48 protein-coding genes and 2 pseudogenes (1 of these 50 cut by a window edge) are annotated in these 57,671 nt (G+C 54.1%); 21 read left to right on the top strand and 29 right to left on the bottom strand.

Going from position 1 to position 57,671, the window contains the following annotated elements; all coding sequences use genetic code 11:
- From CGZ75_RS25850 to CGZ75_RS15080, 3 genes and pseudogenes are all read right to left on the bottom strand, one after another.
- A pseudogene (locus CGZ75_RS25850) lies at positions 1 to 2,012 on the bottom strand (NTTRR-F1 domain); the annotation flags it as partial.
- Positions 2,013 to 2,494: 482 nt separating this feature from the next.
- Positions 2,495 to 5,365 (bottom strand): exosporium glycoprotein BclB-related protein, encoded by a 2,871-nt coding sequence (locus CGZ75_RS15075; RefSeq protein ID WP_425436497.1) that lies wholly within the window; start codon positions 5,363 to 5,365, stop codon positions 2,495 to 2,497.
- Positions 5,366 to 5,535: 170 nt separating this feature from the next.
- Entirely contained in the window at positions 5,536 to 6,150 is a 615-nt protein-coding gene (locus tag CGZ75_RS15080; RefSeq protein ID WP_089525102.1) for a class I SAM-dependent methyltransferase, read from the bottom strand.
- 192 nt (positions 6,151 to 6,342) lie between these two features.
- Here CGZ75_RS15080 and CGZ75_RS15085 point away from each other — a divergent pair, with 192 nt between their 5' ends.
- The 5 genes from CGZ75_RS15085 (at position 6,343) to CGZ75_RS15105 (ending at position 12,213) form a co-directional block, all read left to right on the top strand.
- The gene (locus CGZ75_RS15085) at positions 6,343 to 7,542 is read left to right on the top strand and encodes a glycosyltransferase family 2 protein (protein ID WP_176444858.1); all 1,200 of its coding nucleotides are present in this window, start codon (positions 6,343 to 6,345) and stop codon (positions 7,540 to 7,542) included.
- A gap of 108 nt (positions 7,543 to 7,650) precedes the next feature.
- A complete protein-coding gene (locus CGZ75_RS15090) occupies positions 7,651 to 8,124 on the top strand; it encodes an Lrp/AsnC family transcriptional regulator (protein ID WP_089525104.1) in 474 nt (157 codons plus the stop codon).
- Between the two features lie 489 nt (positions 8,125 to 8,613).
- The gene (locus CGZ75_RS15095) at positions 8,614 to 9,588 is read left to right on the top strand and encodes an ABC transporter permease (protein WP_089525105.1); all 975 of its coding nucleotides are present in this window, start codon (positions 8,614 to 8,616) and stop codon (positions 9,586 to 9,588) included.
- Positions 9,589 to 9,636: 48 nt separating this feature from the next.
- Positions 9,637 to 10,548 carry a carbohydrate ABC transporter permease gene (locus tag CGZ75_RS15100; RefSeq protein ID WP_089525106.1) on the top strand — a complete coding sequence of 304 codons (912 nt, stop codon included), beginning with the start codon at positions 9,637 to 9,639 and terminating at the stop codon, positions 10,546 to 10,548.
- 45 nt (positions 10,549 to 10,593) lie between these two features.
- Entirely contained in the window at positions 10,594 to 12,213 is a 1,620-nt protein-coding gene (locus CGZ75_RS15105; protein WP_089525910.1) for an extracellular solute-binding protein, read from the top strand.
- 109 nt (positions 12,214 to 12,322) lie between these two features.
- Here CGZ75_RS15105 and CGZ75_RS15110 read toward each other — a convergent pair whose 3' ends face one another.
- Entirely contained in the window at positions 12,323 to 14,566 is a 2,244-nt protein-coding gene (locus CGZ75_RS15110; RefSeq protein WP_089525107.1) for a helix-turn-helix domain-containing protein, read from the bottom strand.
- A 178-nt stretch (positions 14,567 to 14,744) separates the two neighbouring features.
- On the opposite strand from CGZ75_RS15110, the gene CGZ75_RS15115 reads away from it, so the two are divergent.
- From CGZ75_RS15115 to CGZ75_RS15125, 3 genes are read left to right on the top strand one after another with little or no spacing between them, the layout of a single operon-like run.
- Complete coding sequence (locus tag CGZ75_RS15115; protein WP_089525108.1) at positions 14,745 to 16,190, top strand: alpha-L-fucosidase; 1,446 nt, start codon at positions 14,745 to 14,747, stop codon at positions 16,188 to 16,190.
- A gap of 12 nt (positions 16,191 to 16,202) precedes the next feature.
- Entirely contained in the window at positions 16,203 to 17,081 is an 879-nt protein-coding gene (locus tag CGZ75_RS15120) for a sugar phosphate isomerase/epimerase family protein (protein ID WP_089525109.1), read from the top strand.
- On the top strand, positions 17,078 to 18,109 hold the full coding sequence (locus CGZ75_RS15125) for a glycoside hydrolase family 18 protein (RefSeq protein ID WP_089525110.1): 1,032 nt from the start codon (positions 17,078 to 17,080) through the stop codon (positions 18,107 to 18,109). Before CGZ75_RS15120 ends, CGZ75_RS15125 begins: the two co-directional genes overlap by 4 nt.
- Before the next feature lie 249 nt (positions 18,110 to 18,358).
- Here CGZ75_RS15125 and CGZ75_RS15130 read toward each other — a convergent pair whose 3' ends face one another.
- A complete protein-coding gene (locus tag CGZ75_RS15130; RefSeq protein ID WP_089525111.1) occupies positions 18,359 to 19,438 on the bottom strand; it encodes a Leu/Phe/Val dehydrogenase in 1,080 nt (359 codons plus the stop codon).
- A gap of 214 nt (positions 19,439 to 19,652) precedes the next feature.
- On the opposite strand from CGZ75_RS15130, the gene CGZ75_RS15135 reads away from it, so the two are divergent.
- The 4 genes from CGZ75_RS15135 to CGZ75_RS26510 all read left to right on the top strand — a co-directional run bounded on the left by CGZ75_RS15135 (position 19,653) and on the right by CGZ75_RS26510 (position 21,042).
- Entirely contained in the window at positions 19,653 to 19,856 is a 204-nt protein-coding gene (locus tag CGZ75_RS15135) for a hypothetical protein (protein WP_089525112.1), read from the top strand.
- A 174-nt stretch (positions 19,857 to 20,030) separates the two neighbouring features.
- Positions 20,031 to 20,312, top strand: a complete 282-nt coding sequence (locus CGZ75_RS15140; RefSeq protein ID WP_089525113.1) for a hypothetical protein — start codon at positions 20,031 to 20,033, stop codon at positions 20,310 to 20,312.
- 265 nt (positions 20,313 to 20,577) lie between these two features.
- On the top strand, positions 20,578 to 20,709 hold the full coding sequence (locus tag CGZ75_RS25635) for a YjcZ family sporulation protein (RefSeq protein WP_217900070.1): 132 nt from the start codon (positions 20,578 to 20,580) through the stop codon (positions 20,707 to 20,709).
- Positions 20,710 to 20,832: 123 nt separating this feature from the next.
- A complete protein-coding gene (locus tag CGZ75_RS26510; protein ID WP_089525114.1) occupies positions 20,833 to 21,042 on the top strand; it encodes a hypothetical protein in 210 nt (69 codons plus the stop codon).
- Positions 21,043 to 21,952: 910 nt separating this feature from the next.
- Here the strand turns inward: CGZ75_RS26510 and CGZ75_RS15150 are convergent.
- A complete protein-coding gene (locus tag CGZ75_RS15150; protein WP_089525115.1) occupies positions 21,953 to 22,126 on the bottom strand; it encodes a CsbD family protein in 174 nt (57 codons plus the stop codon).
- Between the two features lie 317 nt (positions 22,127 to 22,443).
- On the opposite strand from CGZ75_RS15150, the pseudogene CGZ75_RS26515 reads away from it, so the two are divergent.
- Positions 22,444 to 22,539, top strand: a pseudogene (locus CGZ75_RS26515) (IS66 family transposase); the annotation flags it as partial.
- Positions 22,540 to 23,081: 542 nt separating this feature from the next.
- Here CGZ75_RS26515 and CGZ75_RS15160 read toward each other — a convergent pair.
- From CGZ75_RS15160 to CGZ75_RS15190, 7 genes are all read right to left on the bottom strand, one after another.
- Entirely contained in the window at positions 23,082 to 24,260 is a 1,179-nt protein-coding gene (locus CGZ75_RS15160) for an NAD(P)/FAD-dependent oxidoreductase (protein ID WP_089525117.1), read from the bottom strand.
- Positions 24,261 to 24,308: 48 nt separating this feature from the next.
- Positions 24,309 to 24,746, bottom strand: coding sequence for a DUF1641 domain-containing protein (locus CGZ75_RS15165; RefSeq protein ID WP_089525118.1), 438 nt, complete (start codon positions 24,744 to 24,746; stop codon positions 24,309 to 24,311).
- 704 nt (positions 24,747 to 25,450) lie between these two features.
- The gene (locus CGZ75_RS25865; RefSeq protein ID WP_245850876.1) at positions 25,451 to 26,023 is read right to left on the bottom strand and encodes a hypothetical protein; all 573 of its coding nucleotides are present in this window, start codon (positions 26,021 to 26,023) and stop codon (positions 25,451 to 25,453) included.
- A 19-nt stretch (positions 26,024 to 26,042) separates the two neighbouring features.
- Positions 26,043 to 27,245, bottom strand: coding sequence for a ParM/StbA family protein (locus tag CGZ75_RS15175; RefSeq protein WP_089525119.1), 1,203 nt, complete (start codon positions 27,243 to 27,245; stop codon positions 26,043 to 26,045).
- 376 nt (positions 27,246 to 27,621) lie between these two features.
- Positions 27,622 to 27,876: a hypothetical protein gene (locus CGZ75_RS15180; RefSeq protein ID WP_089525120.1), complete on the bottom strand. Its 255-nt coding sequence runs from the start codon at positions 27,874 to 27,876 to the stop codon at positions 27,622 to 27,624.
- Positions 27,877 to 28,027: 151 nt separating this feature from the next.
- Complete coding sequence (locus CGZ75_RS15185; RefSeq protein WP_089525121.1) at positions 28,028 to 28,333, bottom strand: hypothetical protein; 306 nt, start codon at positions 28,331 to 28,333, stop codon at positions 28,028 to 28,030.
- Positions 28,334 to 28,477: 144 nt separating this feature from the next.
- Positions 28,478 to 29,008 (bottom strand): AAA family ATPase, encoded by a 531-nt coding sequence (locus CGZ75_RS15190; RefSeq protein WP_089525122.1) that lies wholly within the window; start codon positions 29,006 to 29,008, stop codon positions 28,478 to 28,480.
- Between the two features lie 282 nt (positions 29,009 to 29,290).
- Here CGZ75_RS15190 and dat point away from each other — a divergent pair, with 282 nt between their 5' ends.
- Positions 29,291 to 30,142 carry a D-amino-acid transaminase gene (dat, locus tag CGZ75_RS15195; RefSeq protein ID WP_089525123.1) on the top strand — a complete coding sequence of 284 codons (852 nt, stop codon included), beginning with the start codon at positions 29,291 to 29,293 and terminating at the stop codon, positions 30,140 to 30,142.
- Positions 30,143 to 30,237: 95 nt separating this feature from the next.
- On the opposite strand, the gene CGZ75_RS15200 is transcribed toward dat, so the two are convergent.
- From CGZ75_RS15200 to CGZ75_RS15240, 9 genes are all read right to left on the bottom strand, one after another.
- Positions 30,238 to 31,005, bottom strand: a complete 768-nt coding sequence (locus CGZ75_RS15200) for a sporulation protein (protein ID WP_089525124.1) — start codon at positions 31,003 to 31,005, stop codon at positions 30,238 to 30,240.
- Positions 31,006 to 31,160: 155 nt separating this feature from the next.
- A complete protein-coding gene (locus tag CGZ75_RS15205; protein WP_089525125.1) occupies positions 31,161 to 32,690 on the bottom strand; it encodes a phytoene desaturase family protein in 1,530 nt (509 codons plus the stop codon).
- Entirely contained in the window at positions 32,690 to 33,949 is a 1,260-nt protein-coding gene (locus tag CGZ75_RS15210) for a glycosyltransferase family 2 protein (RefSeq protein WP_176444859.1), read from the bottom strand. Before CGZ75_RS15210 ends, CGZ75_RS15205 begins: the two co-directional genes overlap by 1 nt.
- On the bottom strand, positions 33,925 to 34,689 hold the full coding sequence (locus tag CGZ75_RS15215; RefSeq protein WP_176444860.1) for a lysophospholipid acyltransferase family protein: 765 nt from the start codon (positions 34,687 to 34,689) through the stop codon (positions 33,925 to 33,927). Before CGZ75_RS15215 ends, CGZ75_RS15210 begins: the two co-directional genes overlap by 25 nt.
- A complete protein-coding gene (locus tag CGZ75_RS15220; RefSeq protein ID WP_342745684.1) occupies positions 34,658 to 35,617 on the bottom strand; it encodes a carotenoid biosynthesis protein in 960 nt (319 codons plus the stop codon). Before CGZ75_RS15220 ends, CGZ75_RS15215 begins: the two co-directional genes overlap by 32 nt.
- 29 nt (positions 35,618 to 35,646) lie before the next feature.
- Positions 35,647 to 36,654 carry a phytoene/squalene synthase family protein gene (locus tag CGZ75_RS15225; protein WP_089525128.1) on the bottom strand — a complete coding sequence of 336 codons (1,008 nt, stop codon included), beginning with the start codon at positions 36,652 to 36,654 and terminating at the stop codon, positions 35,647 to 35,649.
- Entirely contained in the window at positions 36,648 to 38,105 is a 1,458-nt protein-coding gene (locus tag CGZ75_RS15230) for a phytoene desaturase family protein (protein WP_089525129.1), read from the bottom strand. Before CGZ75_RS15230 ends, CGZ75_RS15225 begins: the two co-directional genes overlap by 7 nt.
- Positions 38,102 to 39,667, bottom strand: coding sequence for a phytoene desaturase family protein (locus CGZ75_RS15235; protein ID WP_089525130.1), 1,566 nt, complete (start codon positions 39,665 to 39,667; stop codon positions 38,102 to 38,104). Before CGZ75_RS15235 ends, CGZ75_RS15230 begins: the two co-directional genes overlap by 4 nt.
- A 557-nt stretch (positions 39,668 to 40,224) precedes the next feature.
- Complete coding sequence (locus CGZ75_RS15240) at positions 40,225 to 42,747, bottom strand: ATP-dependent DNA helicase (RefSeq protein ID WP_089525131.1); 2,523 nt, start codon at positions 42,745 to 42,747, stop codon at positions 40,225 to 40,227.
- A 158-nt stretch (positions 42,748 to 42,905) separates the two neighbouring features.
- On the opposite strand from CGZ75_RS15240, the gene CGZ75_RS15245 reads away from it, so the two are divergent.
- From CGZ75_RS15245 to CGZ75_RS15255, 3 genes are all read left to right on the top strand, one after another.
- Entirely contained in the window at positions 42,906 to 43,709 is an 804-nt protein-coding gene (locus tag CGZ75_RS15245; RefSeq protein WP_089525132.1) for an alpha/beta fold hydrolase, read from the top strand.
- Between the two features lie 114 nt (positions 43,710 to 43,823).
- Positions 43,824 to 45,152: a histidine kinase N-terminal 7TM domain-containing diguanylate cyclase gene (locus tag CGZ75_RS15250; protein WP_089525133.1), complete on the top strand. Its 1,329-nt coding sequence runs from the start codon at positions 43,824 to 43,826 to the stop codon at positions 45,150 to 45,152.
- Between the two features lie 186 nt (positions 45,153 to 45,338).
- A complete protein-coding gene (locus CGZ75_RS15255) occupies positions 45,339 to 45,701 on the top strand; it encodes a hypothetical protein (protein ID WP_089525134.1) in 363 nt (120 codons plus the stop codon).
- 370 nt (positions 45,702 to 46,071) lie between these two features.
- On the opposite strand, the gene CGZ75_RS25355 is transcribed toward CGZ75_RS15255, so the two are convergent.
- Together CGZ75_RS25355 and CGZ75_RS15260 are read right to left on the bottom strand one after the other, a co-directional pair.
- The gene (locus CGZ75_RS25355; RefSeq protein WP_176444861.1) at positions 46,072 to 46,221 is read right to left on the bottom strand and encodes a hypothetical protein; all 150 of its coding nucleotides are present in this window, start codon (positions 46,219 to 46,221) and stop codon (positions 46,072 to 46,074) included.
- A 149-nt stretch (positions 46,222 to 46,370) separates the two neighbouring features.
- Entirely contained in the window at positions 46,371 to 47,744 is a 1,374-nt protein-coding gene (locus tag CGZ75_RS15260; protein ID WP_245850877.1) for a GTPase, read from the bottom strand.
- 200 nt (positions 47,745 to 47,944) lie between these two features.
- Between CGZ75_RS15260 and CGZ75_RS15265 the strand changes: the two genes are divergently transcribed.
- The 3 genes from CGZ75_RS15265 to CGZ75_RS15275 all read left to right on the top strand — a co-directional run bounded on the left by CGZ75_RS15265 (position 47,945) and on the right by CGZ75_RS15275 (position 50,839).
- Positions 47,945 to 48,460, top strand: a complete 516-nt coding sequence (locus CGZ75_RS15265; protein WP_089525135.1) for a cupin domain-containing protein — start codon at positions 47,945 to 47,947, stop codon at positions 48,458 to 48,460.
- Positions 48,461 to 48,628: 168 nt separating this feature from the next.
- A complete protein-coding gene (locus CGZ75_RS15270) occupies positions 48,629 to 50,122 on the top strand; it encodes an alpha-amylase (RefSeq protein WP_089525136.1) in 1,494 nt (497 codons plus the stop codon).
- Positions 50,123 to 50,329: 207 nt separating this feature from the next.
- Complete coding sequence (locus CGZ75_RS15275) at positions 50,330 to 50,839, top strand: DinB family protein (protein ID WP_176444862.1); 510 nt, start codon at positions 50,330 to 50,332, stop codon at positions 50,837 to 50,839.
- A 1,489-nt stretch (positions 50,840 to 52,328) separates the two neighbouring features.
- Here the strand turns inward: CGZ75_RS15275 and CGZ75_RS15290 are convergent.
- Positions 52,329 to 52,847: a hypothetical protein gene (locus CGZ75_RS15290; RefSeq protein WP_089525140.1), complete on the bottom strand. Its 519-nt coding sequence runs from the start codon at positions 52,845 to 52,847 to the stop codon at positions 52,329 to 52,331.
- A gap of 217 nt (positions 52,848 to 53,064) precedes the next feature.
- On the opposite strand from CGZ75_RS15290, the gene CGZ75_RS15295 reads away from it, so the two are divergent.
- The gene (locus CGZ75_RS15295) at positions 53,065 to 54,018 is read left to right on the top strand and encodes a methylenetetrahydrofolate reductase (RefSeq protein WP_089525141.1); all 954 of its coding nucleotides are present in this window, start codon (positions 53,065 to 53,067) and stop codon (positions 54,016 to 54,018) included.
- Positions 54,019 to 54,093: 75 nt separating this feature from the next.
- Here the strand turns inward: CGZ75_RS15295 and CGZ75_RS15300 are convergent, their stop codons facing one another.
- From CGZ75_RS15300 to CGZ75_RS15310, 4 genes are all read right to left on the bottom strand, one after another.
- On the bottom strand, positions 54,094 to 55,185 hold the full coding sequence (locus tag CGZ75_RS15300; RefSeq protein WP_089525142.1) for a DNA alkylation repair protein: 1,092 nt from the start codon (positions 55,183 to 55,185) through the stop codon (positions 54,094 to 54,096).
- A gap of 35 nt (positions 55,186 to 55,220) precedes the next feature.
- The gene (locus tag CGZ75_RS15305) at positions 55,221 to 56,258 is read right to left on the bottom strand and encodes a uracil-DNA glycosylase family protein (RefSeq protein WP_089525143.1); all 1,038 of its coding nucleotides are present in this window, start codon (positions 56,256 to 56,258) and stop codon (positions 55,221 to 55,223) included.
- Positions 56,259 to 56,479: 221 nt separating this feature from the next.
- Entirely contained in the window at positions 56,480 to 56,650 is a 171-nt protein-coding gene (locus CGZ75_RS25365; RefSeq protein WP_176444863.1) for a hypothetical protein, read from the bottom strand.
- Positions 56,616 to 57,671, bottom strand: partial view of an HD-GYP domain-containing protein gene (locus tag CGZ75_RS15310; protein WP_089525144.1) — the 3' portion only. It continues 543 nt past the right edge of the window; the window shows 1,056 of its 1,599 coding nt (coding positions 544-1,599); its start codon lies off the right edge, out of view; the stop codon is at positions 56,616 to 56,618. The genes CGZ75_RS25365 and CGZ75_RS15310 overlap by 35 nt, the downstream gene beginning before the upstream one ends.

The following is a 57,671-nucleotide window of genomic DNA, read 5'->3' on the forward strand; positions in this document are numbered from 1 at the left end:
CCCGTTACTCCCGTTACTCCCGTTACTCCCGCCGTTCCGATCGCTCCAGTCGCTCCAGTCACCCCGGTGCTTCCCGTGGCTCCCACCGTTCCGGTCGCTCCAGTCACTCCGGTGCTTCCCGTGGCTCCCGTGGCTCCCGTTACACCTGTGACTCCCGTGGCTCCCGCCGTTCCGGTCGCTCCAGTCACTCCGGTGCCTCCCGTTGCTCCGGTTACACCTGTGACTCCCTCTGTTCCAGTCGTTCCAGTTGCTCCAGTCACTCCAGTGCTTCCCGTGGCTCCAACTCCCGTGGCCCCGGTCGTGCCCGTTACTCCCGTTACTCCCGTTACTCCCGCCGTTCCGATCGCTCCAGTCGCTCCAGTCACCCCGGTGCTTCCCGTGGCTCCCACCGTTCCGGTCGCTCCAGTCACTCCGGTGCTTCCCGTGGCTCCAGCTCCCGTTGCTCCGGTCGTACCCGTTACTCCCGTTACTCCCGTTACTCCCGTTACTCCCGCCGTTCCGGTCGTTCCAGTTGCTCCAGTCACTCCAGTGCTTCCCGTGGCTCCAGCTCCCGTTGCTCCGGTCGTACCCGTTACTCCCGTTACTCCCGCCGTTCCGGTCACCCCGGTGCTTCCCGTGGCCCCCACCGTTCCAGTCGCTCCAGTCGCTCCAGTCACCCCGGTGCTTCCCGTTGCTCCCACCGTTCCGGTCGCTCCAGTCACCCCGGTGCTTCCCGTTGCTCCCACCGTTCCGGTCGCTCCAGTCACTCCGGTGCTTCCCGTTGCTCCCGTTACACCTGTGACTCCCGGGGCTCCCGCCGTTCCGGTCGCTCCAGTCACTCCGGTGCTTCCCGTTGCTCCCGTTACACCTGTGACTCCCGTGGCTCCCGCCGTTCCGGTCGCTCCAGTCACTCCGGTGCTTCCCGTGGCCCCGGTCGTACCCGTTACTCCCGTGGCTCCCGCCGTTCCGGTCGTTCCAGTTGCTCCAGTTACCCCGGTGCTTCCCGTGGCTCTAACTCCCGTTGCCCCGGTCGTACCCGTTACTCCCGTGGCTCCCGCTGTTCCAGTCGCTCCAGTCGCTCCAGTCGCCCCGGTGCTTCCCGTGGCTCCAAATCCCGTGGCCCCGGTCGTACCCGTTACTCCCGTTACTCCCGCCGTTCCGGTCGCTCCAGTCGCTCCAGTCACCCCGGTGCTTCCCGTCGCCCCGGTCGTTCCGGTCACCCCCGTGCTTCCCGTGGCTCCAGCTCCCGTTGCTCCGGTCGTACCCGTTACTCCCGTGGCTCCCGCTGTTCCAGTCATTCCAGTCGTTCCGGTCACCCCGGTGCTTCCCGTGGCTCCAGCTCCCGTTGCCCCGGTCGTACCCGTTACTCCCGTGGCTCCCGCTGTTCCCGTCGTTCCAGTCGCTCCGGTCACCCCGGTGCTTCCCGTTGCTCCAACTCCCGTTGCCCCGGTCGCACCCGTTACTCCCGTGGCTCCCGCTGTTCCCGTCGCTCCAGTCACCCCGGTGCTTCCCGTGGCTCCAGCTCCCGTTGCCCCGGTCGTACCCGTTACTCCCGTGGCTCCCGCTGTTCCAGTCGCTCCATTCACTCCTGTAGCTCCCACTGCCCCAGGTACCCCTTGTGCTCCTTGTGCTCCCTGTATCCCCGCAGCTCCAGCAGGACCCGTTGGTCCTGTTGCACCTGTCGCTCCACGGATACCTGATCCACCTTCCACTATCTGAGCAAGCCTTCTTTCAGCCAGCTTCACTTTGGCAATCCAGATCTCCTTGACGGCACGTGAAACACAGCCTAACAGTATAAAAGCAATAAGCCCTGCCAGCGTTTGTTGAACCGCTGCTATGAGGGCAGATGTCCAGCCGTTTGACTGTTTATAAGAGACTATAGCCGCTTCAAGTAAAGCTAATAGGTTGGATTTGATGCCTAGTGGGACACACATACCCTCCACCAGTAATTGCAACTCTTTCAGCACATCAGGCAACGGTCCCTCTGGAGGGATATATTCCTGCTGAATGGCTGCTACAAGGTTATCCAGCAATTCTCCAAAGAGGGCCGCCTCGGAAGGCTTAAAGGGAACAAGGCAGTTGCTCCTTTTTTTCTTACAAGGTGTGCACTTCTTCACTTTATAGGATTTTCTTAATCTAGATGTATTCCTGCCCTGATTTCTATTGTAGTTGTGCATCCGATTGCCTCCCTAAATACAATGCTATATCTATATGATCTTCGTACTTGTCATGAAACCCCATTCAAATCCCTACGTTATGTACAAGCTGTATTAATGCTGAAAAAGGCTCCTCCACCTAAGCAGAAAAACCTCTCTCAGAAATTAAATGAAGCACGGCCCTCACTGTTCTTAGATTCAAATCATCATACGGTATGATCGCCTCCGCCCCTGAATCCTGGATCTTCTTCAGAGCTATTGGATTGGAATGAATTCTCATTCGATTGTCTTATAAGCCTCATTGAACTGAAAAAGGCCTTCCTGCGTAGACAGGAAAGCCTTCGATTCAAAAGGTAACTTTATAGCAAGGATAGACCAGCGCTGCCGTACCCAGCTACAGTATTAATTAGTGTAAGACCACTTGCAGTAGCCGTGAAGACAAGCAGCAATCGATCTTGCGGATTGACAGGGATATTGAGCCCTGAAGCCATTCCGTTGCAGATAGTGCCAATGGCCAGGGCACCTGTCAGCGCAGGAGCAAGCACAACAGATGCCCCTGGTATTGGAATGAATGTGTTGTCCGGAGTTGTAGATCGATACAGGGTAGCCGTAATTGTAATTGTCGAACCTATGAGGCTAAGAGATACAGTTGTACTGAAATAAGCAGCAATCGACGTAATCGTACCTGTCCGCGGCGTAGAAAAAGCGAAGTTAAGCAATGTGCCTGCCGCCCCAGTTAAATCGATCGTCGTGCCCAAGAGACTGATTCCAGAAACCGAGTTTCCGGATCCCAACAATGCCAGGGTCCCCACAAGCCCCCCCGCAATCGTAGTCAGCGCTACTGGAAGCCCGCTGGAAAAGGGAATTATGGCCCCAGAACCAGAAGATCCGGTTGCTCCCGTGACTCCGGTCGATCCGGTAAAGCCGGTAGATCCGGTGATGCCTGTTAATCCGGTTGCTCCTATACTTCCAGTTGCACCTGTCGATCCGGTCGATCCGATTGTGCCTGTTACTCCGGTGTGTCCCGTTGCGCCGGTTGATCCTGTTACTCCGGTCGCTCCTGTGCTTCCAGTTGCACCGATAGATCCGGTTGTGCCTATTACTCCAGTTGCACCGGTCGATCCTGTTATGCCTGTTACTCCGGTTGCTCCTGTACTTCCAGTTGCACCAATTGATCCGGTTACTCCTGTGTGTCCCGTTTCGCCAGTTGATCCGGTTGTACCTGTTACTCCGGTCGCTCCTGTGCTTCCAGTTGCACCAATAGTTCCGGTTGCTCCTGTTACGCCAGTTGCACCAGTAGATCCGGTTACTCCTGTAGCTCCCGCTGCTCCAGTTGCTCCTGTAACCCCGGTCGCTCCTGCGACACCTGTGCTTCCCGTCGCACCAACATTTCCCGTCGCCCCGGTTGCTCCCGTAGACCCGGTCGCCCCTGAGACACCAGTGCTTCCCGTCGCACCAACACTTCCCGTGGACCCGGTTGCTCCTACGCCTCCCGCCGCTCCGGTTGCTCCCGTAGACCCGGTCGCCCCTGCGACACCTGTGCTTCCCGTCGCCCCAACACTTCCCGTGGCTCCAGTCGCTCCCGCTCCGGTTGCTCCCGTAGACCCAATCGCCCCTGCAGTGCCCGTACTTCCCGTGGCCCCAACACTTCCCGTGGCACCCGTCGCTCCTGCTCCGGTTGCTCCCGTAGCCCCGGTCGCTCCTGCAGCGCCCGTGCTTCCCGTCGCACCAACACTTCCCGTGGCCCCCGTCGCTCCTGCTCCGGTTGCTCCCGTAGCCCCGGTCGCTCCTGCAGCGCCCGTGCTTCCCGTCGCACCAACACTTCCCGTGGCCCCCGTCGCTCCTGCTCCGGTTGCTCCCGTAGCCCCGATCGCTCCTACGGCGCCCGTGCTCCCCGTCGCGCCAACACTTCCCGTGGCACCCGTCCTTCCCGTCGCCCCAACACTTCCCGTGGCTCCAGTCGCTCCCGCTCCGGTCGCACCCGTAGACCCCGTCGCTCCTGCAGCACCTGTGCTACCGGTCGCCCCAACACTTCCCGTGGCTCCAGTCGCTCCTGCTCCGGTTGCTCCCGTAGCCCCGATCGCTCCTGCGGCACCCGTCCTTCCCGTCGCCCCAACACTTCCCGTGGCCCCCGTCGCTCCTGCTCCGGTTGCTCCCGTAGCCCCGATCGCTCCTGCGGCACCTGTGCTACCGGTCGCCCCGACACTTCCCGTGGCTCCCGTCGCTCCTGCTCCGGTTGCTCCCGTAGACCCCGTCGCTCCTGCAGCACCTGTGCTACCGGTCGCCCCAACACTTCCCGTGGCTCCAGTCGCTCCCGCTCCGGTCGCACCCGTAGACCCCGTCGCTCCTGCGGCACCTGTGTTACCGGTCGCCCCAACACTTCCCGTGACCCCCGTCGCTCCCGCTCCGGTCGCACCCGTAGACCCCGTCGCTCCTACGGCGCCCGTGCTCCCCGTCGCGCCAACAGTTCCCGTGGCCCCCGTCGCACCTGCTCCGGTTGCTCCCGTAGACCCGGTCGCTCCTTGGACGCCAGTTGCTCCTGTTGCGCCGCCTGGAGCTCCATCTGGCCCTGTTGCCCCTGTTGCCCCTGTTGCCCCTGTTGCTCCAGTCGCACCAGCAGCGCCTGGCGAACCTGGCACCCCTGGCAATCCTTGCGCGCCCGCAGCACCAGCAGGACCTGCAGCACCAGCAGCACCAACAGGGCCCATAAGCCCGGTCGGTCCTGTTGCGCCTGTAGCTCCGGTTGCTCCTCTCCCCCTTGACGGATCACTTACTTCCGTCAGTATGACGTCCGCCAGCCTCACTCTTGCAACCCAGCCATCCTTAACAGAGCTGGACACACATGCTACCAAAATGAAGGACATCAGATCCGCCAGCGTTTGCTGGACAGCTGCTGTAAGAGCAGACATCCATCCGTCGGACTTCTCATAAGTTACGATGGCCAGCTCAGCTGCTGCCAGCAACGGGGCCTTTTCGCGCATTGATATACGCAAGCAATCAATAAACAGTTGAATCTCCCTCAGTACAACAGGGAGCTGTCCCGCAGGCGGGATAGCTCCCTGTTGTAGTGCTGCTATAAGACTGTCCAGCAACTCCTCAAACTGGTCCGCCTCAGACGGGTCAAAGGGGACAAGACATGCTTTTGCTGGTTTTTTGGGAGGTTTGCAATCCTCACCCCTATGTGGTCTCTTTGATTTGAATAAATCCCGACTCCAGTCGTTGCCGTCCACAACCGATCGCCTCCTTTATTGCAATGTTACATTCCTATGCTCTACAACGCTCGTTCCACAACCACAAATCGACTTCGTATGCCGTAAAATTTCCATAATAAAGAAATAAATCCCCAGGAATTTTCCTAGGGATCGGAATCGTACTTGGACTAAGCCCGTATGCAAGCCACTTAATGGGCCTTTTTCAAATCTTCCGCACGCTTCAAATTCAGCCGCTTAACCGCCAAAATCGCGTCGACAGGTTCATGATCCGGGCCGAACGTTTGGAGGAAGGCTAAGTTGGAGCTGTCGTGGAATCCTTTCATTAGAAAAATATCGTAACCTAGCGCCTCCAGCTCTTCCGGCTCCCAGCCGCTCCGATGCGTCTGGTACTCCTCGCCGTTCAGGCCATAGTGATCCACACCCTCTTGCGGGAAAAATCCGCGCGGCGTGAATAGGATAACCCTTTCCTTCGCCACATTTTCCGCCTGTTTCAGCAGCTCCAGAGCATCCGACTTAACGAAATGCTCCAGCACATCTACAAGCGTAACAGCAGTGAAGGAATCACGGACGAACAAGCGACTGATTTTCAAAGCATCTGCATGCAGGGGAACAACAAGAGGAGAGTGTTCAACCATATTTTCAAGATAAGGTCGATGTACATCCAGCGCAACGATCATGCGCGCATTCAAGGATCCCAGCAAATGGCCAGGCCCGCAGCCGACATCAAGCAGCGTATCCGCACCCGCAATCAGTTTGTTCAAATACCTTAGAAAGCGCTTATCCCTTACCTCTTTGATCATCATGCTTCCCCCCTCAAATTCCGATATAGACCAGCTTATGCAAACAGGGAATGTACAGGCCCGGCGTAAGCCTGAGCATTCACAAATAGGGCTAATAGACGCCTGCATTCGGCTATGCTCGTCTCCTCCAAAAGACATAGACTGCTATATACGCATCCAATCTAATCGGCAATACCCATAAGGAGGTACTTAACTTTGAGTATCCAAATCAGTGTCATCATTCCAAGCCGCAACAAATTCCCACAAAATCTGCTCACCTTATTCTCGCTTGAGAACCAGACGCTCCCCCCGTATCAGTACGAGGTCATCCTAATCGACGATGCTTCAAGCGACGCGACCTCAACCATCCCAGAGCTGTGGAAATTCCCCTTCCGTTTGCGTCTTCTGCGTCTGCAAGCCAATTTGGGGCGGCCGGCCGCTCGCAACGCCGGCATTCGAATGGCAAAGGGGAAAATTCTGATCTTCCTGGATGCCGAAATTCTCGTGGAGCCGGGCTTTTTGGAGTCCCATCTGCTGCTGCATCAACAGGACAACCGACTGTTAGCCTCAGGCGTACTTACAATGAAGGGAGCCTATACCCAGCTTGACCCAGGCTTCAACGAAGTACAATTGCAGGAAGCGTATACGCTTTTAAAGCCGCAGCCCGCCTTTCATCCGGCATATGAGAAGTTCATCAAAACGGGACAGGGGCAGCTACTGCTGGGCCGTGAGGATATTAAAAAGGGAGTTTATCGCCAGTTGGCGGTTCAGAAAGTCCATGAAGCGCTCTACGAGGATGAGATTTTGCAGCGGCATGGCGACAGGCTCCAGGGCTTCCATCTTCCTTGGCTCATCAGTCATACGGGCAATCTGTCGGTGGCCCGTACCGCATTCCAGCAGCATGGGTATTTTGAGGAGTACAGCGGCTACGGCTGGGATGATCTGGAGTTTGGCTATCGTCTGTTTCGCCAGGGATATCGCTTTGCCCATATCCGGTATCCGTTCACCTATCACCAGGAGCATCCCGTATCTCCTTCAGTGGGTAATGAAGCTCATACGAATTTCTATCTCTTTCAGCAAAAATATCGCCAGATCAGCTTGCTCGTCCTGCTTCTTCTATACATTCCGAGCCCAATGTCCTTCCACCAGGTCAATCTGGTACTGGACGAAATTTACCGACTGGATGCCGAGAGCGTCGGCCTTTATTTGCCGCTGATCGGGGTCATGCGCTCCATGCTGGAGGCAGCCGGTTATTTGCTCCGCTTCGGCCAGCCGATCTCACATCTGCTGACCCATGCGGGATTACCGCCAGATAGTGTGAAGAGAGCGGATTTCGAGGCTCAACGCTCTGCGCTTGCTGCCTCCGGACGTTGGTCGATGCTTGGAGAGGCTTTGAACCGTCTGCTCGCCCTGTAGAGATAGCACTAGAAGAGTTGTCAAGGGAACGTTTCCAAGCTATCATTAGGAAATATCCCAGGCTCTTCCATACTGATGATGACCGCCTGCACAAAGGAGACGATCGCCATGCCATCCCTACCGATACGGCCTGGTTCCCTGATTCCATATACCAAGCTGGATGAGATTGACCGCCGCATTACGGGGCTGCTGCAGGCCAACTCTCGTATGTCCTATACCGATATTAGCAAAGAAGTTGGCATATCCCGCGTAGGTGTCCAGGCGCGTGTGAATGCCCTCGTCGAGAATGGCGTGTTCGAGCGCTTCACCCTGCTCATTAAGCCGGAGAAGATTGGTCTTTTCGTGAGCGCCTTTTTCCTAATTGAGGTTGAGCCTCAGCGTCTGCACGAGGCTGCCGAGCGGATCGCTCTTGAGCCAGTCGTTACCGAGCTCAGCCGCCTGACGGGACCGAACCAACTGCATATGCATGCCTTATTTGCGAATATGACTGATATGGACCTGTTCCTGCAGGAGAAACTTTATCCGATCCCAGGTGTGACCCGTGTAGACACCCAATTGCTGACCAAACGCTATAAGTATTAAATTAGAAGTAGCTATCATCCACATTCTGCCGGATTTTTTCTCCGGCAGCTTTTTGCATGAAGATTTTCATGAAAACCTACCTAACATCATTCCTCTTGTCCTCATTTTCATTCCCTTTACAAAACACCATTTTTCATTTCAGCCCTTGAAAACGCCTTCGCGAATGCGCTTCTTTTGTCTTCCACCTCGCAGAGCCTCTTTCAAAAACAACATGTAATGGAATAAACCCTTATAGATCAAGGCTTTTTATTTGACCATTCTCAAGAATGACACATCAGAGATAGCGGGATCGAAGCGTAAAAAAGACATATTTCCTTCGCTCTATAACGGCAGGTATAGTTATGAAAACGCTTTACCCGCTGTCCTTCACCAAACCGGGGCTGTCTGTCAGCTTCAAATCATGACGATCTATTTCTATAGAATATGTCATGGAATCTGACGCAAGTTGGACGTGGTATCGCTACTATCCCAATAAAAGGAGGTGAACGAATGCAATCGACCCCTTACCCAACTCAAAACGCCTCGCAACCTGAAAGCGAGACGCAATTGCCCAAAACGACCGGTCGACAATGGAGACGGATCGCTCGCAACTGGGAGCTTTACGTGTTTATTGCTCCCGCATTCTTCTATTTCCTCATCTTCGCGTACGGTCCAATGTATGGCATCCAGATTGCATTCCGTAACTATGTCCCAACACTTGGCTTCCTAGGAAGCAAGTGGGTCGGCTTCGACCATTTCACCCGCTTCTTTGATTCTTATTATTTCTGGGATTTGATTTGGAATACGCTGTCCATCAGTTTTTATGAGCTGGCCATCGGCTTCCCGATACCGATTATTCTGGCACTCGCATTCAACGAAATTAAGACCGGCTTTTTCAAAAAACTGGTCCAAACCGTCACTTATGCGCCTCACTTCATCTCGGTCGTAGTAATGGCGGGCATGATCATTACCTTCCTGTCTCCGTCAAACGGCATTCTGATCCACATGCTGGAGTGGGTTGGCATTAACCCACCTGATTTCTTAACCGACCCACGCTGGTTTAAGACGATGTATGTCCTATCGGGCGTGTGGCAAGGAGCTGGATGGGGAACCATTATTTATCTAGCTGCTTTATCCGGTGTTGATCCAGGGCTTCACGAAGCTGCCATCATTGATGGAGCGAGCCGTTTCCAGCGGCTGCGGCATATCAACATTCCGACGATCATTCCGACGATGACGATTCTGCTTATTCTGAATGTCGGCAGCATGCTCAACATCGGCTTCGAGAAGGTTTTGTTGTTGCAAAATCCGCTCAATATGGAATCGTCCAACATCATCGCCACCTTTGTTTACAAATCCGGCTTGGTGGATGCGCAGTACAGCTTCTCAACGGCAGTTGGCCTGTTCAACTCCGTCGTCAACTGTGTTCTGCTCATCACGATCAACCAAATTGTTCGCCGCACGAGCCAGAACAGCCTTTGGTAGGGGTTAAGCGAATACTTCTTGCATGAAAAGGAAAGGAGGCTGGAGCTTATGCACAGCACCGCGATCAAGGAGTCAAAGGGCGACCGCGTTTTTCTCATCGCCAATTATATTTACCTGACGATCGCTCTCATCATCGTCGCCTATCCATTGATCTACATTATGAGCGCTTCCATAAGTAATCCTCAGTATGTAGGTTCAGGTGAAATGTGGCTTTTCCCTAAAGACATCACCTTCGAAGGTTATAAGCGGGTGTTCCAGGAGGAAAAAATCTGGAGCGGCTATCTGAATACGATTATCTACACTGTCCTCGGCACTGCCCTCAGCCTTGCCATTACGCTTCCCGCAGCCTATGCGATGTCGCGTAAGGATTTTTTCGGACGGAACTTTTTTATGGGCATGTTCATGGTAACCATGTTCTTTAGCGGCGGACTCATTCCTAGTTACCTGCTCGTTAAAGATCTCAATATGGTCAACACAATCTGGGCGATTATCGTGCCTGGTGCTGCGAGTATCTACAACATCATCGTGACTCGTACGTTTTTCATGTCCACCATCCCGCGTGAGCTGGAGGAGGCTGCGCAAATTGACGGCGCCTCCACGACCCGTCTGTTCTTTACCGTTATCATTCCACTCTCCATGCCGATTATCGCGGTTATGGCGCTCTTCTACGGAGTTGGCCAGTGGAACAGTTATTTCTCCGCCCTGATCTATTTGAACGATGAGACCAAGTATCCTTTACAAATGATTTTGCGGCAAATTCTCGTCTTGCAACAAATGTCCGCCGAGACCGGCAGCATCGTGGAAGCATCCACCGCCGAGGCGCTCAGTGACAAGGCCGAGATCGCAGCACTTGTAAAGTATGCCGTTATCATTATCGCCACGCTGCCGATTATCGCTATCTATCCTTTCTTGCAGCGTTATTTCGTCCAAGGGGTTATGATCGGTTCCGTTAAGGGCTGATGATAATATAGAGTGTAACTAAACTAAAAGGGGATATCGACAATGATGACGAAACCTCGTAAAAACCTGCATAAGCTTATGGCATCTGTTATCGGCCTTAGCCTGCTCGCTGCTTGCTCCGGGGGGAATGCTGGCACAAACAATGCTCCAAGCAATGAAGGCGGAGCTACTGATCCGAAATCCACCGTCTCCAAAGAAGGAATGCCGATCGTACCTGAGCCTATTACGATGACGCTTATGGCGCCGGATGTCGGCCACGCTAAGTGGGAAGACATGGCATCTCTGAAAGAAATGGAGAAGCTGACGAACATCAAGCTGACGTTCCAGAACGCTCCTTCCGAAAGCTTCCCTACGAAAAAGAATCTCGTTTTTGCAAGCGGCACTTATCCAGACATCTTCTACGGTGCCGATCTTACGGCGGCTGAGCAAGTGACATACGGCGATCAGAAAGTTCTGCTTCCACTGGAAGACCTGATCGACAACTATGCACCTAACTTGAAGAAGATTTTGGATGAGAATCCTAACATCCGCAAAAACATCACGACTCCAGACGGTCATATTTTTGCACTGCCTTTCATCAACTCGACGGCCGTGCTGTACCGCAACCCAATGTGGTACAACGGCGCATTCCTGAAAGCGCTGAACATCAAAGAGCTGCCTAAGACGACCGAAGAGTTCTACACCTACCTGAAGCGCGTTAAAACCGAAGATCCGAACAAAAACGGCAAAGCAGATGAAATTCCACTTGCCTCTGTGAAACTGACGGATCTGCGCATGTACTTCATGGGCTTCTGGGGCATGTACAACGAGGTCTACTATGCGGATAAGGCGGGCAAAGTTCACTACTCGCCACAAGAGGAAGCCTACAAAGGTTATCTGACGTTCATGAATAAGCTGTGGGCGGAAGACCTGCTTGATCATGACACCTTCTCCCAAACGGATGAGCAAAAAGCAGCAAAAGTTAAAAACAACCAAGTTGCCGTATTCGATGCCTTCCACCCTTACATGCCGTTCCAAGTGGAGCCAAACCGCGACAATCCGCTGATGACACTGCTGAAAAGTGAAGTTGCTGAATCTCCGGTATACGGAAAACATCCAGGTCAATCTTCTTATGGCCAGTTCGCGATCTCGAAAACGAACCCGAACCCAGAAGCAGCAATGCGTTGGGCCGACTATATGTACAGCCCTGAAGGCGCGCTGTTGTTCGACCTGGGCCCAGAAGGAACGCTCTGGAAGTATACGGACAAAGCGACCAAAACAAAGGAATTCCTACCGGTTCCAGAAGGTAAGAAGCGTGATGAAATCAGAGGCACGCTGACGCCTAACTACGGTATTGTACCTCCGGGCATCAACCTTGCCGAAACCAAAAAAGGACTGGAAAATGACTTCGATCTCTTCTTCAAAGAAGAGCTGAACACCAAGATCGTACCATTCGCTAAACCGCCAATGCCTAACGTCTTCCTGACGCCGGAGGAGCAAACGGAAATTACGGCTCTGCTGTCTGACCTGAACCCTTATGTAGAGCAAATGGAAGCGAAGTTCGTTACTGGCCAAGAGCCTCTGTCCGGCTGGGATAAATATGTAGCTCAGCTGAAGAAAATGGGCAGCGAACGTATCGCCGAAATTTACCAAGTAGCTTATGACCGTTGGAACTCGACGAAATAAGCCCTGCGGATTTCATCGTCCTAAGATAACTTCATAAGGCCGCGTTAAACCGCGACCAAGAAACAAAAAAGACGCGTGCGGCATTCAGCCGTACGCGTCTTCTCGACAATCAGTCCGCTTCTGCGCCGCCGCCTTGGCCGCGCTTGCGGTATTGACCTGGGGTCAAGCCCGTTTCCTTCTTGAACTTGCGGATGAAGTTCGGCGCATCCAGGTATCCGACACGCGGGATGATGTCCTTGATTGGATCATTCGTTTCATCCAGCAGCCGCTTAACCTCCTCCACTCTTAGCTGCCAGACATAAGGAGTAAAGTTCTGTCCGGTTTTTTCCTTGAAGGAGCGGCTAAAGTAAGAGGGAGAGATACTGTGCTCGTCAGCGACGGATTCCAGGCTCAGTGAATGATCGGCATAATGGGCGTGGATATAGGCCAGCGCACGGTCAAGCAACGAGCGCTCCTCTGTCTGCGCCCTTGACTCTGCCTCGGAGCAAATGCGATAGGCCAGTGTCAAAAGCGGCTCCTCCAGCACCTTCATGGAATGGAAGGAAGATGGCGAAGGAATGTCGCTGGTCAACACGCCAAGTTCTGAAGCAGACTTCAGCATCGTATTCAACACATCGAAGTACATCGCCCGCGCAAGCGGCAGCGAGGCACCGCCAGCCCGGATGAAGCTCAGACATTCCGTAATGGTAGGAGCCGCTACCTCGTAGCTGCCCTGCTTGAGCGCTTGAGCCAACTTCAGTAACAGACCGGTTGGCAGCCAGTTCGCCTTCTCCCTGCTTTCGGAAATGGCGTCGAATCGACTAACGGTCACGGGACCTAGTATATGTCGGGATTCGTAAGCGGATAGAGCTTCGATATAGGACTGGCTCAGCTGAAGCGGGCTCTCGTACAAGCGGCCTACGCCGATGGAAGGATTGGACAGTCCAGCCCCTTCGGACAGCCGCTGCACTTCATTCAATGTCGCTTGCAACGAATCGTTGCCGTTCGAGTCTGGGTTCACCGTAAAACCGACGATGAAGGCCATACGCCGCGGCTCCGGTAGCTCTACGCCATATACGATGGCGCCGGCCTCGGGGATGTTCAGCTCCTGCAGCCCGGCATAAACGGCCGGATCTACCAGTTGCTCATCCTCCCAGCCAAACACAAGAACGGCATAACGCTCGCGATCGAAGCTCATGTGGAGCGCTCGCAGCAGCTCTGGCGAGAGAATCCCAGGTCCGCTGTTCTTGAGCAGCATAAGTAGAAAATGGTTCCTAGCATACGGCTCCTGCAGGTCGGCCATCTGGCTGGAATGCTGAAGCACACTGCGAATCCGGCCTAATTCGTCCGGCTCCTTGGCGGCAGCCCCTGGCCCCTTGTTCTGGGAGCTCGCGAATGCAGCCAGTTCCCAGATCGGTCCGTATAAGCGACGGGCGAGCAGCAAGGCAAGTCCCGCTCCCGCAGCAGCAATCGTGCCGAGGATGAGGATCATGATGCTGCGGAGCTTTACGACGCTGGAAAAGAACTGGTTGCTCGGCATGGCGGTTACGTATGTCCAGCCGTTCTGCTCGGATTTAACCGACACCACGGAATGCGTCGTTTTGTTCAGCTCCAAGCTGTGGATGCCTTCCGGCTGACGGAACAAGCTGTCCACATCGGTTTTGCTCAGCGATTCGCCGCGTTGCGTTGAGGTAAGAACCTGTCCCTTGTCATCGAATACGTAGGTAAGTCCCTGATAGCTGCCCAAAATAGAAGAAATAAGGCCGTTAAACTGGGATTCCTCAATTAGATACATGACAGTTGCATGAGGATTCGGATTGTTAGGCGTGATAGGAACCATATACGCTAGCATCGATTGTTCCAAACCTATTTTGCGGCGGACCAGATCGGCCGGCCTCAGCGTCGGGAACTGAACCTGGTTCAGCTCGTCTTCAATTTGGGCAGGATCCCAGTTCCGGAAAGCGTATCCATTATAGAAAACGCTTAATTCCGACATGCCAAGCGAAGAATAGATTCGGTCGTATCCACGGAAAAAGAGGAACAGCTCACCGATCATCTCGCTTGTGGCCTTATATTGATCAAGCGCCTTTATACCCTCGCTGCTGAAATAAGGATCATGCATCAAGTAGGAGGATAGTCGGGTGTCGTACGAAATTCGCGAGGCGATCGTTAGCAGGTCCCGCATCCGTGAATCAACGGTATTACGCGCCTGGGTGAGCTGATTAAAGTGCGCACGCTCGACCTCGCTGCGCAGATTGCTCGATGCGCTCTGTGAGATCGTACCTGCGAACAGCAGAAGCGGCACGAGCAATACGAGCAGATAAGAAAGAGCGTAGTTCAAAAATAGGCGTGATCTCAAGTAACTCTTGTTCACTGCCAGACCTCCCTAAAATAAGCCAAACTTTTTTCGTCGACCTATCTTTTTCTCTATGTTATTTACCTAACAGCCTAACAAACATAAACTAATTGTATACATTCATGATAACAGAGCGCATAGACAAAATGGAATCAGGGCTTGCGATAATCGCTGTCCTGTGAGAGGAGATCGAGTCATGAGTAAGGAGAATCAAATCGATCCGGCCGAATCGGAGTTGGCTGCAAACGCCACAGAAACAGCAGCCGTCACTCTAGAAGACGACGTTGTCCACCAGGGCGTCCACAATTACACCGAAGAAAAAGACTATGTATGGCCGGAAGAGCCGCTGCTGAGGGAACGTCTGGATTGGTTCAGCGACCAGAAGCTCGGACTCATGATGCACTGGGGCACCTACTCGCAGCTTGGCATCGTAGAATCCTGGGCATTGGACGATGTGGATGAGGAATGGTCCCGCGAAAGCGTGGACTGGACCAAAGATTCCGAGCGCATCAGACGCGAAGTATACGGGCTGAACCGTACCTTTAATCCGCTTCGCTTCCAGCCTGAGCTGTGGGCCGATCTGGCTGCAGACAATGGCTTCCGTTACTTGACGTTTACAACCAAACATCATGACGGCTTCTGCATGTGGGATACCAAAACGACCGAATATTCCGTAACTGGAAAAGACACGCCGTTCCACACCCATCCGTATGCGGATGTTTGTCGCCAGCTGTTCGACGCCTTCCGTGCCCGCGGCGTGGCGATTAGCGCCTATTTCTCTAAGGCTGACTGGCATACACCATACTACTGGTCGCCTGACATGCCGCATACCGAAACGAAGCGTGGCCCTTCCTACGATCCAGCTAAGTATCCTTGGCTATGGGAAAAGTTTGTCCAATTCACCCATGAGCAAATCATGGAGCTGATGACAAATTACGGCCGCATCGACATGCTCTGGCTGGATGCTGGATGGGTCGGCCCGCGCAGCGGCCAGGACATTCGCCTCGGCGAAGTTGTCGAGAAGGCTCGTCTGATCCAGCCTTGGCTGCTCTCGGCAGACCGCACGATTGGCGGAGCCTACGAGAATCTGGTCACTCCGGAACAGACCCTGCCGAAGGACCCGTTGTTTATTCCATGGGAAAGCAATATTACGATGGGAACCGCCTTCAGCTTCCGTTTTGAGGACGACTACAAATCGCTGCGCCAGCTCATTCATCTGCTCGTTGAGATTGTAGCTAAAGGCGGCAATCTTGCGCTTAATGTAGCGCCGCAACCTGATGGACGCTTGCCAAAAACAGCCATTCAGCGCATGAAAGGCATTGGCGCTTGGCTGAAGGACAACGGCGATGCTATTTATGGTACACGCCCTATCGCTCCTTACCAGTCGGGCAAGCTGAACTTTACTTCCAAAGGAAACGACGTATTCGCCATCCGGTTGTATGCGGAACGTGAGACTATGGAGCAGCAGTTGGAGCTGCCGCTGGAAGGTCACTTCTCCAGCGCCGAGCTGCTTGGTTTCGGTGAGGCAGCCGGTACAGCACTGGAGCTTGCGAAGACCGCTCAAGGCTGGTCTGTGAAGCTTCCAGAGTCGCTGCGCGCTGGAGAAACGCCAATCGCACTAGCCATTCGCCTGACCCGATGAGGAGGAGACAGAATGAAGCTTGGATTAAGCACCTATAGCCTGCTGAACGCCCTCAAAGCGGGCCAAATGACCGTGCTGGATGCAATCGACTGGATCGCGGACAACGGCGGAGAGCATATGGAAATGGTTCCCTACGGTTATACGCTTATCGATAACCTTGAGCTCGCAGACGCGGTCCGCGAGCGGGCTCGCGAGCGTGGCATCGATCTGTCCAACTACTGTTTACCCGCCAACTTTGTACAGGAGACGCCAGAAGCTTTTGACGCTGAAGTTGCCAGACTGAAGGGGCATGTGGATCTATGTGCTCGCCTCGGCGTCCGTCATATGCGTCATGACGTAACGGCTTTTACGATTCCTCAGGAACAGATGAGCATCGACTGGTTCGACGATCATTTTGCAGAGATGGTTGAGGGCTCACGCCAAATCGCCGACTACGCCGCTCCGCTTGGCATTACGACGACGATCGAGAACCACGGCTTCAGCGCTCAATCGAGCGACCGCGTACAGCGTATTCTGCGTGCCGTGGACCGATCCAATTTCCGCACAACGCTTGATGTTGGCAACTTCCTTTGCGTGGATGAGGACCCTATTGTGGGGGTTATGAACAACCTGAAGTATGCTTCTCTTGTACACTTCAAAGATTTCTATATTCGACCTTATGATCAAAACCCTGGGGGCGGCTACTGGTTCCGCAGCTCGCACGGGAACTACATGCGCGGCGCAATTGTCGGCCACGGCGACCTGCCGATTCGCAAGCTGATCCGACTGATCAAGGAATCCGGCTTCGACGGGTATATCACGGTTGAATTTGAAGGCATGGAAGAATGCCGCGAAGCCTCGCGCATCGCGATGGACAACGTTCGACGGTTCTGGGAGGAATGTGAAGGATGAGTTATATTCGTGCGGGTTATGTAAACGACGTTCATCTTCCGCTAATGACAGAGGGCGATCTACAGCAATTGACGCATCTTAACCTGGCGTTCGGCCATGTGCTTGAGGACGAGATTGTCATCTCGCATCTGAAGCATATCGATGTGCTGCGTCGAATTCGGGGCCAGTATCCCGAGCTGAAACTAATTCTGTCCGTCGGCGGCTGGAGCGCAGGCGGTTTCTCCGAGGCTGCTTCCACCGCAGAGGGCCGTTCCAAAATGGCCGCCTCGGCACTGCGCGCGCTAGAGGAGCTGCCGCTGGATGGCATCGACCTGGACTGGGAATATCCAAGTTATGGCGTGGCTGGCATCGCTAGCAGCAAGGCTGACAAACAGAACTTCACCCTGCTGCTGCGAGAGCTGCGCGAAGCTTTGGATCGTAAAGGCAAGGAAACCGCTCAGCACTATTTGCTGACCATCGCTGCAGGAGCGGACCAGTACTACCTGGACGGCACCGAGATGGATCAAGTGCATCCGCTGCTTGATTTCATCCAGCTGATGACCTACGACATGAGGGGCGGCTTCCAGGTGCTTACCGGCCATCATACAAATCTGTATACGCCGTCAGGCGACCTGTTCCGGATCAGTGCCGATGCTTCCGTTCGATTGTTCGCAGGAGCAGGTGTGCCGCTGTCCAAAATCGTGCTCGGAGCCGCATTTTACTCTCGTCTGTGGACCGGAGTTCCCGATCGCGACAACGGCCTGCACCAAATGGCCGCTTCTACCGGCGGTTACGGCCCGAACTACACGGAGCTTGCCGAGAACTATATCAATGTCCAAGGCTATCGTCGCCACTGGGATGAAGAGGCTCAAGCACCGTATTTGTTCAACGGCGAGACGTTCATTTCCTATGAGGATGAACAATCCATTGAAGCGAAATGCGCGTATATCCGCGAACACGCTCTTGGTGGACTCATGTTCTGGGAATACGGTCTCGATCGTACAGGCAATCTGATTGCCGCTATGACTAAGGGTTTGCGGGACAATTAATAAGCTGGACTTAGAGATTTAACGGCGACACTTGCTCGTTTCTCTAGCTCAACTTATATAAAACGAAACCCGGCTCGTAACAACCGCTGCCATCGGTTGTTACGAGCCGGGTTTTTATGCTTCTTTCATCTATCACGTTTGATGCAACTAGACTCCCGAAGCCGGGACACCGCTGACGCATCCAGATGCATCTTCGCAAACATGAGAGCCGCTCTGGTCACCGTAACACCAATGAAGCATCACATTGACTCAAGCACCATCCAGACGCATCTTCGCGAACATTAGAGCAGCCCTGGAAGCTGGGACACCACTGTCTTCCGCCAGCTCGAGCACCTCCATCAGTGTATCGCCAACTGCATCGACGCTTTGCAGCAGCTCTTCGCGACCGCCTCCCTTCAGCTCCCCAGCTGTAACGATAATACCTCCTGCATTCACAATGAAGTCCGGCGCGTACAAAATATTCCGCTCCTCCACCAGTTCCCCATGCCTTTCCATACACAGCTGATTATTCGCTGCTCCTGCAATGATGGAACACTTCAGCTTCGGAATGGTACGGTCATCCAAAATCCCACCAGCCGCACACGGGGCAAAAATATCACAGGACGTGCTGTACACACGATCCCCACGAACCCTCCTGGCGCCATAAAGCCGAATTGCGTCCGCCTCCGCTTTCGGATTCAGATCCGATACGAGGATACGCGCTCCATCCTCATACAAATACCGGCATAATCGCCGCCCGACCTTGCCCAGCCCTTGTACAAGCACCTTCAGATCATATAAAGTCGGCAAATTATGCTTTTTCTTCACGGCAGCTCGCATCCCCTTGTATACCCCGTAAGCTGTCATCTCTGCCGTAAAATCATCCGCAGCCATCAAGCTGCCCGTCGTGTCTGTCACATGCTCGGTTTGCGTGCGGATCGCATCCATATCCAGAACCATCGTCCCCAGATCCAGCCCCGTTATATAACGACCTCCAAGCCCTTCGATCCCTCTTCCCAGCGCCTGAAACAGACGGATTCTGGACTCTCCGATGCTGCTGTTTGAGCTTCGAGCCGCCTCTTCCCCAGACTCACTCTGCCAAATAACCGCTTTTCCTCCACCATAGGGCAACCGGTAAGCAGCGTTTTTATAGGTCATTCCTTTGGCAAGGCGCATTGCATCCAGCACTGCCTCCTCTTCAGAGGCATAACTCTTCATTCGGCAGCCACCGAGTGCCGGTCCGAGCCGCGTGTTATGCAGCACAATAAATGCTTTGAGGCCCGTGTCTGCGTCATGGCATAGCGTTACCTGCTCATAATCACCCTTAATTATTTCCCGGAAAATATTCATACCGAGCCCCTCCCTGCTCCATAGCCGACTACATTTTATGCAAGTGACCGCCCCCGATATGCGGACCGGCAGGAAGACTATTATGCAGCACCTAGCTTGACTGGACTGGGCTCTTAACTAAAATCAGCATCTGCACATTTATGTCATCCGCCCAAACAACTGGGTCAGCTGCCCCGTATGATAGGGCATACCACAAGAAAGGGGATTTGACACCATGTCTTACGGAGTTAACGGAGCAGTTGGAGGTGTCGGCGCAGGTTGCGGCGGCGGCGTTGGAGGTTACGGTAACGGTTATGGTAATGGTAATGGATGCGGCAATGGTTGCGGCGGCGGTGGCGGTTGGGGCGGTTCGACTACAGGAGCGATACTGGTTCTCTTCATTTTGCTGGTAATCATCAGCCGCGCGTTCCTTTACTAGACCTTAACGGGATCAAAGTAATTGTATAGTTGAAGTAATGAAATCCCCCGCAGCTGATGCTGCGGGGGATTCTTCTATTCTACATAACCAAACACACATTTAGCCGCCCGTCCAAACCAATATTAGATCTATGGAATATCTTATCTTATTCTACTAGAAAAGGAGATTTCAAAAATGGCTAGAATCAACAACGTAAACTGTGTCGCTAATGGGGCGAACCTGGACGCACTGGTGCAAGAGTCAAACGATTATCCGATTTATAACGGTGCAGGTGTAGAATCTGCCTACCAACCGTACAATTCCTATTACAACTCAGCAGGGCTAGACAATGCTCTAGATGCAGCAGACGTAGGTGCTCTCGGCAGATCGGCTTACAGAGGTAAAAAGACTTCCACCTCCGCTGTTGTCCTCGTACTTTTCATCCTGCTCGTCATCATTCTCAGCGTATTCTGGTAAATCGCTCTTACAGGTATCAAAAACCGTACGTATGCGATTCCGGTTCCGACCGGCATCGCACACGTACGCCGTCAAACAACAACCTTGGATATGTATGAATTCAAAAAGCTAAAGAGCAACGGCGGATCTGCCACTCAATACGAGGCCAGTCCGTCGTTTTTATACATGGAAAATGCCTATTTATGATGAATTGGCCTTCCTGCCCAAACACCACGTCCCCACCCAGCGTATGATGTCTTATCTCAAGCGAAAGGGGATTTGACAAATGTCATACGGCGTTGGCGGCGTAGGAGCAGGTTGTGGCGGTGTCGGGTATGGTGGCGTCTGGACGAACACAGGAGCAATCCTTGTCCTGTTCATCCTGCTGGTTATCATCAGCCGGGCGTTCCTCTACTAGTTCGCATGGAATGAAGATACAATCGGCCATTTAAAATAATGCGCCTCACGTATCTCATGCTCAACTTTCACAAAACAGGTTCTATTTAAGATAACTCAATTTAACCAAAAAGGGGATTTGCACATGTCTTATGGATTAGGTAATGTCGGAGGCGTAGGTCAAGGTTACGGCGGTTACGGTGGTGTTGGCGGAGTTGGCTGTGGAGATGTTGGCGGCGGCGGCAATTGCGGCGGCGGTTGCGGCGGAGGCGGCGGTTGGGGCTATTCCAGCATGGGCGCTATTCTCGTTCTGTTCATTCTGCTTGTCATCATCAGCCGCGCCTTCCTTTGCTAGAACTATTATCATGCGCTCCAGCAATCAAACGTAAGTAAAGGGACCCCTCTGCTTCGGCAGAGGGGTTTTTGTCTATTTTAAACTTCTATTATCGGTTGGAATCCTTAGGATAGATAAGTTTATTTTATGAAAGAAAATTTTATTTAAATTAGCCTTATATAAGGTTCTTGTTCATATATATTAGTTTTATTAAATCAATAAAATCATCAGGCCAATCATGAATACCTGCTTGTATAACTTAAAAAGAACAAGTAAGGTCAATCAATATGTAGGTAGCCATGATCGATTCCGATAAACAGTGAAAACAGATAAAAACCCGATAAAGGGATCGGTCGACAGGAATGACCATGAAATTCGGAAATATCACATAGAGCAGTAGTCGATTGGCGATCAAGGAAACATGCAAGGAATTGGAACAGCAGAAGCAGCCTCAAAAAGCGAAATATAGCCGAAAACCGCACAAAATGTAGAAATAAGCGGAGAATGAACGGGGAAAACAACGATATTGGGCTAAATTGGTCAAAAATCGCTATAAAAAGAGGGAAAGAATCGACATTTAACGAACATTTATTAAGTGGTGATTGGGTATATTACGGATTCTGCCTTTCGGAATGACCGCTTGAGGAAGTTTTTCATGAAATCGCCCCTTCCTCCCGGACAATACTGCTCTACAGCGTATGAAGCACCCAGGTATCCCCCCATCCCCATGCAGCTAACGTCCAACGGATCGATAGATGTATTTCCCCACTCTGAACAGCTTTCGTTCACAGGTAATACGAGCAAACGCCAAAAAGCCCACCTGCAGCAGTGCTGCAGAAGGACTTCTTCTTTGCGGCGATTTCGGCCAAGCCGATGCTTGGACCTAGTTACGCTGCTTCCTATTCTATTCCAAGGGGCGCAGAAATCAGCTTCAGTGGCGGTCTTTGATTTCTCCGACCTTTTGCTGGATTTCGCCTTTGGCCTTGTCTATCTTGCCTTCCGCTTGAAGACTCCGATTATTGGTGGCGTTGCCCAATTGATCCTTGGCCTCGCCCTTCACTTTGTTCAAGGTTCCCTTAACTTTATCACTCATACCTTCTGACATGATACATCGCTCCTATTCAAGTAGATTAGTTGATGTTGTACTGCCCATGCCTCTACTTACCCTTGTCTAAGGAGGACTAAACCCGGAGGTATGGCCGAAAGCCCTAAACAACAGGACAGCCAAAGAGCACCACCAGTGCGTACAACCAAAGCGTTAAGTCAAAGCCGTTTAACCAAAACGTTCAGCAAAAAGTCTCGGTTGCAGAGTACAGCAAAAAGCTTTGTCGAAGACATAGAAAAAACTCAGTAGACGGGCATAGAAAAAAGGTTACTACTTAGGTACCTCTAAATTTAGCTAGGTCGCACTATTCGGATGACCAGATCCCGTTTGACAACAACCAAGCGAAGCGAAACTCGCGTTTGGTGAAGATCAAACAGAAGGTTTCCGGGAGTTTTCGAACGACGGAAGGAGCCCGGCTATCGGCTCGAAGCGTAGTGTGTTTCGACGATCATGAAGCAGGAGCTGGAGCTGCTCCCTTCGTTTGTCTCAGCCTTGTCGGGGCAACTGCGGCTTTGATAGGCCTAAGTCGTACCACCAAGTCAGTCTCGTATTGACGTGGTCATGCACAATTTGTATGATTTTTCACTCAACATGCATTCGGGCCTTGCTGATATTTTGGATATTGTACGATAAATCATTCAAAATGGCTGGGCATAGGCGAAGAAAGCTGGGCTTTGTATGTTTTATCACACAAAGTGTTGAAAAGAGGCGGATATAAACCGAATTTTATACGATAAATCGTACAAAAAAATTGCGTTGTCCACGAAAGCCGAGTTCAAAACCTATTCCATTCAAATCGAGAGGAGAAGCACGCCCCGATGATCCTGCACAGCGCAGGATTATTCGGACGTTTTTCATTTACCTATATAGGTACCTAAGTAGTTACGAAAAAAGGCTCTCCGGCTGAAGCCGGAGAGCCTTTGGCGGCTGCCTGAGCAGGCCGCTAAAGTATTGATTAGTAAGCCAAGGAGAACAGGCCGTTGATATGCGACAGGTAGCGGATGTTGGAAGCTTCCTTCATCAGCGTTGCTGGCAAGCCCAACAAACGAGTCTGGTTTCCGCCGATCGTACCGATCGCGTCCTTGCGGCCGAGCGATCCCAGCGTACCGGAGAATACAGGTTGGAACGTATCCATTGGCTGGTTGTTGAAATAAGCGTACAGGTTGTAGCCGATCAGCTCACCCATTTGCCAAGCCAGTTGCGCGGTTGGCGGGAATGGACGGCCTTCTGGTCCCATAACAACAGCGCTGTCGCCAGCGATGAAAACATTCTCATGGGAAGTCGATTGCATGTTTTCCGTTACTGTAGCGCGACCACGGTTCACTTCGATGCCGCTGTTCGCGACAACAGCCGTGCCTTGTACGCCGCCGGTCCATACAACAGTGCTGGACTCAATCGTGCTGCCGTCTTTGAGGGACACAGTCGTGCCCTTCATTTCCGTGATTGGCAGACCGGTTTTGAATACAACGCCACGTTTTTCCAGGGAAGTCGTCGCGCGCTCTACGAGCTCAGCCGGGAAGCCCGGGAGAATCGATGGAGCTGCTTCTACACAATACAGGGCAACGTCGTCGTAGCTGATTCCGTGCTTTTTAACCAGGCCTGGAAGCATGTCCGCGAATTCGCCAACGAGCTCAATGCCAGTCAAACCGCCGCCGCCGACTACGAAGGTCAGGTCAGCTTTGTTGCCGGATTGTTTGAATTTTGCTACAGAAGCTTCAATATGAGCCTTCAGCTTGTTCGCGTCTGCTACGGATTTCAGCGTGAAGCTGTTTTCCTGCAGGCCTGGGATGCCGAAGAAAGCTGTTTCGGTACCGAGAGCAATAACGAGCGCATCGTACGTAAGCGTCGTGCCCGTGGAGAGCTTAACGGATTTTTCATCCGGCTTGATTTCGGAAACTTCACCGATTTTCAGATCGATGTCCTTGCCACGCAGCAGCTTGTCCAGCGGCAAAGCCACATTACCTTCGGACAGATTGCCGACGGCCAGACGATGCAGCTCAGTGATGATTTGATGCGCGTTGATGCGGTTAACGACCGTAATCTGGGCCTGAGCCGGCGTGAAATGCTTGCGCGCAGTCGTAGCAGCCAGAAGTCCGCCGTAGCCGCCTCCCAGGATAAGAATATGCTTAGCCATGTTCATCCTCCATTCACGTTCTATCGACCTCCCCGCGGGAGGACGTTGTTAGTTCTGGTTTTTTTGTTTTTCGTTGAGGTTTTCCAGGAACGCCTGCGTGAAGCGCAGTGTGCGCTGTACGTTAGGGTCTTTGAGCATACGCAGCAGGCCAAACAGGCCAACTGAAGTATTCTCGTTGGAAGCTTGGTCGCCAGCTTCAATCGCCGCTTGAGCAACCGTCTTCGTTTTGTCGACGATTGGTTTAACCATCTCGCCGATGCCACCGCCAAAGTCATTGATAAGCACTTTGTCAGTTGCGAGGGACTTGGCTACATCGTAGGACTTGGTCATGAGGGTCACGATTTCGGCCAGCTTCGGAAGATTGTCCACGAGCACCGTCAGGGACTCTTGTACTTCCGGCTTCATGAGCTGATCAAGGATGTCGCGTTGTTGCACGGAGGCTGGCTCTTGAGTTGCCACCGCTGGAGTAGATTGGTTGTCGGACATGGAAATATTTCCTCCTTTACTCTGGAAATGCGGTTCCGCCCCCGCGCCGACTGCTAGAGCACTGCCTTGTAGAGCAGCATCTCCGGCCGGACGTCGGGGAGGCAATTCGCTTCATTGCACGGTGTAGCAGGCTTCTGGCTTGCGGACGGAAGGCTTTGTACCAAATTTCACAAATCACGGTAAAAGGCCGCTCCATCACAGCTTCATCCTTCTGCACCGGCAGCGAACGACGAGATCGGACGCTTTCCCGGTCTATGCGTTGTCGGCCCGTATACGGCCCGGAACTTCTACAGGTTAGTTTACAACTTAACGGCGGGAACTGCAAAAGAAAAATGAGGATTCTCACCAAAGTTTTTGTTAAGCGCGGCAATATTATGTTTTACTCGAGCAAAGTGTCCAAATCGTCTGCTTTGGAGTCCGATAGGACCCTGTCTGGGATGGAGCCAAGCTGAGTGCTAAATAAATCTCCGTGTGTACTGAGCGCTAATCTAGTGACATGAAGCGGATCTCGCATGGTAAGGAGAGGTGTTTTGATGACTTGAGCGGATTTCGCGTGGAAAGGAGAGGTGTTTTGATGACTTGAGCGGATTTCGCGTGGAAAGGAGAGTCATGCTTGGTTGTTGGGTATGGAAAAGGCCGATGTACCGCCGCATAACTTCGCGGCGGTACATCGGCCCTGCCGCGCGGGCTAACGCCACGCGCGGTTACATCCAGCTATCGATGTCATCGTCATCGATATCATCTTCCACCGGAGCCGCCCCAGCAGGCTCCGGTTCAAGATTTGCCGCAGCAGGCTGCTGCGGCAAATCTTGCGGCGGCGCTTCGCCCGCCGCAACTGCACCGGCGGCGATGCCTGCCGCCGCGAGCTCCCGCTCCGCGGACGGGACATGGTCCCCGTCCGCAGGCGCCTCAGCGGCCGCGGCGCTCTCGCGCGCGGCTGCAGCGGCTTCGCGCGCCGCAGCCTGCGGCGTCTCCGCCGCGGGCTCCGGCTGCGCCGGCGCTGCTACGGCGGCGGCCACTGCCGCGCCGCCTACCTCGCTGCCGGCTGCGCCATCCGCAGCGCGGCCTGCCGCTGTTCCGGCCACGAGAGTTCCTCTCTCGGCCGGAATAAACAATTGCAGATTCCGCACGCCATGCTCGCGGATCTCATTTTCAACCAGATAGCGAATTGAGTCCATCAGATTGGACTGGCCGTTAATCCAGTCCATCACTTCAGGCGACTCATTCTTTTTCGTTTTCAGGCTGATATTCTCTCCGGGCTGCTTGATCTTTTTCACCCGGTCTCACCCCCTGTGATTAAACCGGCTGCTTAGCCCCTTTGGACTTCAGCGCCTCGAAGATCTTGCCGCGAACAAAAGCGTCCAGACCTTCGGCATTCATCGTTACCGCATGTTCTGCGGGAATGTACAACAGCTTGATTTCGCGCTCTTCGCAAAGCTCGATCAGCATGGGCTGCAAAATCGGCTTCATCAGCACGCTGCCGCCGCCGTATACACAAATGACGTCAATCTCATTCCGCGCTTTTGTCAGTTGCTTGCGGATGTTTTGCACGATATGACGAGCTTGTCCCTCGAGCGGACGGCGAAGCGTCTGAATCGCACGGTTATGGTATTTATGCTGTGCATTTTTGATCACATCACTGAAAAATTGGCGCGGGCTGTCCGGCAAATAAACCAGTTTGTTGAAGTCGTCCAGCGCTTCCTCGATAGCATAACCAGCGCCGTGATGGCTGCCATGCACGAACTGACGCAGGAATTTATTTCCTTCAGTGATCGGATATTCCGTGGAACCATCGCCGATATCCGTATGCAGAACACGCTTGTCTTTGAAGTAAGCACCATTGAATTTCTGGCCGAGATCATAAGCCTCCACGAATTCGGCAAAAATATCTCCGGAGCGCCAAGCACCCTCGCGATCTTTTTGGAGCGCGAATACAACTGGCGTAGCTTCAGGAATTGCTTTGACATAGTCGAACACAATGTTGACCGGTACCCGTACCTTGTTCAGGTGGACGGTCACTCGATGCGTGCCCTCCATGAATTTGGCCTCAAACTTAGCCGCACTCTCGTCGGTATGCTGCGTCACTGGCAGTGCCGTAGCCATATCAACCGTAACTTCGATTGGCTCAGTCGTTACGCCTTTTGCCTCGTCATAGGCGCGTTGCACGGCAACCGCCGCCACTTGCGCCAGCGTATTGATGATTGGCAGATCCATGTCCGCCTTGTTATCGATGCCGATTTGCAGGTTTTCCAGCAGCTCGCCGCTCATCAGAGCAAACTTGCCGATATAGTACATCCCGGGACGCGCCGCGGGGGAGTCGATCGTTACAATCAGCTGGTCTTGCAGATTGCGGATAAAGCTTTCCGGCGGAAGCTCGTCGCTCCATGGAAGCTTGTCCACCCGACAGCATACATTGGGCTGGCGAATCATTTTACCGTCTACAAACAAATCATGCTCGCTATTGCCGTTGTCGTTTCCTACCTGAAAATGTACCTTCACCTTTATTTCCTCCTCGTCTCTCCCTTCAGGAGAGCGGTTTTCTCGCCGGCATATGCCGGACTTCTTGGTTAAAGGCTGTTCTTGTCCACTGGCGCGGCTGCCCGTTGTATGGGCTGAACTTTTGCTACAAGCCATTCCTACACGAGATGCGGTTACAGCCGCTCCAAACGGGAGTGAACGGTAATGCCTGGTAATATCATTCGACAGGAGCGACAGTTTTCCTCCCGTATGCCGGGAAGTTCATAACTTGTTCCCCATTGTGGGGGATATTTCCTGGGGAATATGTTGGTACAGCGCTTTCAATGCTTGTGAGAGGTTTCGAAATTTTCAATTAATTTCAAAGCCTCGCTTTGGACCATCCGTTAACGACCCAACCTCAAGGTTGTCCCCGCTGCCTGCCTCTCTCCTCCAGCAGCCAACCGGCAGCAAAAACAGCGAGAATCACGCTAGCAAGGGCTACTTTGAGAAAAATATTGCCATCAAAAATAAGTAGTTGAATCAGTACCAACGCAATCAGCCCAGCGTTCTCCTTGAGGAGCTGGCGGAAGGTTCTTTTACGAATACGGTAGAGGAAAACTCCAACGACGAGAGCATAAATCAGCAGAAACATTAGAGCAGCGAAAAGTTCCACCGGCATCCTCCTTTTCCGTACCGATACAGACAACCATTGTTCAAGTCAACCGCTGCCTGAGGGCAAAAGCCAAGCAGGGTACAGGCATACCAAGTGTAACCCAGCCCGTGTGTCGAAGTAAGGGGAAACCTGCGCATAAGTGAAGCCAGTATTATTTCTCTTCGATGATTACAGTTGCATTGTAAATAACGACTCGTTTCCCGTTTAGATCAAACAGTATTTTATTGCCGTACTCCGTATCCTGAATATCGATGCGCCCTTCGTATTCTTCCAGCAGTTTTCCGCTCTGATCATACACTTTTACGCTGCGCTCCAGGCCGCCCGCGTTGTTGGATTTCCATGATTTTATCTTACGCTCGCCCTGTTCGGTCGAGAAATACCAGGCTGTACAGCCTCCGATTACGGCCAGTAGAACAAACATTAGTGCAACCCAGATCCATTTCGTGTTCTTTTTCATTTGTTTGCTTCCTCCGCTCTGTTCATTACCCGGAGCCCCAGTGTCCATGAGCCCAGTTATTCTTTGTACGTTGGGAGTTTGATTTCGTGCCTATTTTTTCCTGTACCTGCCTCAGAGTGAAAAAGAAGTGGCGGCGCTACAAGCTCAGGACTGAAGCTTCAATCCCGCCAACTCTGCAATACGATTCGCAACGTCCGACACGGGCAGCTTTTCCGTCTCGATGCGACGGCCCAGTGCGGGCGATTGTAACCCGTGCAGACAGCGTTCGATCTGTAAAGCGGCCCACGAGCTGCTGCCTTCCCCTCGTACACTCAGACGGTGAAGCAACACGTCCCTCGATGCCCAAAGCACAAACGCCTGCATTTGTCGGCCTTCCCTTTGCAGCCGACCGGCCATCTCCTCAAATTTTACCGGATCAGGCACCGTCATTGGGACAAGGATTATCCCCTCATAATGCTCCGCCAGGTAGCTCAGCATGAGATAATTGAACTCCCGCCACATTTTGAACTCCTGGAAGTCTTCTTTAAACAAATCTGCCGGCAAATTATCTCGGATATAATAACCCGCATTTTCAGGATCGTACACATACGAACCCGGCAACCGCCGATGCAGCTCCCACGCTGTTTGCGTCTTGCCGGAGCCGAATGCTCCGTTGATCCAGATGATGTCACCCATCTTCCTCGCTCCCTCTCTTCTTGGCGCAAATCCTACTCAGCTTTCCCTTTATTTCCAGACGAGCCCAGAAAAATTTTGGTTGCAACAGAGTTGCGGCTTACCGGATCAAGCCCGTTTGTTGCCGCAATCGACAATCCGTTTGTTCCTGAGTTTCGGTTGGAGTATGCTGGATTTATGAACCCGCCACGCAGAGCTGGACGCTAGCCAATTGAGTCAACGGACTGGAGCTGGCCGTCCCGCTTAGCTGAATCAGATGCCAATGCCAAGGAGGAACCAATATTCATGAGTTTAGCTTATTTTAACGGTCGTTTTGCCGCGTTAGACGAACCCCTGCTACCTATCGAGGAGCGCGGCCATCAATTCGGCGACGGTGTGTATGAGTTTTTTCGAGTGTATGAAGGGCAACCCTTCATGCTAGAGGAGCATCTCGATCGGCTCTACCGCAGTGCAGATCTGATTCGCATCGAAATCGGCCAAAGCCGGGAAGAGCTGAAAGGAATTATGGACGAGCTCATGCAGCGGAGCGGGCTGTCCAACGGAGATATTTATTTACAGGTGACGAGGGGCATCGCGCCTCGCAATCACCCTTTTCCAGCCGTGCCTTCCTCATTGTCGCTGACAATCAAGCCATGGAGGGAGCTACCTCCTGCTACACACCAGGAAGGCGTAGGAATATTACTGCACCCGGACGAGCGCTGGCTGAACTGCCATATCAAGTCGCTCAACCTGTTGCCGAACATTTTGGCTAAACAAGCTGCCGTTGATCAGGGCTGTTTTGAAGCGGTGTTTGTGCGGGACGGGATCATAACGGAGGGGTCAAGCGCCAACTTCTATCTCGTTCAAAATGGAGCCATCCGGACGCATCCGCTCTCAAACCGCATTCTCGGCGGAATTGCGCGTGAGGCGATACAACGGATTGCGGACGCTGCCGGCATCCCGTTCATTGAGGAGGCTTTTTCGCCGGATGAGCTGTTCGCTGCCGATGAAGCGTTCCTGACAAGCAGCGGCGTTGAGCTTGTCCCCGTTGTTACCGTGCACGGCCACGGCTCCATTGGCAGCGGCGTACCAGGACCGATAGCAATTGAGCTATATCGACAGTATGCGGCATTGACCCGTCAGCCTGCTCAAGGCTGACGGGTCAATTCCCAAGGCTGAACCAAGTACGTACCCGAACAAGCGAAAAGGCCTCTCCCAACCTGGGAAGAGGCCTTTTCTATAGGATAACGATTTTACATAAAGCTGCGGATTTTATTTTCCAGTGCCTGTGACAGGGCATCCGTGCCTCTGCGGATCTCGGATTCATTCAGTCGGAACGCGGTACGCGACTCATCCGTGCCGAGCCATTCGGAGAAGCCGCCGGAACGACGGTCAACCTCCATGATCACATCCACATAACCTTCCGAGGGGATGAATACCATTTCCAGCTCATCCAACCGCCCGAAGTTCCGCGTCCGTGGCACGAACTCGAATTCTTGCAGAATAGGAGTTCCAAAACGGGAGTGAGCTGCATACTTACACTCCACCTCGCGGGTGCGGAATCCCAGATGATCTACCGCATTAAGAATCTCCTCTACGAGCGGATGCGGCAGTACTTTGATGTAATCGTTGTCTCCTGCATCGAGCGCGCTAGCGATGTCCAGCGACGTTTTGACCCAAACCTGCGTACCACCAGCCGTAATTGGCGTGAAGAGCGGAAGCGTCAGGTCGAACTCAAATTCCTCGCGTTGGCCGGCTCCAATTTCAAACGACTCACGCAATTGCAGACGGGCCAGAGCAGCGTTTTCGCGAACCTTCGTATCGTTGACTTCTTTGATATAGCTAGTCATGATGAGCAGTTCAATGCCGTTGACTTGCTGCGCGACTGAACCTCCGCTGACAACGATCCTTCCGGGGATCGTATCGCCAGGTCTAACGCCGCTGTTTGGCACCTCCAGCACTGTATCTACTTGGGCTGCGCCAATCCCCATTGAAGCCATCATATTTTTGAAAAACGACATTTCCCGAACACTCCCCTATAGCTGAAGTTTCCCATCCCGCTAGCCCCTGGAAGTAATGGAGCATGCTGGCAGAGGAATGGAACTGAAGATGGATACGCTATTTAAAGTATAAAAGTTTCATCCTATCCTTGGAATCTACCCCGATGGGGGTCGCCTCAAGATTGTCCTAGCTCCTCCAAAAGCCGCTCCGCGACGAGCCGTCCGCCGATCGTGACGATCGGTGTGCCGCCGCCTGGATGGGTCGAGCCGCCAACGTACCATAGTCTGCGAATATCGCGGTCCCGGCTCGGAAAACGGAAAAACGCTTGGCGGAAGCGATTCGACGACATGCCGTAAATCGTCCCACGCCACGCCCCGGTGCGCTGCGCCAAATCATCCGGAGTCAAAATGCGACGGAAGCCGCCCTCCTCTGGACGTGTCGCCCTCGACAAGCCTTGAAGTCCGCGCTGCTCCAGGTTGCCAATGACTCGGTCGGCATAAGCTTCTTTGACCGCTTCATAGTTTAACCCCTCGCGCTGGGCCGGAGCGTTAACGAGCACGAACAAGCTGCTGCGCTTTTCGGAAAATGGGGCTGACGCTGAGCGGCAGACATAGATGGCAGGCTGCTCGGGCAGCTGCCGGTGATTGAATAAATCCTCGAACTCCCTGCCGTACTCCTCCGGGAAAAAGACATTGTGATGAAGCAGTCCGCTATACTCCCGTCTTGACCCAAGCAGTAGTACAAAGCCGGCTACCGACGGCTCCAAACGATCCAGCCGCTGAGCCTTCGTCGAAGGACGTTGCTTCTCCTCCGGCACCAGCAAGCGGAGCGCCGCCAGCGGGTCGGCATTCACGACTACAGCATCAGCTCTCAAAAAGCCTTCTTCCGTTTCTACGCCGACTGCCTTGCCTCGCTCCGTGCTTACCCGCTGTACCTCCACGCCAGTGCGAATGTCCACCCCGAGCTCGCGCGCGAGCCGGGCGTAAGCTTCAACGATGGAATACGTGCCGTTTCGCACCGCGAAGACACCCATCCCTCCCTCGACATGAGCCATCATGTTGAAAATAGACGGCGCTTGCCGAGGCGCGGAGCCGACATAAGTTGCATATCGGCCGAACATGGCCAGCGTATTGGGGTGGCAGAAATATTTTCGCAGTGTCCGATCCATTGACGCAAATGGCTTGATCCGGCTGAAGCCGGACAGCAGCGATGGACGAAGCTTATCCTTCCAATCCAAAATAAGGCCGCTAAAAAACTCCTGCTCCGCCAGTCGGTACAACTTCGCGCTTTCGTTCATAAAAGGCCGATAACCGCGAGCATCCTCCGGGCTGTAAGCAGCAATCCCCTCCTCCATCGCCGCAACATCCGTCGTTACGTCAACGATAGTACCGTCGTGGAAGCTGTTACGTGCAATGGGATTCAGCGGCTGAAACTCCAGGTAATCCTCTCTGCGCCTTCCGGTTGCCGCAAATACCGCATCAAAAACCGGCTGCATCGTCATCGTGCTCGGCCCGTTGTCGAAGCGGTAACCTGCTTCTTCTACGCGCTGCAGCTTACCGCCAAGCTCCGCTTCCTTTTCCAGCAGCGTCACTTGGCAGCCTTTGGCGGCCAGATGGATGGCGCAGGACAAGCCGCCCAGACCGCCTCCAACAATGGCAACGCGAATGCGATGGGCACGGATATGAAATGCCGATGTACTTCCCATCAAGCATACCGCCTGCCTTTCCATTCGTAACCCTTCTTGCGGTAATGTTGTCGCGCCGAATCTAGCCCGATCCATACCGTCAACGCAATACTTGCTGGCAGCAGCAAGCTGTACCAGGCAGGTAAACCGCTCGACCTGTCCACCGTCAGCTTGATGAGCGCTCCGAGCGCCCACGCCATAGTGGCCCAGCCCAGCCAGACAACGGGCATAGCACTTCCGGTTAAAACTGCTGCTACGAGCCCGCCGATCAGTGTTGCGGTCGGCAGCAGATACAGCGCGGTATACACGCTGAATACAAAGATCAGTAAGGTCAGGCTGCGACCCATGCCGGGGAACAGGTTTTTACGATAACCTGCCCACACCTCCGCCGCGTTGCGATACATGCGCATGGAGGAAATGCCGTCGATCTTCGCCAGTCGCACCGGCTCACCGCTGCGCTTCGCGAGGCGGATTAGCTCCATATCGTCCAGCAATGAGGAGCGCACGGCGCCATGGCCGCCGATCCCCAAATAGCTGTCGCTATGGATCAGAATGAAAGCACCATTGGCCGCCGCAAAACGCGGATCGCGGGACCCGCTCACCAGCTTAAGCGGAAGATGACACAAGATGGTGAACATCATCATGGAGACGACCAGCTTTTCCATCCACGTCTCCGTCTCCTGCCGAGGAAACCCGCTGATTAAACCTCGCCCCTGAGCCTGCGCCGCCCGCACTGCTGCTCTTAATGCCTCCGGCTCAAGGCGCACATCCGCATCGAGAAATAGTAGCCATCTCCCCTTTGCCGCCTCCGCCAGCTGTACGCATGCATGAGATTTTCCCATCCATCCTTCAGGCAGTTTCCGTCCCTTCAGCAGACGGATACGGGAACCAGGACGAGCAGCCAGCTCCTGTGTGATCGCTGCCGTACGATCCTCCGAATGATCGTCTAACACGAGAATTTCAAGAGGCGGTTCCGGAAGGGCCAGCAGGCTCTCCAAGCAGCTCCCTATGTTCCGCTCCTCGTTTCGGGCAGGAATAAGAATAGAAATACTATTTGGTAATACTTTATAATTCTTAGTATTATTTTTGATGATCGAGCCAGCATTTAATTGATCGGAGGAGATATATCGAGTACGAATTGATAGACTGCTCGTCGTCCCTCTACCATCACTCCCTCTATCGGGCACGTCGCCAAGAGGAAAGTAATACCGACAGTTCCAGAGCACAAAACCGAGCTGCAAAACTAACAGGCCGCTTACGACCGCGAGGAGGACTGCCATTTGCGCCATCCCTCCTTCCAGCCGCGATAGCGATCCGAGGTGGAGCTCCCGCCTTTCAGAGCGAGGTGAAAACTACCGCCCCCAGCGGGCAGCGGATGCTCCACCAGCTCTCGGCGATGCGTTTCCGCTTGCGTCTGCAGCCGCTCGGCAACGAGTGCCGCAACTTCCTCGCGGGTAAGCCTACTCCAGTCCATGACGAGCGGATCGCCGACTTTCACGGTCGCCGCTGGCTTTTGATGATCTCCAAGAACGTAGTGCAGCGTCACCGGACGCACTTCGGTTGTGCCGAGACGGCGCAGCAGATGTCCAACTCCACTCTGTGCCACTATCGGCAGCTCAGGTGACGTAATCGCGCCCTGGGGGAATATCCACACGGGACGACCGCCGAGCATCCGCTGCTCGGCGTAGTTAAGCGCAGACAGCACATCACGGGGGTTCTCCCGATTGACCGAGAAAGCCCCAAGCCGACGGAAAAAGGGGTACTGCTGTAGGCCCCGCTCATCCATCATGATATAGGGGTCGGAGTGCGTCAGTCTTTCCGTCAGTTGAAAAAGCACCAGCCCGTCCCACCAAGAAACATGATTGGCGACGTAAAGCACCGGCAGCGGATGCACTGGGCTCGTCCCCGGCTCCAGCTCCCCTGAAAGATAGACTCCGTGCAGGTAGCGCGGAAACAGATAAAAGCTCTGGTAGAAGGAGAATAGCCTTCTAAATGGCAGGCTTTTGGCGGCGGGAATCAAGGCGTACCCTCCCTTCCGCAATGAAGATGAACAACAGCGACAGGCGGAATGCTGCGCCCAGTCCGGCTTTCAGCGCCAGCAGGCCAAACAGCAGCAGCATCAACTGGAATAGGCGGAGCGCCAGCCATCTCTGTCTCGGTTGCACCTCAACTACTGGAAGCAGCAGGGACAAGAGTGCACCAACGATGAACCAGCTGACAAAATTCGCAGTCGGAATGCCATAATACGGGCCGCCATCGGCCCAGTCCCAGAAGCCTCGAGCTGCCGCCACAGGATCGAGCACTAGATCCAGCAAAAGCACCCAAACACCCGTCTCCAGCGCTCGAAGCCAGCGGTTGCCGGAAGCAGAGATGAGCGCGCCGCTGATGATGACGCCGACCCAGGCTAGTCCCATCGTCCACGGCACGCCGGAGACGAGAGCTCCAAGCGTATCGGAATAAGTGTATGCGCCAAAAGGAAATCCCGTATGAGTGCCCACCCATTCCACCGCAAAGGTACCGATGGAGATGAGCAGCACCGGCATCAGCAGCCGTTTCCAGCCCGTGCGGATGGCGGCCAATTCACTCAAGCTGAGGGCATACAGCACAAGGAAAACGCCATTGGCGAACTCGAGTGAACGCGGCACCTCTGCGAATACCATCAGCAACAGCCCAATTGCATACCAGCCAACAAAAAATAGGGTACGCGGCAGTTCGCTCACGCCAAGGCGCTCAGCCAATAGGTGAAATGCTCTGCTGACTCCAGAGGGCGCATCTCGCAGTCCGGCTGTCACTTCACCGCTCGTACCAACTTTGCTGGTCTGCTGTCCGTCAGACGTTTCGACGCCCGTCTCCGGTTCGACGCTCTGCTGTCCGGCAGACGTTACAACGCCCTTCTCCGCTTTGCTGGTCTGCTGTTCGGCGGACTGCCGCGCCTTGCGCTTTGGCATAGCCCTGCGCTGCTGCCGAATACTCCGGTTCACAGCGCCAGCCGCTGCGGCGGCTCCTCCGGTCGGCTTTCATCGGAGAGCCCATGTCCCGGTCTCAGCCCCGGCCACACTTCAGCTCGGCCACCGGACTTTTCGCTTTCATGCAGAGCCATCTCAGCTCGGATACTGGGCTTTTCGCCTCCATGCGGAGCCCGTTCAGCTGCAGCCATCTCCAGCAGCACGCTTCGGAGCAGGCTTTTGCGCCCCTCGTCATCCACAAAAGCACGCTTCGTAAACACATCGCAGCCGTTGGCGTGCACCGCATCGAGAATAGCGGCATAATAAGCAGCCGCCAGCCGGATCGAGAACGCGCTATCCGCAGGGTAAGTGTGCAGTCCCTGCAAACCGCGCTTGAACCACTCCCTCGCCAGCGCGGACAACTCCGCCGCCACCAAGCGGAATGCCTCATTCACCCGGCCGTCGCGGAATTCCTCCACACTGTAGCCGCAGCGCTCCAACAGTTCCAGCGGCAAATACCGCCGCCCCAGCTGCTGATCCTCACCAACGTCACGAAGAATATTGACGATCTGCATGCCTTTACCGAGCCAGGTACCCGCTTCCGTAATCTTCACATCCGGCTGCTCATGCAGCACCGGCAGCAGCATTTCCCCAACGGAGCCAGCCACGCGGTAACAGTAATCCTCCAACTCCTCCATCGTACGGTAGCGCGTGCGGACGCGATCCATTCTTTGCCCGCCCATCTGTGTACGAAAAGGCTCTTTGCCAAGCGGGAAGCTCGCCAACAGCCAACGCAGCGCGGGCCAGATGAAATGGCCTTCCGCCGTCTCTAGAGTCTCGAACCGCTCCTCCAACTCCTCCAACGTATAAAAGGCAATCTCCGGCTCGTCGACAGAATCGTCGATCATGCGACAGAATGTATAGATGACAAAAACCGCTTCTTTCCGTGGAGACGACAATAAACGGAACGCCTCGTAAAAGCTGGCGGAGCTTTGCTTCATGACCGCTTCGCATTCTGCGGCAAGCCGAGCTTCTAGCATGACCCCAACTCCTTCTCGATTAGTTGGCTGAGCATTCGTGCTCCCTGCATCACAATTGGGATGCCGCCCCCGGGATGAACGGACGCGCCCACCGCGTACAGCCGCTCCACCGGCAGCGGCTTCACCTGCGGCCGGAAGCCGCCGGACTGCCGCAGCACCGGCGCGATGCCGAAGCTGCCGCCGCGGTACAACCCGGCGCGGGCCGCATCACGCGGCGTCCGAACGCGTCGCCAACGGATCGCCTCTCTCAAGCCAGGGAAGCGGAGCTCTTCTGCCCGCTCCAGCACCTTTTGCACCAGTGCCTCGCCTTCGCTGTCCCAGTCCAATCCCTCGGCAGCCGGAACCGGGATAAGAAAGTACAACACACTCTCACCAGGTCGCGCGGCCTCTGGATCAACCGCAACGGGATTGAACGCGTAGAACGACGGCGTGGCATTAAGCCGCCCCCGGCGGAATACATCCTGCATATGCTCCATATGCCGATCCGGCATGAAAAACTGATGCGCACCCGCCTCCTCCCAGCGCCGATCCAGCCCCAGATAGACCAGCAAGCAGCCAGATGAGGGAATATAGGTGCGTGGTTTCGCTTTCCAACCTGTCAACAAGCCGCTCAAGCCGGGGTAATCGCCATTGTAAATGACGGCGTCATAGTCGCTCCGCTCTCCTGCAACAGAAAGCCCGACACAACGGCCGGACTCCACTAGTACTTTGTCGACTGGCGAGTCCAGGCGCAGCCGGATTCCCGCCTTGCGGCAAGCTCTCTCCAGCGTCCCCGCCAGCGAGCTGTAACCACCTTTTACATACCAGATGCCATGCTTGTGTTCGCTATAGGGAATGAGGCCGTATAGCGCTGGCGACTGCTGCGGTGACCCGCCGATGTAGAGCGATTGCATGGAGTACGCTTCGCGGATGCGCTCCTCACGGAAGTAAGCCGAAGTCCAGGGATGCAGCCCCCTATAAGCGCGGGATCTCAGCAGAAAGCTCAAGTTTGCCCGCGTCAGAAATGAACCCAGACCGCTGAAGGTACGGGAGAGGAACGCCTTGAAGCCGTAGTCGAACAGCCCCTCCATATCCTTCATATACCGACGAAAGTCCGCTCCTCCTCCGGGATAGGCTGCTTCCATCACTCTCTCCTGTTGCCCAACATCTTGCCATTTGGTCCAGCGCGTCCCATCCGGATAATAAAAGTCATACAGCGGGTCGATTCGCAGCAGCTCCACCTCGTCCCCAGGAACTCCGGCTTCGTGCAAAATTTCCTTTAGCAGCTCCGGCAGCAATACGATTGTCGGTCCCTGATCGATGCGGAAACGACCAGTCCCGTCCTCCTCGTAGGCAAGCCGTCCGCCGACTCTAGCTTCCTTTTCGAAAACGTCCACCTCATGCCCCTGGCGGCGGAGCAGCAACGCTGTCACCAAACCGCCTACGCCCGAACCAATAATCGCCGCTCTCATGAAGGGCTCCCCTCTTGTGTAGCGCCGCCCCGCCTCCATCCGCCAAGCAAACCTCGTCTCCCAGGAGCTTCCCGATACGAATCCTCCAGCAGCTGCGCGCTGATAATCGCCGATTGGATAATCGTCGGCAAGCCGCTTCCGGGATGCGTGCCCCCTCCAACAAGGTAGCAATGATCGACCTCCTGGAACTTGTTGCGGGGGCGCAAATACATCATTTGATCCAGGCTGTGGGCCAGGTTGAACGTCGCACCCTCGTATACGTAGGACTGCTGCTCCCAATCGTCCGGCGTGTACATCTCTTCTTCCTCGATGAGCGCCTCCACCGCCGTGATATCATCCAACCCGCACTCCGCCGCCAGCCGCTCCAGCATGACCGTGCGCACGGCCTGAGCCTGCTCTTTCCAATCGATGCCGGAGCGATTATTCGGGACGGGCATGAGCAGATAAAGGGCGGATTTACCGGAAGGCGCCAGCGTTGAATCTAGCTTGGATGGATTATGAATGTAGAGCGAAGGCTCCTCGGACAAGATCATGCGCTCCGTCATATCGTCAACATTGCTCCGGTAGTCGGCCGCGAACAAGATTTTGTGATGCGGAAGCGGAAGCTCGGCATTAATGCCCAGATATAACATGAAGGTGGAGAGGGATAGCTTTTTCTTTTTCATTTTGGCGGGAGTGTACGACTTCAATGTTCCCGGTTCGAACAGATGTGTCGCTGCATGGCCAAAGTCCGCATTAATAACAACATCGTCGGCATCCAGCTGCTCGCCGCTATCCAACTCCACGCCGCAGGCACGACCGTTTTCGACGATAATTCGGCGCACGCCCGAGCCCATTCGAATGTCCGCTCCATGCTCACGCGCAGCATTCGCCATCGCCTCGCTGATCCGGTTCAAGCCGCCAATGGGATGGTACAAGCCGTATTCATGCTCCATGAAGCTCAGAATCGTGAATGTGCCGGGACATTCCCAGGGTGACATGCCGAGGTATTTGGATTGGAAGGAGAACGCCCAGCGCAACCGCTCATCTGTAAAATAACGTGAAAGCCGCTTATGAACCGTATCCGCCGCATCGAGGCGCGGTAACGCTCGCAGCATATCCGCCGATAAATAACCGCCTGCACTCGTAAAGGGGCGCTTCAACAGCGGCAGCACACGGGCCAGCTTATCCCGTTCCCGATGCATAAATCGGAGGTAACGCTCTCCATTGCCGGGGAACAGTCCCTCTATTTGACGGGCCGTCTCCTCTGGGCTGCCGCCGGGAGAGAATTCCAACTCACCGAACTTTAGCGTGTACAGCGGATCGACTCTTTTCAGCTCCACATAGTCCTGCAACCGCCGATCCGTCAGCTCGAACAATTCCTCCAGCACCGGCAGCATCATCAGAAACGTTGGCCCCCGGTCGAAAATGTACTCCCCCAGCCGAAGCGCAGAGGTTCGTCCCCCGAGGTAGGTCTGCTTCTCCAGTACGGTCACCTCATGCCCTTTGGCCGCTAGCAGCATTGCTGCCGCCAAGCCACCCGGCCCGGCTCCGATGATGGCCGCTTTTATGCGTTTTCCCACATCACACACCCACTCCCCCGTGATGGCTCCTCTTTCTCGGCCCTTAGACTCTTTGTTAGAGCGTCAACGCTTGCTGTGGCTAGCAGTAAGCTAATGAGTGACTGATGAGCAACTAAAACTGACCCAGCCAATATTAACCCAATGGTATATTTAAATATTAACCCAACGGTATATTAATGACCAGAGTATTTTGAAATTTTATCCATACCGTCAGTCGGCTTAGAGCTTAGAGCTCGTACTAAATTCTATGCGAGTCGATCTGTATGTCAGAACATCCATTCTCGACAGAACAACAAAGACTAGGGAGATGACTATCGTTCATTAGGAAAAGAATTGGGTCGAATGCCGGGAGAAGTGGTCATGAGCGCTAAGGAGTAGATGTCGGTTGAGATGGTGGATTAGAGGAGGTGAGGATTCGTTAGAGTGAGGAAAACTAAGTTTCACCTGTCTCGCGACCAATCAAATAGGCACGCAGCTTCAGCTTGGGAGTAAAATCACAAAAAAGCGCCCCAACAAACCGAGCGCTGACAGTAATTGAATCGAGAGTACGATTAAAACTATCCGTCGCGATCAACGGCCAGCAGCCATTCCTCCGGCAGCAGCCGTCGATAGCGGGGCTGTCGGTAGCGGTCGTCGATCAGCAGCAATGTGCCGCGGTCCTGCTCGCTGCGGATAAGGCGGCCTCCGGCCTGCAGCACCTTGCTAATACCGGGGTAGACATAGGCGTAATCGAAGCCGCTGCGGCCTTGGCGCTGTTCGTAGGCGGCTAGTAGATCGCGTTCTGGCCCAAGCTGCGGCAGGCCAACACCGATGACAGCTACCCCGGTCAGCCTGTCCCCTGCTAGATCGATCCCTTCCGAAAAAATGCCGCCCATAACCGCAAAGCCCATACGAACTAAGCTGCCCTCCCCGTCCTCATGGACCGGTTGATAGGCCGAGAGGAAGAGATCCCGCTCCTCCTCCGACATCTCGGTCCGCTGAAGCAGAAGACGTAACTCTCGTCCCTCGGTGAGAGTTAACGTTAGCTCGCCGCCCATCCCGCTGTCCGGCTCACTAACCTTTCCACCGTCCGTTGCGTCGTTCGTCCCGCTGTCCGTATCGTCGCCTGTCCCGCCGCCTGCACCGAGTTCAGTCAGCAACTGAAGGTAAGCCGCGTTCATATAGGCATACGACGGGAAAAACACCAGCCAGTTACCACCCTTATCCGAGGCGGCCGCCAGCAGCGCCCGAACGAGCGGCTGGAGCGTACCGGCGCGATCCCCATACCTCGTCGAGAGCGGCAGGATCTTTGCATCCAGCTGTGCAGGATCAAAGGGCGAGGGCAGCGTCAGCGAGCGATCCTCCTCCTCGGCCCCCAGCTGATCCATATAGAAAGGCAGCGGAGACAGCGTCGCCGAAAAGAACACACGGCCGCCATACTGGCGTCCCGTCTGCCGCAGCAATTGCGAGGGGTCAAGGCATTGGAGCGTCACCTTGAGCGAGGAGCCCTTCGAGCGCTCGACCATCGCCGTGAAGCGCTCATCGTACCAACCGCCAGCGGCCTCAAAAGCTTTGGCCGCCCAGTAAGCATCCAGCAGCAGCTGTGCATCCTCCGGCGAAGTGCCCGCCGGGACTCCGGCGGCCAGCACCGCTGCCGCCTCCGCGATGAAGCTGCGCGCCCCCGCCAGCAGCTCAGCGGGAGGTTCAGCTGCGGCAAACACGCCTGCGCCGGCAGCACTCAATCCCGCCGGCCCTGCTCCGCCGGCGTCCATCTCTTTGCGCAGCGCGATGAACTGCGCGTTCACGACCTTGGCGGCCGTCGCCAGCGCAGGCGCGCTGCCCTTGAAGCAGCGCTGAAGCGCCAGGAAAGGCGCTTTCTCCAGCGAAGCGGAGTACATCGACCGGGCGCGATCGGGCAGGTTATGCGCCTCGTCCACGAGCAGTACAGCTCGGCGCGCCTGTTCGGCTAGGAACCTTTTCAGCGATACCTTGGGGTCGAAGATGTAATTGTAATCGCCAATCACCACATCGGCCGCATAGGCAGCATCCAGCGAGAACTCGAACGGGCAGACCCTATGCTTCATCGCGTATCGCTCCACGGTCTCGCGTGTGATCAGTGTCTCCTGCTCCAGCAGGTCGAGCACAGCCCCATTAATTCGGTCGAAGTATCCGTCGGCAAAGGGGCATTCCGCCTTGTCGCAGCGCACAATCGGCTGCGGACAGATCTTTTCCTTGGCGGTCAAGGTCACCGCATGAAGTTTCAGTCCTCCGGCTTCCATTCGCCGCAGGGCATCTTCGGCAGCCGTCCGCGTCGTCGTCCGGGCCGTCAAGTAGAACAGGCGGGCTACGTTTTCCCCGCCGAGTGAGCGTACCGCCGGCCACAGCACCGACATCGTTTTGCCGATACCGGTCGGCGCCTTGGCGAACAGCCCGCCGCGACCTTCCAGCGTCCGGTATACGGCGGCCGAGAGCTTCTTTTGCCCCGGGCGGAAGCCGCCAAAAGGAAAGTCCAGTCCCGACAGGCTGCTATCGCGCCACTCACGATGCTGCTGCATCATGCGAGCATAAGGGGCATAAGCGTTAAGCAGGCCAAGCAGTGAATCGTGCAGTTCATCCACGGTGCAAATCCGACTCAGCCTGCGAATTGCACCTGACTCCATCTGCACATAGGTCAACTGCACGCGCATCGACTCCCGTCCCTGCTGCACGGCATAAATATAAGCGTAGCCCATCGCTTGAGCCCAGTGGACGCGCCAGCCGTCTTCAGGAATATCCTCCAAGCGGCCGGAAGTCGACTTGATCTCATCTACCGCCGCGATGCCACCTTCCTCCTGAAGCAACCCGTCGCAACGGCCCTCCACGGTCCACTCCACACCCGCATGCTCCAGTTCAGCGCGCAGGAAAAGCTCACGCTCGTCCCCTTCGCCGTAGGCCGCTTGTATCTCCTTGTGGATGCGGGTTCCTTCGGACAACGTCGCTCCGCTACGGAACCCATACTCGATGCTGCCGCTGCGGCAGGCGTATTCGGCCAACGTCCGCACCGCGATCCGCAGCCTTTTGCCCTCGGGAGCCGCTTGCCCTCCGGATTCCTTTTCCTCCATACCGCAACCCCCTCACCCGAACACCAGTTTGTATTTATTGTAACATGTCCCGCAACTCCTAGACCATCACCCGCACAGCGACAATTTTTAGCGTGTAGCCAGGTATAGACGAGGGTAAGAATACGAATAAGTATTTTAAAATAGGGAGGAATCGTCTTATGGGCAAATATATTGAGGTTGAACTGGGAGTAAAGCTGTATGTGGAGGATCTTGGACAAGGAGAGCCTGTCGTTTTCCTGCATGGGTGGCCGGCAAGCTCGAGGATGTTTGAATACCAATCCATGCTGCTTCCGCAAAAAGGACTCCGCTTCATCGGCATCGACTTCCGCGGATTCGGCAAATCAGACGGCCCATGGGAGAACTACTCTTACGATCGCATGGCCGATGACGTGCGAGCCGTTGTGGACAAGCTGGGCTTGGAGCGATTCACGCTCGTCGGCTTTTCGATGGGCGGCGCGATAGCCGTTCGCTACATGAACCTGCACAACGAGCACGGCGTATCTCGTCTCATACTGGCAGGAGCTGCAGCTCCACGCTTCACTCGGGCGGAGGACTTCCCTTACGGCGCTCCGGTCAAGGGGGTAGACACGATGATCAACGATACTCATAAGGATCGCCCTGCGATGATCGAAGCTTTCGGCAAACAATTCGTCGGTAAGCAGCCTTCCAAGCCATTCGCTCAATGGTTGAGCACGATCTGTCTGGAATCGACCGCTCATGCCACCGTCCGGGCGATGGAATCGCTGCGCGATGAGGATCTGCGAGGCGACTTGCCAGCGATCACAGTTCCAGTGACGGTGCTGCACGGCGTTCAGGATAAAATCTGCCCGCTAGAGCTGGCGGAAAAAACGCTGGAGCTGGTTCCTCAAGCGGAACTGATCCGCTTTGAGGAGAGCGGCCACGCGATGTTGTTCGACGAGCCGGACAAATTCAACGAGACGCTGCTCGCTCTCTTGCAGTAAGGTAAGAAATCGTCGCTTTATTCCCACCTAATTCCCATTATTACCCACTGCCCTTCCAACCGCCCACAGGGCAAAAGGAAGGGCTTTTTCACCTACCGCCGGAATGGCTTTCTATTGAAAGTAGCCGGGCTGCACCGCAACAAAATGACGCAATTGTACATTCCTAAACCTGCCTCACTATGCTACGCTGAGGGTAGAATACAGCGGACCTTTATATTCGTAGCCACCAATCCCTATCACCGTATGTTCTATCGCGAAATTTACTTCCGCGAAAGCGGAGGCGTGCGCAACGTAGACTTCGTCATGGGCGAATGGTATGTCGTGCACGGCAGCTACACATCCGGTGTTCTCATACTTAGCCTCATTCTCGTACTCATTCATTTGATGAAACCTTCTGGGGGCTTCAAGCCGCAATTGATTGCCGTTGCACTCGGCATCGCCCTGCCGATCTGCGCTTCGCTGGCTTATCTGCTCGGGCTAAGCCCCTATGATATCGATCCAGTACCCGTAGTGTTATGCATAACGAGTGCTTTATACGCCTGGGCTTTTTTACGGGCCGATATGCTTTCCATCCTACCGGTCGCCCGCGATACCGTCATGGAAAGCATGGGCGAAGGCGTACTTGTCATGGACGCGGATTGGCGCCTGCTCGATAGCAACCGCTCTGCTCGGCATCTGCTGCCGGAGCTTGAACGGGCTGTCATCGGGGGCAGCATCAGGGATCTCGGGCTGCCCGCCGAAGCCTCTACAGCGTTCCGCTCCGCGCTAGCTGAGCCTGGTCGTCCGATTCCTTTTGCCCGGGGAACAGGTACTGACGCTGTCTATTACGAGGTCTATTCGGCTGCCGTTGGGCGCGGCAGCGGTCGTAGCGGCGGACATTTGCTCGTGCTCAGCAATACGACGGAACACCGTAATTTGCAGGAACAGTTGCATCGCATGGCCTCCCTCGACTCGCTGACAGGTATTCTGAACCGCGGAGCCTTTCTTGCCAACACCGCCGAAGCATTGGCGGCCAGCGTCCGTGAACAGAAGCCCTGTTCACGGACGCTGTTTGACCTTGACCATTTCAAAGTCATCAATGACACCTACGGCCATGAAGCCGGAGATGCCGCTCTGCTGAAAATGGTCGAGGTATGCCGAGAGCGGCTCGAACCTGGCATGCTGTTTGCCCGGTACGGAGGCGAGGAGTTTATACTCCTACTTCCAGGGTTAAATGGAGAACAAGTCGTTGAGTTGGCAGAGTCAATCAGGCAGGACGCCGAGCAAGCCGAGCTGATCACAACCGACGGGCGTATCGTACGAATTCGGGCTAGCTTCGGAGCTGCTACGGTCCAGGACGGTCGGCAAGCGGACTATCAGGAGATGTTCCGTCGCGCCGACCTGGCTTTGTATCGGGCCAAGGAGGAAGGGCGTAACCGGGTCTGTCTAGCGGATCCACTTTGAAACCTATCATGCCATACCTGTCGCAGTAATCACGACTCCTACGCATCTCTTCCCATTTCCATTGCCGCTCCGTCATGTCATCCCCATGCCGGGAATAAGATAGTTGAAGCAGGAAGGGATTGCAGGATTTACATATCCGAGTATAATAGTCGGCATAAAAGGAATTAAGCGACGGGAGTGTTGAGGATGAACAGAGCCGTGAGACAAGCCAGATGGACGGATGATTGGCTGGATTTGCATAATTACGCTTCCAAAATTGGGGACGAGGAATGGCGTTTGTCCATCCTCCACCAGTTGCAGTCCGGCGACTCTCCACGCGAGCAGGAGCTTATGGAGCAGCGCCGCGAGCAGTTGCAGCATGATTTGGAGGAAGTCTCGCGTAAAATGGAAGGCATCTACCTGCGCCTCCGCGATGCAGAGAGCGGCTCAATTCGGAGCAGCCTTTGGAATGCGGCTTGGCAGCTTAAGAAGGAACGTGCCCGACTCGCCTCGCTGCTGCGGGGCAGCGAAGCCGGAGCTGGCAGACAGCGCGGGCATCAGGCGGGCTAGCATGACATAAAGGGGCCGTCCGAAAAGTCATCTAACGACGACTTTTCGGACGGCCCCTTGTTTTTGTGAAAGTTCCTCTCGGTTCGCTTCAACAATAGAGCAACTCAAAGCGCCCCAGCTTGTCCATTCGCATACTAGCGGATCTGATAGAGCTACTGCAAAATCCCCTCAATAGCGTCTCTCAGATTTAAAAACCAATCAGCACTATCAGCCTATATTGTACTGGCGGCCCCTTTTACTTTGTGACGCAGTAGCTTCGGTCAGCCGCAATGGCCCATTCAACCCTGTTCCCCGTTTCGCCGCCTAGTGGGATTGGGCAACATCACTCAGCTCCTGGACCGCGTCGCCAAACGGCTCGGTTCTATCCCAATCAGCGCCCCAGCCCAGCCTGTCCGCTGGCTTTTCCACCTTCCGTCTCTGGATCGTCCTGCTGCTCCACGATCTCAGCCGGCACTTCCTTGCCCGCCTCTTCCTTGCCACCCTCGCGTACGGCCTTGTCCTTCTCCTCTTGCTCCTTCATTCTCTTCACCCTCTCCTTCTAATCCGTCTATTCTTCCCCTTGGCCAGTGTTTTTCAGAAGTAGCTTGCCCTTCCTCTCAGCCATCCCGCGTGAGATGGCCACTGCCGCATCCTAACATCTAAGACATTCTCCGAGGTTTAAAATAAGCCTCAACTGTTAGCCTGCTTGCGAAAAATACCATAGAGCTTGCTAATCGTCGCTGTGTTGACGTCCATCTCGTTCTCATAGGCATACTTCACCGCATAACCGAGCGCGAGCGTCATGGCTCCGGCTACCGATGCGCCCGCGATAGAGCCGGCTCCCGGAAACAGCTTGATCACTTGGCGGAACACGCTCTTTCCAATGTTGCCCACGACGGTGGCGATGACGAGCTCTTTCGCCGTTTCCTTGCTGATCGGACGACCGTACAGCACGGCCAAACGTGTCAGCAAGCCAATTTGTACAGCAGTAATCGGTACAATATCTGCACCGGGGATCGGTGCTGCTCCGATTGCACTCGCGGATGCTGCCGCTCCGAGGATCCATTTATTTGCTGAAGTCGACTTCTCCTTGATGTTCCTCGCAAACAGCAGATCCTTGGACTTTTTTCGCAGCAGCTCCAGGATGGCGTCCCGTAGCTTGTCGATGTTTTCACCCGTGCGCGAGGAAACCGACACGATATCAAAGCGTCCTCCCGTCTCCAGCTGCAGCCTTGCTTCCAGCCGTTCGATGTCATCCGCGGCATCGATTTTATTCAACACAAGGAGAATATTAGGATTTGTATCCCGGATCGCTTCAAAGTTTCTTTTTTCCACCTCGGAATAAACCGTGCCAGCCGCATTCAGGAAGAATAGGATGATATCCGCCTTACGATAGTAGTCCATCGTCAGCTGCGAGTTCTCGAGGCGCACATCATTGAGCCCTGGAGTATCCACAAAAAAGATCCGATCCTTGAACAAATACGGCCTGATTACCGTCGTCTGGCCCGGCTCCGCTCCAACTCCAGCCACCTCTTCCCCAACGATCCGGTTCAGGGTTGAGGACTTTCCGGCGTTCACATCTCCGACCAGTGCAATCAGGATATCCTGGTCGAGCTCGCGCGCGATCTCCGCCATATTCTGATCATATTGCGCTTCTGCGACGCGGCGCCATTCCTTCTCCCAGGCTTCACCAGGAGGAAGCAGTGTGTCCAGCTTATGGACCGACTGCTGTCCGACGGACGGTGCCTCCTGAGGCAGAACGGTCGCAGCGGTCTCGCGCTCCGCGCCCAAAATAGAATCGCCAACTGCTGGCGGCAGCTCTGAGCCCGACACTCCAGCCGTCGGATTTCGCTCCAGGTCGGCTGCATTTTCCGACAGGCTGACGTCTGCCCGTGAATCCACACTCCCAGACGCTGGTACGCCTGGCGGTGAATTCACGCCCCCGGTCGTTGGAACGGCCGTCGCCCCAGGCTCCAGCCAATGCTGGTTTCCTCCTGGCCTGCCTGGCCTTGCCCGTTCCTGCTCCTGCCTCTGCCCCTGATCTCGCTCCCTCTGCTCCATCATTCCCATCCCCTTTCGCCTGTCAGCATCGCTCTCGTTATGGCTTCAATATCTTGTTAAGATGTTCTTACCTCTAAGGCTGGCAACCTGAATCTCTTCCATTCCATGCGGACGGCCCACAGTCTCCATAGAAGGTTCGATATCCGAATCGAGAGAGTATTCACACGCAGTGAATAAAAAATTGAATATCTAGGAGGAAGAGAATGGAATCGCAAATCGAGCCTCAGAAGCTATTTTTCCAAGATGACGGACTCATTCCGAACCATCCCTCCCTGCCCGTATTGGTGTACCGATCTCCCGTAAAAAAAACCGAAAGCATGGAGCAGCTCTTCGCCTCACACGGTTGGGGCAACAACTGGACCAACGGCGTCTACCCCTATCATCATTACCATAGTAACACCCATGAAGCGCTTGGCGTCGTCAGCGGCACCGCGATGCTGCAGTTGGGCGGTCCAACGGGGGAAACCGTGGAGGTAAGCTCAGGGGACGTGCTGGTGCTGCCGGCTGGCACCGGACATAGGAGACTGTCGGCGAGCAGCAGCTTCCGCATTTCGGGAGGTTATCCCGGCGGTGTAAGTTACAATATGCGCCACGCTGAAAATAAAGATCGTCAGCTCGCGCTGGAAGAGATTCCATCTGTGCTGCTTCCAGGTACCGACCCTGTATATGGCGTGGCCGGACCGCTGCTGCGGGCCTGGCACATCGGAAAATACAGCTGACACACCTGCTCCAATCTGATCGCTAGTCGGGAACGCGTAACGCGGCGGCTCGGGGGTGCCTAGTTTTGCAGGAGCCGTGCCATCCACCGTCTTGATTAGATGCCTGTCCGCCAGGGGTAATGATGCGTAATATTGACAAATCATACGGCAAAGGGTGATCCGCGCAAGATGGAACGCAATCATACGATGATGCAATTTTTTGAATGGCATGTGCCGGCGGACGGCAAACACTGGCAGCGCCTCAAGGAGCGTGCCGCCGAGCTGAAGGCCGCCGGCATCGATGCTATTTGGATCCCCCCTGCGACCAAGGCTTCCTCTCCGGAAGATAACGGCTACAGCGTATACGATCTGTACGACCTGGGCGAGTTCGACCAGAAGGGTGCCAAGCGCACGAAGTACGGTACAAAGGAAGAGTTGCTGGAGGCGATTGGCATCTGCCGGGAGCATGGCATCGCCGTTTACGCCGATCTGGTCATGAACCATAAGGCTGGAGCCGACGAAAAAGAGAAATTCAAGGTGATCGAGGTCGAAGGAGAGAATCGTCAGGAGGAAATATCCGATCCGCATAGCATCGAGGGCTGGACAAAGTTCACCTTTCCCGGACGCGGGGATAAATACTCCTCGTTCAAGTGGAATTTCACGCATTTTAACGGGACCGATTTCGACGCGAAGCGTGATGAAACCGGCGTTTATCGCATCCTAGGCGAGAACAAACAGTGGAACGAGAATGTCGACGATCAGTTCGGCAACTACGATTACTTGATGTTCGCCAACATCGATTACAACAACCCTGAGGTGCGTGAGGAGATGATCCGCTGGGGTCATTGGCTGGTAAAAGAGAGCGGCGTAAACGGCTTTCGGCTCGATGCGATCAAGCATATCGATCATACGTTCATCCGGGAATTTGCGCGGGAGATCAAGGGGCAGGCACCGGAACATTTTTATATCGTCGGCGAGTTCTGGAATAGCATCACCGAAGACTGTACCGCATTCTTGGAGACGGTCGAGCATGAGCTCGACTTGTTCGACGCTCCGCTGCATTACCGGCTTAAGGAGGCGGCAGACAGCGGACGCGAGTTCGATCTGCGGACTATTTTTGACGGGTCCCTGGTGAAGGAGCATCCGCAACATGCGGTGACACTCGTCGAAAACCATGACACCCAACCCGGCGAGGCGCTGGAATCATGGATTGGTGATTGGTTCAAACAGAGCGCTTATGCGCTTATCCTGTTGCGCCGCGACGGCTATCCGGTCGTCTTCTATGGTGATTATTACGGCATTGGAGGCGAGCAGCCCATCGAGGGCAAAAAGGTAGCGATCGATCCGCTGCTGTACGCTCGTTATCATCGCGCTTACGGCGACCAGGACGATTATCTCGATGATCGGCATGTCATCGGCTGGGTGCGCCGCGGCGTGCCGGAGTTCGAACGCTCCGGCTGCGCCGTCGTCGTCTGCAACGCCGATGATTGCTCCAAGCGCATGTTCGTCGGCGAAGAGCGCGCCGGCGAAGTGTGGGTCGATTTGACTAATACACGCGCGGAGCGGATCGTTATTGGCGAGGATGGCTTCGCCGACTTCCCGGTCAGTGGCGGCAGCGTGTCCGTATGGGCATTGCCGGAATTCGATGTGGAGCCGAATGAAGTAAACGTAGAAGGAGAATGAGAGTAGCAGAACGAACAGATGCCTTATAGCTTTAGGAAGCCGAGCAACTACTAGAGCGACTACCAACAGAGCGTTTTCAGCAGAGCAGTTATCAGTAGCACTGTTTACAGCAAAGAGCAGTCATCATAAACAGGCCTTCAACGCAGTGGATGATGAAAGTGAACATCGCGAGCCTAATAATTACTCGGAATGGGAGATGAATCACTTATGAAGGAACATGTGCTGAATCAGCTGGAAATGACACGCTCGGAGCTGCTGAACGAGGTGCGCGGACTCCCGCTCGAAACGCTTCAGGCGAAGCCCCCCGGTAACGGGTGGTCCGTCCTAGAAATTATGGAGCATTTGGCAACGCTCGAGGGTTCCATAGCGAAAGGATTGGTCGCCGTCCTGCAAAGTCCGGAGCGCAACGATCTTGTGAAGGCCCCACTGGAGCTGCTGAAGGATCCCTCACGCAAAGCTCAGGCTCCTGACCGAGTACAACCGCTCGGAAGGATCAACACGCTGGCCGAGGCAGAGCAAGCGTTGGCCGATGCCCGCCAGAAGTTGCTTGAGAGCGTTGCGGTCGATCTAGGCACGGAGCGGATGGAGAAGCGAGGCTTTGAGCATCCGATGTTCGGCCCGATGAGCGCAGCTCAGTGGGTCGAGCTCATCCCCCTCCATGAGGATCGGCATCTTGGACAGATTCGCAATACGCTTCGCCAGCTTCAAGGAAGCTAAACGCCCGATTGCTTTAGATTTAACACACTCTCTTGGGGAGTGTGTTTTTTTTGCTCCTAACATCCCGCACGCTATCCGCAGGTAAGTTCCTCTCTTGCTATTGCTTAAGACTGCCCACATCCTTCAGCCCAAACTATTAATTTATGGGACAAGTGCCAGAGTCCGTCTATCTGGCTCCTACATAGATTGTTATATAAAGCTCTCAACCGATTTTAGAGAAATTCTCAAAAGCCAAGTATAGGAGGAAATTAATTTGAGAAATATTAGTAACAGTTACGGATCAAACCTAGGCCTCATTCTAGTTTTGTTTATTCTGTTAGTCATCACGATATGTTTCTTTTCCCGCAACTCAGTGAATAATGGACCGGATGATGGATCGGATGATGAATCGTCCGAACTGGGGGCTACGCGAGGTTTTACCCTTGTTAACTCTGCAGAAGGTCTGAATCTTGTTGTAAGTTTTATAAAGAACGCGGAAGAGCCTACCCCAACTTTTTTGCCTTCGGGAGATGAAAACCACTTTAGGGTACCAATAGGTTCTACTGCCACTGTTATTTACAGTGTATACACCACTAGCTACGCTAGTTTGGTCGGGAAGTTCAGTGCTAGTATGTACTCTATTTCATTAGTTCAAGATGTAGGCTTTAGATCTATATCAACGACGGCGCCACTCCGTTGGTTTTATGGTATAACCCCTTCCAACTTGGTTCTCGTCAACAAATAATGGTCTAAGCAAGCATTCGTCGAACTACTGTTGATCACGCAGGATTTAACCGGTACCGATAGTTTATATACAGCGAAGAATACACAAAGAAGAGGTTCGGAAGTAAATCCGTTTGCTTTTTTGGGGACAACGATGGTGGTAATCTCCAGGGATTGATGTTGTGGAAGCATTTATTTCACCTACTATAGTGCAGGAAAAAGGTACCGTTTCTCGATTAATTTGAGAAACGGTACCTTTTTAGCTGTAAATCGATTTTTCAGCAAAACATTATTCACTATCTATTTTCTTTCTCCGTACTCCTTGGAAAATTAACATAACCCCCATAAAGAATAATAAAATATTGGTAGAACTTAAAGTATGTTTAGATACAAATTCTTTAATTATGAGATAGGTTTGGATTACCAAGATAATAGAAGCGAGAAGAAAATGAATACTGGATTCGCCTTTGAATTTCATACCAACAAACCTTATTATAATCGTTATTGCAATGGCATAAACGGAGATAATCCCTACAATAGTTAGAGCTAAAATAGAAATATTTATATTCATCAGTCATCCTTTACAAAGCATAAACATACCCTTCATTTCGCATATCAACAAACCAACAGATTAGGTCCAAATTAATACATATATGTGATTGCTTAACTCACTCTCATTGTACCTTGTCTAACTGCCCAATTGCAAAACCGCAAAGGCTAACGACATATCGCTGGCAACGTATTTATACGAAGAGGTTCAGCATGAACTCGAACTACTTTGTAGGTACTAGTTGTGATTAAATTCAATTGCCTCCTCTTTAATTCTGTTAACGCTATCTAAGGGTAAAGTCCCTTCCATTCTTTTTATATGTACAATTTCATCATCAAAAGAATTAATAAAATCTTTAACTTCCAAGATATATTTTTCTTCTTGTTGATTAAGATTTTTTTTGTAAGTAAATTGTGCTATAACTTTAGATGCATTCTCAAAAATAAAGCCTACCTCTTCCCACATTTCGGATTGATTCCCGCTCAATTGCATTGCGGCAGATACATTATTTAAACTATTTAAGTAGCTAATAAGAGGTGTTAATTGCTTAAGATCATCTCTATAGTCTATTGAATTAATTAAATTTCTTGCATCCCGAGAGTTGGATAGCAATTGAGACCCGTTTATTGATATATAAGTTTTCTTTAAGTTTTCTAACTCCACTATCTTTTTTTCTTGATCATTAATTTTAACCGCGACTGTAATACTGGCGATAATAACTAACACACATGCGCAAACCCAATAGAATTTCTTCATTTTATCCTCCTTAAATAAATTCAATTTATTTTAAATCTAATTTCACTTAAATGTTGTTGGTATATTTTTCATTGTTGTTTGCCTATAACCTGAGCCCATAACCAGCTCTAAAATATCCTTATAACTGTTTCGCGGAAAAGCGGTACAGCTTGCAAATCCAAAGTGGTATACTAGGTGAAAACGTATCGGGACGATAAGGAACCGGCTAGGAGGCTTTATGAGCTCAACCCTGAAAGATAAACTGCTCCGCAAAGAAAGCGGCATCCTGACCTATGGCATGACTCCGCCCAAAAGCAGTCATCCACCAGAGAAAATCCGGGAGATTGCAGATAAGCAGATTTCCCGGCTAAAGGATACCGGCATCGACGGTCTTGTTCTTTACGATGTGCAGGACGAGGCGGACCGGACCGATAAAGACCGGCCCTTCCCGTATTTGGAGGCGCTGGATCCTACGGAGTATTACAACGGTTATCTGAAGCAGGAGCTCGGAGTTCCGTCCATTATTTACCACTGCGTTGCCTCTGAGGGACCCGACAAGCTCGCAAAGTGGATCCTTCAAGACCGGGACGATCAGCGGTACACCGTATACGTGGGGGCTTCCTCCAGCCGCCAGCAGGTACAGATTCGACTTCCGGAAGCTTATCGCATGAGCGGCATTCTCAACGAAAAGCTGATGACCGGCGGAGTTGTCATACCGGAGCGGCACCGCAGCAAGGGCGACGAGCATATGCGGGCGCAGGCCAAACAGGAGTCGGGTTGTGGTTTTTTCATCTCCCAGGCTACCTATGATGTGGAAGCGTCCAAGAGCTTCCTCTCCGACTACTATTACGATAGCCGCAAAAACGGCACGGAAATGGTTCCGATCCTGTTCAACATCGCACCATGCGGCTCCGCCAAAACGCTTGAATTCATGAAGTGGCTCGGCATCAGCATCCCCAAATGGCTGGAAAATGAGCTCATGCATTCCCAAGACATCCTGGACAAATCCGTTCAGCTGTCCCGCCAAGTATTTTTGGAGCTGTACCGCTTCGGAATTGAAAAAGGGATCCCAATCGGCTGCAGCGTAGAGAGCGTATCCACCCGTAAAGTCGAGATCGAAGCTTCCATCCAGCTGCTGAAGGATATCCGCCAGGATATGCAATCCCTTTCCGAACAGCTGACGGTCGTTTAGGGATCATATCCAAAATAAAAACGCGCCCGGGGGCGCGTTTTTATTTTGAATAAGACAGCCGCTACGCGAGAATGGTTAGTTCTTCGGCGGGTCCATGAGCAGCTCGAAGGGCAATGTGCCCAGCGCCACTCCATTGACCAGCACAGTCAGGCTGTGCATGCCGGGATAATAGCGACGAGTCGTAATCGGCTTAATCGCATGGGAGCGCGTCACGGAAGTAACTCCATGCGGATAAATGCGCTGGGATAACTTGAATCTTTTGCCGGCCAGCGTGCCATTCGCCTTGACGAAGCCAATCTCATACTCCAAACGAAGTGACACCGGCTCCCCTTCATTAAAAAGCTCAAAAGTGAACTCCAACCGCTTTCCGAATGTAACGATCGGGGTCAAAATAGCGAGCTCCCGCACCGAAGTCCCGGCGGCAGGAGCATAACCAAAAAGCTCCATCGCCCGTGGATGAGCCTGCTTTAATAATGTTCGGCAGCCATGCCGCAAAATCCAATCCGTACGGCTGTCGCGGCCATAGTTCCGCTCCGCCAGCTCCAGCACACGCTCTGGATGATCTTTGGCAATATCATTGAGATTGTTGGCGACGCTGCGACGGACGTACTCACTCTCGTCTTGCAGCATCGGCTCCAACAGCTCCAGCACGGGGGCTGGGTCCCGGACAAATACCGGCAGCCGCTGCCCCCAGGGCAGGCGAGGCCTGCAACCTTCGCTGGCCAAACGCCGGATGTGCTCATCCGAGTCTCTGGACCAGTCCAGTATACGCTTCATGACCGCCACCGGATCGCGCTCGATATAAGAACGCACGGCAAATTCCGACGTCGAGCTGCGAGTCAATCTGGTCAATGCCTCCAAGGACAGCTCTGGCTCCTTTGCGCCGAATAGCTCTATATAATCTGGAAAAAAGATATATTCCACGCCCCGGAACCGCTCTGCCGCCCCACAAACGAGCGAAACAGCCTCCCGGTAGTCCTCTGGCAGCATCCGGCCGAGAGCGCGCGTGACGAGACGCATCCTTTCTTTGAAGGAGGCCTCCTCCCAGGGCTCTTGCTGCACTATCGCCAAGAAAACGTCGGGGTCGAAACGATTGTCCAGCCCATGAAAGGCCTGACCGACCTTCAAAAGCATTTCTTCATGATACAAATTTCGCAACGGCTCCATATATGCTTGCTCCTCCTGCAATTAACAGTACTCAATTAATTCTCTAGCGATTCCATGAAACGTTCCAGCCGCTCCTTCAGCTCCGGGAAAGCTTCGCGGAACTGGGCATGGCGATGCCCATTCGCTCCTGATGGATGGGGAAAACCCCACAACACCTGTTCCTCCTGCAGTTGTCCTCGCTCCTGGAGCGCTCGAAGAACTTCCTCTACCGCCTTGCCTAACGGTACAAGCAGCGGTGGTTGCTCCAGCTGCTGGAGCTCATCCGTCATATGACGGACGGCTGTCTCCAATAGGAACGGATTGCGGGATATAGGCGGCTGATGGCCGCTATAATTCGCTCCGTCCCGGAACACCGGGCAGGGCAGCACCGATGTCGTATGGATCATGGGATGATCCAGAAGATCTTCGGGTAGCATAGGCGATAGTGACGGAGTGATTGCCTGTGCAGGGAAAGGCTTGTCGGAGGCTTGCCCTGATTTCTCCTGGTATGGCTCTTGATACGGTTCTTGGTACGGCTCCTGGTATGGCTCTTGATACGGTTCTTGGTACGGTTCTTGGTGTGACTCTTGGCATGCCTCTCGATGTGGCTCACTGTATGGTTCTTGAGCGGCATGCCTTGTTTGATGTTTCGGTTCAACAGTTTGGCGGAGTAGCTCCGGGAGGCCAAGCTGTCGCAGCATATCCAGCAAACCCGTACGCATCGATCCCGCGAAGCGAGCCTGCCGTTTGGATTCCCAGCAGGCTGCTTCCGGCGTGCAGCCGGAAGCCAGTGCTTGCTTCAGCACGCGCAAGGATATCTCCATCTGCTGCCAACCCGGCGTCAGCCCCGCAATGACAAGGCGCGCTCTACCGCCGCCCAGCTCATTATGCGGAGCGTAGTACATTTCCAGGGAGCCCGACCGCTCTATCAACAGTGGAGGCGCCAGAAGCTCTTCCTGGCTGTACTTTGTCCGTTCCGGCAAGTTCGCCATATAAGCTGCTGCCTCCGCGAACCGTTCCGGATGGCGAATGTCCGCCAGCTCGGCGGCGCTGAAGCCGCGCCTACGTACATCCTCCCTCACGCGCTTCTCCACACGCCCCACTCCCCGCTCAGCTTTATCCCACCAGTATAACCTGAATTACTGACAACAGTCTGTCAGCAATTCGTTATAAGATCTCTCGGTTTCGTTAGGCTCGTGTTGTCCTCATCGGCAACAATAAAACGACAAAAAAAAGTGCCCCGTAAGTCACGACTCTCATGACTTACGGGGCACCTTTGCATTGCCAAGGGCAACCGACAGATTCCTTCAGCCGATCACGTCGGCTTGAAATGCATGACGGCTTCGCCAGCAATCATGCTTGGGCAGCCGACCGATGGAGCTACCTTGAGCTGCGTCGGCTTCAGCATTAACCGCGACCGTTCCAGCTGCAGCGTGGCCTCTTCTCCAACCTCAAGAGCTCTTGCTGCGCTCTCCCGGAGCTGCATCAGCGCCGGGCTCCGCTCCTCCGACAGCAGTATCGCTGCCGCTGTCGCGCTTAGTCAGCAGCGTCACCTGGCCTGGATGCTCCAGCCCGCCCATCGCCCGGATGAACGTCCGGGCATATTTAGGGTCCCACTGCGTGCCGCAACCTTCGTCCAGTATGGCCAGCGCCCGGGCGGCTGGCATACCTTTCCGGTAAGGACGATCTGAGGTCATCGCGTCATAGGCGTCTGCAACGGCAATGATGCGGCCCATAAGCGGAATCTCTTCCCCGGCTAGGCCATCGGGATAACCTTTGCCGTCATAACGCTCGTGATGGGAGCGCACGCCTGGCAGGAACGCCGCCATCGCCTCCTGTGGTTCGATCTGGCGCAGGATGTTCTCGCCCATGACGGTATGCAGCTTGATTTGGTCGAACTCCTCATCGGTCAGCTTGCCCTCCTTGAGCAGCACGTTGTCTCGGACGCCGATTTTGCCGATATCATGGAGCAGTGCGGTCTTGTTGAGCACATCCAGCTCAGAGATCGCCAGACCCTCCACTCGCCCAATCATAAGCGCGTAAGCCGCCACCCGCTGAGAGTGGCCTGCCGTATAAGGGTCCCTCGCATCCAGCGCAGCCGCCAGTGTGGAGAAATAACTTTGCAACAACTGCTCGTTCATTCGCTCCCGTTCGCCAAGCCCGTGAACCATATGATTGAAGCCGTCCACAAGACGGGAAAATTCATCCGAATATAGATCGGGAACGGTAACCGACAGATTGCCCTTGCGCACAAGCTTCATCATCCCGTACAGTTCCTCGATCGGCTGCTTGACGTTCCGCCCGAGAAGCCATGCGGCATAAGAAGCGAAGCCCAGACTGACAATGAGCACGAGTCCGCTCCATGCCCAGTAACCGGTGCTAGAGTCCCCTTTTGCCGTTAGGCGCACCTGCGTAGATAACACGAACAGCAAAACTGGGAGAGCGCCGATGACAAAAATACTCAGTTGAAACTTAAATGGGATGGCAACCAGCACTTTGCCCTTAAG

The organism is Paenibacillus herberti, assembly GCF_002233675.1.
GTDB lineage: Bacteria > Bacillota > Bacilli > Paenibacillales > Paenibacillaceae > Paenibacillus_O > Paenibacillus_O herberti.

Excerpts from the sequence above, each read along its gene's own strand:
- CGZ75_RS15115 (WP_089525108.1), top strand. The coding sequence starts at position 14,745 with ATGAGTAAGGAGAATCAAATCGATCCGGCCGAATCGGAGTTGGCTGCA.
- CGZ75_RS15150 (WP_089525115.1), bottom strand. The coding sequence starts at position 22,126 with ATGTCAGAAGGTATGAGTGATAAAGTTAAGGGAACCTTGAACAAAGTG.
- CGZ75_RS15220 (WP_342745684.1), bottom strand. The coding sequence starts at position 35,617 with ATGCCAAAGCGCAAGGCGCGGCAGTCCGCCGAACAGCAGACCAGCAAA.
- CGZ75_RS15290 (WP_089525140.1), bottom strand. The coding sequence starts at position 52,847 with ATGAAGAAATTCTATTGGGTTTGCGCATGTGTGTTAGTTATTATCGCC.
- CGZ75_RS25365 (WP_176444863.1), bottom strand. The coding sequence starts at position 56,650 with ATGCAGCTCCGGGAGAGCGCAGCAAGAGCTCTTGAGGTTGGAGAAGAG.
- CGZ75_RS15255 (WP_089525134.1), top strand. The coding sequence starts at position 45,339 with ATGAACAGAGCCGTGAGACAAGCCAGATGGACGGATGATTGGCTGGAT.
- CGZ75_RS15190 (WP_089525122.1), bottom strand. The coding sequence starts at position 29,008 with ATGGGTGACATCATCTGGATCAACGGAGCATTCGGCTCCGGCAAGACG.
- CGZ75_RS25635 (WP_217900070.1), top strand. The coding sequence starts at position 20,578 with ATGTCATACGGCGTTGGCGGCGTAGGAGCAGGTTGTGGCGGTGTCGGG.
- CGZ75_RS15105 (WP_089525910.1), top strand. The coding sequence starts at position 10,594 with ATGACGAAACCTCGTAAAAACCTGCATAAGCTTATGGCATCTGTTATC.
- CGZ75_RS15295 (WP_089525141.1), top strand. The coding sequence starts at position 53,065 with ATGAGCTCAACCCTGAAAGATAAACTGCTCCGCAAAGAAAGCGGCATC.
- CGZ75_RS15130 (WP_089525111.1), bottom strand. The coding sequence starts at position 19,438 with ATGAATATTTTCCGGGAAATAATTAAGGGTGATTATGAGCAGGTAACG.
- CGZ75_RS15165 (WP_089525118.1), bottom strand. The coding sequence starts at position 24,746 with ATGTCCGACAACCAATCTACTCCAGCGGTGGCAACTCAAGAGCCAGCC.
- CGZ75_RS15090 (WP_089525104.1), top strand. The coding sequence starts at position 7,651 with ATGCCATCCCTACCGATACGGCCTGGTTCCCTGATTCCATATACCAAG.
- CGZ75_RS15140 (WP_089525113.1), top strand. The coding sequence starts at position 20,031 with ATGGCTAGAATCAACAACGTAAACTGTGTCGCTAATGGGGCGAACCTG.
- dat (WP_089525123.1), top strand. The coding sequence starts at position 29,291 with ATGAGTTTAGCTTATTTTAACGGTCGTTTTGCCGCGTTAGACGAACCC.
- CGZ75_RS26510 (WP_089525114.1), top strand. The coding sequence starts at position 20,833 with ATGTCTTATGGATTAGGTAATGTCGGAGGCGTAGGTCAAGGTTACGGC.
- CGZ75_RS15270 (WP_089525136.1), top strand. The coding sequence starts at position 48,629 with ATGGAACGCAATCATACGATGATGCAATTTTTTGAATGGCATGTGCCG.
- CGZ75_RS15240 (WP_089525131.1), bottom strand. The coding sequence starts at position 42,747 with ATGGAGGAAAAGGAATCCGGAGGGCAAGCGGCTCCCGAGGGCAAAAGG.
- CGZ75_RS15205 (WP_089525125.1), bottom strand. The coding sequence starts at position 32,690 with ATGGGAAGTACATCGGCATTTCATATCCGTGCCCATCGCATTCGCGTT.
- CGZ75_RS15260 (WP_245850877.1), bottom strand. The coding sequence starts at position 47,744 with ATGATGGAGCAGAGGGAGCGAGATCAGGGGCAGAGGCAGGAGCAGGAA.
- CGZ75_RS15265 (WP_089525135.1), top strand. The coding sequence starts at position 47,945 with ATGGAATCGCAAATCGAGCCTCAGAAGCTATTTTTCCAAGATGACGGA.
- CGZ75_RS15100 (WP_089525106.1), top strand. The coding sequence starts at position 9,637 with ATGCACAGCACCGCGATCAAGGAGTCAAAGGGCGACCGCGTTTTTCTC.
- CGZ75_RS15120 (WP_089525109.1), top strand. The coding sequence starts at position 16,203 with ATGAAGCTTGGATTAAGCACCTATAGCCTGCTGAACGCCCTCAAAGCG.
- CGZ75_RS15275 (WP_176444862.1), top strand. The coding sequence starts at position 50,330 with ATGAAGGAACATGTGCTGAATCAGCTGGAAATGACACGCTCGGAGCTG.
- CGZ75_RS15245 (WP_089525132.1), top strand. The coding sequence starts at position 42,906 with ATGGGCAAATATATTGAGGTTGAACTGGGAGTAAAGCTGTATGTGGAG.
- CGZ75_RS15095 (WP_089525105.1), top strand. The coding sequence starts at position 8,614 with ATGCAATCGACCCCTTACCCAACTCAAAACGCCTCGCAACCTGAAAGC.
- CGZ75_RS15225 (WP_089525128.1), bottom strand. The coding sequence starts at position 36,654 with ATGCTAGAAGCTCGGCTTGCCGCAGAATGCGAAGCGGTCATGAAGCAA.
- CGZ75_RS15300 (WP_089525142.1), bottom strand. The coding sequence starts at position 55,185 with ATGGAGCCGTTGCGAAATTTGTATCATGAAGAAATGCTTTTGAAGGTC.
- CGZ75_RS15185 (WP_089525121.1), bottom strand. The coding sequence starts at position 28,333 with ATGAAAAAGAACACGAAATGGATCTGGGTTGCACTAATGTTTGTTCTA.
- CGZ75_RS15080 (WP_089525102.1), bottom strand. The coding sequence starts at position 6,150 with ATGATGATCAAAGAGGTAAGGGATAAGCGCTTTCTAAGGTATTTGAAC.
- CGZ75_RS25355 (WP_176444861.1), bottom strand. The coding sequence starts at position 46,221 with ATGAAGGAGCAAGAGGAGAAGGACAAGGCCGTACGCGAGGGTGGCAAG.
- CGZ75_RS15125 (WP_089525110.1), top strand. The coding sequence starts at position 17,078 with ATGAGTTATATTCGTGCGGGTTATGTAAACGACGTTCATCTTCCGCTA.
- CGZ75_RS15135 (WP_089525112.1), top strand. The coding sequence starts at position 19,653 with ATGTCTTACGGAGTTAACGGAGCAGTTGGAGGTGTCGGCGCAGGTTGC.
- CGZ75_RS15230 (WP_089525129.1), bottom strand. The coding sequence starts at position 38,105 with ATGAGAGCGGCGATTATTGGTTCGGGCGTAGGCGGTTTGGTGACAGCG.
- CGZ75_RS15160 (WP_089525117.1), bottom strand. The coding sequence starts at position 24,260 with ATGGCTAAGCATATTCTTATCCTGGGAGGCGGCTACGGCGGACTTCTG.
- CGZ75_RS15200 (WP_089525124.1), bottom strand. The coding sequence starts at position 31,005 with ATGTCGTTTTTCAAAAATATGATGGCTTCAATGGGGATTGGCGCAGCC.
- CGZ75_RS15210 (WP_176444859.1), bottom strand. The coding sequence starts at position 33,949 with ATGGCAGTCCTCCTCGCGGTCGTAAGCGGCCTGTTAGTTTTGCAGCTC.